Annotated in this window: 53 protein-coding genes, 3 tRNA genes and 3 pseudogenes (1 of these 59 only partly in view); 33 read left to right on the plus strand and 26 right to left on the minus strand. The window is 36.7% G+C overall.

Annotation, left to right across the window (positions count from 1 at the left end):
* The first annotated feature begins 36 nt into the window (after positions 1–36).
* Positions 37–678, plus strand: a complete 642-nt coding sequence (locus CDG59_RS04225; protein ID WP_087543810.1) for a cation transporter — start codon at positions 37–39, stop codon at positions 676–678.
* A 66-nt stretch (positions 679–744) separates the two neighbouring features.
* On the opposite strand, the gene rsmI is transcribed toward CDG59_RS04225, so the two are convergent.
* A complete protein-coding gene (rsmI, locus tag CDG59_RS04230; RefSeq protein ID WP_087543811.1) occupies positions 745–1,587 on the minus strand; it encodes a 16S rRNA (cytidine(1402)-2'-O)-methyltransferase in 843 nt (280 codons plus the stop codon).
* 16 nt (positions 1,588–1,603) lie between these two features.
* Here rsmI and CDG59_RS04235 point away from each other — a divergent pair.
* From CDG59_RS04235 to CDG59_RS04250, 4 genes and pseudogenes are all read left to right on the plus strand, one after another.
* A pseudogene (locus CDG59_RS04235) lies at positions 1,604–2,539 on the plus strand (penicillin-binding protein activator).
* Positions 2,540–2,551: 12 nt separating this feature from the next.
* Positions 2,552–2,956 (plus strand): YraN family protein, encoded by a 405-nt coding sequence (locus CDG59_RS04240; RefSeq protein ID WP_034602630.1) that lies wholly within the window; start codon positions 2,552–2,554, stop codon positions 2,954–2,956.
* Between the two features lie 69 nt (positions 2,957–3,025).
* On the plus strand, positions 3,026–3,736 hold the full coding sequence (locus tag CDG59_RS04245; RefSeq protein WP_005157796.1) for a BON domain-containing protein: 711 nt from the start codon (positions 3,026–3,028) through the stop codon (positions 3,734–3,736).
* Positions 3,737–3,739: 3 nt separating this feature from the next.
* Entirely contained in the window at positions 3,740–4,612 is an 873-nt protein-coding gene (locus CDG59_RS04250) for an alpha/beta hydrolase (RefSeq protein WP_087543813.1), read from the plus strand.
* Positions 4,613–4,630: 18 nt separating this feature from the next.
* Here the strand turns inward: CDG59_RS04250 and nudC are convergent, their stop codons facing one another.
* From nudC to dnaQ, 3 genes are all read right to left on the minus strand, one after another.
* Positions 4,631–5,383 carry an NAD(+) diphosphatase gene (nudC, locus tag CDG59_RS04255; protein WP_087543814.1) on the minus strand — a complete coding sequence of 251 codons (753 nt, stop codon included), beginning with the start codon at positions 5,381–5,383 and terminating at the stop codon, positions 4,631–4,633.
* Positions 5,383–7,029 carry a chemotaxis protein gene (locus CDG59_RS04260; RefSeq protein ID WP_087543815.1) on the minus strand — a complete coding sequence of 549 codons (1,647 nt, stop codon included), beginning with the start codon at positions 7,027–7,029 and terminating at the stop codon, positions 5,383–5,385. Before CDG59_RS04260 ends, nudC begins: the two co-directional genes overlap by 1 nt.
* A gap of 126 nt (positions 7,030–7,155) precedes the next feature.
* On the minus strand, positions 7,156–8,517 hold the full coding sequence (gene dnaQ / locus CDG59_RS04265; protein WP_087543817.1) for a DNA polymerase III subunit epsilon: 1,362 nt from the start codon (positions 8,515–8,517) through the stop codon (positions 7,156–7,158).
* Positions 8,518–8,797: 280 nt separating this feature from the next.
* Here dnaQ and CDG59_RS04270 point away from each other — a divergent pair, with 280 nt between their 5' ends.
* The 6 genes from CDG59_RS04270 (at position 8,798) to CDG59_RS04295 (ending at position 18,956) form a co-directional block, all read left to right on the plus strand.
* Positions 8,798–12,073, plus strand: coding sequence for a lytic transglycosylase (locus CDG59_RS04270; protein ID WP_087543818.1), 3,276 nt, complete (start codon positions 8,798–8,800; stop codon positions 12,071–12,073).
* Positions 12,074–12,079: 6 nt separating this feature from the next.
* Positions 12,080–13,930 carry an extracellular solute-binding protein gene (locus CDG59_RS04275; protein WP_087543820.1) on the plus strand — a complete coding sequence of 617 codons (1,851 nt, stop codon included), beginning with the start codon at positions 12,080–12,082 and terminating at the stop codon, positions 13,928–13,930.
* A 16-nt stretch (positions 13,931–13,946) separates the two neighbouring features.
* Positions 13,947–15,017: a microcin C ABC transporter permease YejB gene (gene yejB / locus CDG59_RS04280; protein WP_087543822.1), complete on the plus strand. Its 1,071-nt coding sequence runs from the start codon at positions 13,947–13,949 to the stop codon at positions 15,015–15,017.
* Positions 15,017–16,027 carry an ABC transporter permease gene (locus CDG59_RS04285; protein WP_087544014.1) on the plus strand — a complete coding sequence of 337 codons (1,011 nt, stop codon included), beginning with the start codon at positions 15,017–15,019 and terminating at the stop codon, positions 16,025–16,027. The genes yejB and CDG59_RS04285 overlap by 1 nt, the downstream gene beginning before the upstream one ends.
* Positions 16,005–17,600 (plus strand): ABC transporter ATP-binding protein, encoded by a 1,596-nt coding sequence (locus tag CDG59_RS04290; protein WP_087543823.1) that lies wholly within the window; start codon positions 16,005–16,007, stop codon positions 17,598–17,600. Before CDG59_RS04285 ends, CDG59_RS04290 begins: the two co-directional genes overlap by 23 nt.
* Before the next feature lie 111 nt (positions 17,601–17,711).
* Positions 17,712–18,956 (plus strand): NADH:flavin oxidoreductase/NADH oxidase family protein, encoded by a 1,245-nt coding sequence (locus CDG59_RS04295; RefSeq protein WP_005157766.1) that lies wholly within the window; start codon positions 17,712–17,714, stop codon positions 18,954–18,956.
* Positions 18,957–18,961: 5 nt separating this feature from the next.
* Here CDG59_RS04295 and CDG59_RS04300 read toward each other — a convergent pair whose 3' ends face one another.
* On the minus strand, positions 18,962–19,645 hold the full coding sequence (locus CDG59_RS04300; RefSeq protein ID WP_087543825.1) for a glutathione S-transferase: 684 nt from the start codon (positions 19,643–19,645) through the stop codon (positions 18,962–18,964).
* 343 nt (positions 19,646–19,988) lie between these two features.
* Between CDG59_RS04300 and CDG59_RS04305 the strand changes: the two genes are divergently transcribed.
* From CDG59_RS04305 to CDG59_RS04315, 3 genes are all read left to right on the plus strand, one after another.
* Complete coding sequence (locus CDG59_RS04305; RefSeq protein ID WP_087543826.1) at positions 19,989–20,948, plus strand: hypothetical protein; 960 nt, start codon at positions 19,989–19,991, stop codon at positions 20,946–20,948.
* A 131-nt stretch (positions 20,949–21,079) separates the two neighbouring features.
* Positions 21,080–21,355, plus strand: a complete 276-nt coding sequence (locus tag CDG59_RS04310; RefSeq protein ID WP_087543828.1) for a helix-turn-helix transcriptional regulator — start codon at positions 21,080–21,082, stop codon at positions 21,353–21,355.
* Positions 21,345–22,481 carry a DUF3631 domain-containing protein gene (locus CDG59_RS04315; RefSeq protein ID WP_171294982.1) on the plus strand — a complete coding sequence of 379 codons (1,137 nt, stop codon included), beginning with the start codon at positions 21,345–21,347 and terminating at the stop codon, positions 22,479–22,481. The genes CDG59_RS04310 and CDG59_RS04315 overlap by 11 nt, the downstream gene beginning before the upstream one ends.
* A gap of 112 nt (positions 22,482–22,593) precedes the next feature.
* On the opposite strand, the gene CDG59_RS04320 is transcribed toward CDG59_RS04315, so the two are convergent.
* Positions 22,594–22,881, minus strand: a complete 288-nt coding sequence (locus CDG59_RS04320; RefSeq protein WP_264754462.1) for a helix-turn-helix domain-containing protein — start codon at positions 22,879–22,881, stop codon at positions 22,594–22,596.
* A 178-nt stretch (positions 22,882–23,059) separates the two neighbouring features.
* Between CDG59_RS04320 and CDG59_RS04325 the strand changes: the two genes are divergently transcribed.
* From CDG59_RS04325 to CDG59_RS04335, 3 genes are all read left to right on the plus strand, one after another.
* On the plus strand, positions 23,060–23,644 hold the full coding sequence (locus tag CDG59_RS04325; protein ID WP_143225211.1) for a hypothetical protein: 585 nt from the start codon (positions 23,060–23,062) through the stop codon (positions 23,642–23,644).
* Positions 23,645–23,657: 13 nt separating this feature from the next.
* Complete coding sequence (locus CDG59_RS04330) at positions 23,658–23,996, plus strand: hypothetical protein (RefSeq protein ID WP_087543832.1); 339 nt, start codon at positions 23,658–23,660, stop codon at positions 23,994–23,996.
* Positions 23,997–24,123: 127 nt separating this feature from the next.
* A complete protein-coding gene (locus CDG59_RS04335) occupies positions 24,124–24,726 on the plus strand; it encodes a hypothetical protein (protein WP_087543834.1) in 603 nt (200 codons plus the stop codon).
* Positions 24,727–24,790: 64 nt separating this feature from the next.
* Here the strand turns inward: CDG59_RS04335 and CDG59_RS04340 are convergent, their stop codons facing one another.
* Positions 24,791–25,051: a hypothetical protein gene (locus CDG59_RS04340; protein WP_087543835.1), complete on the minus strand. Its 261-nt coding sequence runs from the start codon at positions 25,049–25,051 to the stop codon at positions 24,791–24,793.
* A 1,664-nt stretch (positions 25,052–26,715) separates the two neighbouring features.
* On the opposite strand from CDG59_RS04340, the gene CDG59_RS04350 reads away from it, so the two are divergent.
* Both CDG59_RS04350 and CDG59_RS04355 read left to right on the plus strand, forming a co-directional pair.
* Positions 26,716–27,261, plus strand: a complete 546-nt coding sequence (locus CDG59_RS04350; protein WP_413772663.1) for a hypothetical protein — start codon at positions 26,716–26,718, stop codon at positions 27,259–27,261.
* 16 nt (positions 27,262–27,277) lie between these two features.
* Entirely contained in the window at positions 27,278–28,696 is a 1,419-nt protein-coding gene (locus tag CDG59_RS04355; RefSeq protein ID WP_087543841.1) for a nucleotide-binding domain-containing protein, read from the plus strand.
* A 65-nt stretch (positions 28,697–28,761) separates the two neighbouring features.
* Here CDG59_RS04355 and CDG59_RS04360 read toward each other — a convergent pair whose 3' ends face one another.
* The 4 genes from CDG59_RS04360 to pyrC form a co-directional block, all read right to left on the minus strand.
* Entirely contained in the window at positions 28,762–29,973 is a 1,212-nt protein-coding gene (locus CDG59_RS04360; protein WP_087543842.1) for a tyrosine-type recombinase/integrase, read from the minus strand.
* Between the two features lie 160 nt (positions 29,974–30,133).
* Positions 30,134–30,209, minus strand: a tRNA-Glu gene (locus tag CDG59_RS04365).
* Positions 30,210–30,228: 19 nt separating this feature from the next.
* Positions 30,229–30,894, minus strand: coding sequence for a ribonuclease T (gene rnt / locus CDG59_RS04370; protein ID WP_034601574.1), 666 nt, complete (start codon positions 30,892–30,894; stop codon positions 30,229–30,231).
* A complete protein-coding gene (pyrC, locus tag CDG59_RS04375; protein WP_087544018.1) occupies positions 30,879–31,913 on the minus strand; it encodes a dihydroorotase in 1,035 nt (344 codons plus the stop codon). Before pyrC ends, rnt begins: the two co-directional genes overlap by 16 nt.
* Positions 31,914–32,076: 163 nt before the next feature.
* Between pyrC and CDG59_RS04380 the strand changes: the two genes are divergently transcribed.
* Positions 32,077–33,339 carry a GGDEF domain-containing protein gene (locus CDG59_RS04380; protein WP_087543844.1) on the plus strand — a complete coding sequence of 421 codons (1,263 nt, stop codon included), beginning with the start codon at positions 32,077–32,079 and terminating at the stop codon, positions 33,337–33,339.
* 53 nt (positions 33,340–33,392) lie between these two features.
* Here the strand turns inward: CDG59_RS04380 and CDG59_RS04385 are convergent, their stop codons facing one another.
* A complete protein-coding gene (locus CDG59_RS04385; protein WP_087543845.1) occupies positions 33,393–34,592 on the minus strand; it encodes a L,D-transpeptidase family protein in 1,200 nt (399 codons plus the stop codon).
* A gap of 200 nt (positions 34,593–34,792) precedes the next feature.
* On the opposite strand from CDG59_RS04385, the gene hemE reads away from it, so the two are divergent.
* The 4 genes from hemE (at position 34,793) to CDG59_RS04405 (ending at position 39,322) form a co-directional block, all read left to right on the plus strand.
* A complete protein-coding gene (hemE, locus tag CDG59_RS04390) occupies positions 34,793–35,866 on the plus strand; it encodes a uroporphyrinogen decarboxylase (RefSeq protein WP_087543847.1) in 1,074 nt (357 codons plus the stop codon).
* A gap of 42 nt (positions 35,867–35,908) precedes the next feature.
* Positions 35,909–36,703 carry a DUF817 domain-containing protein gene (locus tag CDG59_RS04395; RefSeq protein ID WP_087543849.1) on the plus strand — a complete coding sequence of 265 codons (795 nt, stop codon included), beginning with the start codon at positions 35,909–35,911 and terminating at the stop codon, positions 36,701–36,703.
* A gap of 189 nt (positions 36,704–36,892) precedes the next feature.
* Positions 36,893–37,363, plus strand: coding sequence for a DUF3015 family protein (locus CDG59_RS04400; RefSeq protein WP_004663119.1), 471 nt, complete (start codon positions 36,893–36,895; stop codon positions 37,361–37,363).
* A gap of 78 nt (positions 37,364–37,441) precedes the next feature.
* Positions 37,442–39,322, plus strand: coding sequence for a DUF4105 domain-containing protein (locus tag CDG59_RS04405; protein ID WP_087543850.1), 1,881 nt, complete (start codon positions 37,442–37,444; stop codon positions 39,320–39,322).
* Between the two features lie 36 nt (positions 39,323–39,358).
* Here the strand turns inward: CDG59_RS04405 and CDG59_RS04410 are convergent, their stop codons facing one another.
* The 7 genes from CDG59_RS04410 to CDG59_RS04440 form a co-directional block, all read right to left on the minus strand.
* On the minus strand, positions 39,359–39,721 hold the full coding sequence (locus CDG59_RS04410; protein ID WP_087543852.1) for a cupin domain-containing protein: 363 nt from the start codon (positions 39,719–39,721) through the stop codon (positions 39,359–39,361).
* 15 nt (positions 39,722–39,736) lie between these two features.
* Positions 39,737–40,285 (minus strand): GTP cyclohydrolase I FolE, encoded by a 549-nt coding sequence (gene folE / locus CDG59_RS04415; RefSeq protein WP_017397502.1) that lies wholly within the window; start codon positions 40,283–40,285, stop codon positions 39,737–39,739.
* A 90-nt stretch (positions 40,286–40,375) separates the two neighbouring features.
* Complete coding sequence (locus tag CDG59_RS04420) at positions 40,376–41,065, minus strand: Smr/MutS family protein (RefSeq protein ID WP_087543853.1); 690 nt, start codon at positions 41,063–41,065, stop codon at positions 40,376–40,378.
* A gap of 194 nt (positions 41,066–41,259) precedes the next feature.
* Positions 41,260–41,679, minus strand: a complete 420-nt coding sequence (locus CDG59_RS04425) for a hypothetical protein (protein ID WP_087543855.1) — start codon at positions 41,677–41,679, stop codon at positions 41,260–41,262.
* A gap of 140 nt (positions 41,680–41,819) precedes the next feature.
* Positions 41,820–42,626 carry an indole-3-glycerol phosphate synthase TrpC gene (trpC, locus tag CDG59_RS04430; RefSeq protein ID WP_087543856.1) on the minus strand — a complete coding sequence of 269 codons (807 nt, stop codon included), beginning with the start codon at positions 42,624–42,626 and terminating at the stop codon, positions 41,820–41,822.
* Positions 42,627–42,635: 9 nt separating this feature from the next.
* Entirely contained in the window at positions 42,636–43,685 is a 1,050-nt protein-coding gene (gene trpD, locus CDG59_RS04435; RefSeq protein ID WP_087543858.1) for an anthranilate phosphoribosyltransferase, read from the minus strand.
* On the minus strand, positions 43,686–44,270 hold the full coding sequence (locus CDG59_RS04440; RefSeq protein WP_087543859.1) for an anthranilate synthase component II: 585 nt from the start codon (positions 44,268–44,270) through the stop codon (positions 43,686–43,688).
* A gap of 623 nt (positions 44,271–44,893) precedes the next feature.
* Here CDG59_RS04440 and glnA point away from each other — a divergent pair.
* From glnA to CDG59_RS04465, 5 genes and pseudogenes are all read left to right on the plus strand, one after another.
* Positions 44,894–46,309 (plus strand): type I glutamate--ammonia ligase, encoded by a 1,416-nt coding sequence (glnA, locus tag CDG59_RS04445; protein WP_171294983.1) that lies wholly within the window; start codon positions 44,894–44,896, stop codon positions 46,307–46,309.
* A gap of 127 nt (positions 46,310–46,436) precedes the next feature.
* Positions 46,437–46,928 (plus strand): chorismate--pyruvate lyase family protein, encoded by a 492-nt coding sequence (locus tag CDG59_RS04450; RefSeq protein ID WP_087543863.1) that lies wholly within the window; start codon positions 46,437–46,439, stop codon positions 46,926–46,928.
* Positions 46,929–46,943: 15 nt separating this feature from the next.
* The gene (ubiA, locus tag CDG59_RS04455; RefSeq protein WP_087543865.1) at positions 46,944–47,825 is read left to right on the plus strand and encodes a 4-hydroxybenzoate octaprenyltransferase; all 882 of its coding nucleotides are present in this window, start codon (positions 46,944–46,946) and stop codon (positions 47,823–47,825) included.
* A 103-nt stretch (positions 47,826–47,928) separates the two neighbouring features.
* Positions 47,929–48,945 (plus strand): annotated as a pseudogene (locus tag CDG59_RS04460) (hypothetical protein).
* A 106-nt stretch (positions 48,946–49,051) separates the two neighbouring features.
* Complete coding sequence (locus tag CDG59_RS04465) at positions 49,052–49,258, plus strand: hypothetical protein (RefSeq protein ID WP_087543867.1); 207 nt, start codon at positions 49,052–49,054, stop codon at positions 49,256–49,258.
* A gap of 21 nt (positions 49,259–49,279) precedes the next feature.
* Here the strand turns inward: CDG59_RS04465 and CDG59_RS04470 are convergent, their stop codons facing one another.
* From CDG59_RS04470 to CDG59_RS04480, 3 genes are all read right to left on the minus strand, one after another.
* On the minus strand, positions 49,280–49,720 hold the full coding sequence (locus CDG59_RS04470; RefSeq protein WP_087543868.1) for a DUF2726 domain-containing protein: 441 nt from the start codon (positions 49,718–49,720) through the stop codon (positions 49,280–49,282).
* Between the two features lie 58 nt (positions 49,721–49,778).
* A tRNA-Asn gene (locus tag CDG59_RS04475) sits at positions 49,779–49,854 on the minus strand.
* A 200-nt stretch (positions 49,855–50,054) separates the two neighbouring features.
* A tRNA-Asn gene (locus CDG59_RS04480) sits at positions 50,055–50,130 on the minus strand.
* Positions 50,131–50,365: 235 nt separating this feature from the next.
* Here CDG59_RS04480 and CDG59_RS04485 point away from each other — a divergent pair.
* The gene (locus CDG59_RS04485; protein WP_087536283.1) at positions 50,366–50,797 is read left to right on the plus strand and encodes a hypothetical protein; all 432 of its coding nucleotides are present in this window, start codon (positions 50,366–50,368) and stop codon (positions 50,795–50,797) included.
* Between the two features lie 255 nt (positions 50,798–51,052).
* Positions 51,053–51,473 (plus strand): annotated as a pseudogene (locus CDG59_RS04490) (GFA family protein).
* Positions 51,474–51,542: 69 nt separating this feature from the next.
* On the opposite strand, the gene CDG59_RS04495 reads toward CDG59_RS04490, so the two are convergent.
* Entirely contained in the window at positions 51,543–52,778 is a 1,236-nt protein-coding gene (locus CDG59_RS04495; RefSeq protein ID WP_005157664.1) for a pyridoxal phosphate-dependent aminotransferase, read from the minus strand.
* A 213-nt stretch (positions 52,779–52,991) separates the two neighbouring features.
* Between CDG59_RS04495 and CDG59_RS04500 the strand changes: the two genes are divergently transcribed.
* Entirely contained in the window at positions 52,992–53,171 is a 180-nt protein-coding gene (locus CDG59_RS04500) for a hypothetical protein (protein WP_005157661.1), read from the plus strand.
* A gap of 109 nt (positions 53,172–53,280) precedes the next feature.
* On the opposite strand, the gene CDG59_RS04505 is transcribed toward CDG59_RS04500, so the two are convergent.
* From CDG59_RS04505 to CDG59_RS04515, 3 genes are all read right to left on the minus strand, one after another.
* Positions 53,281–54,654, minus strand: coding sequence for a CmpA/NrtA family ABC transporter substrate-binding protein (locus CDG59_RS04505; RefSeq protein WP_227519107.1), 1,374 nt, complete (start codon positions 54,652–54,654; stop codon positions 53,281–53,283).
* Positions 54,655–54,931: 277 nt separating this feature from the next.
* Complete coding sequence (locus tag CDG59_RS04510; protein ID WP_087543872.1) at positions 54,932–55,738, minus strand: hypothetical protein; 807 nt, start codon at positions 55,736–55,738, stop codon at positions 54,932–54,934.
* Positions 55,739–55,934: 196 nt separating this feature from the next.
* Positions 55,935–57,086, minus strand: coding sequence for a sensor domain-containing diguanylate cyclase (locus tag CDG59_RS04515; RefSeq protein ID WP_087544020.1), 1,152 nt, complete (start codon positions 57,084–57,086; stop codon positions 55,935–55,937).
* A gap of 256 nt (positions 57,087–57,342) precedes the next feature.
* Here CDG59_RS04515 and uvrB point away from each other — a divergent pair, with 256 nt between their 5' ends.
* Positions 57,343–57,671, plus strand: partial view of an excinuclease ABC subunit UvrB gene (gene uvrB / locus CDG59_RS04520; protein WP_087543874.1) — the beginning only. 1,696 nt of this gene lie beyond the right edge of the window; the window shows 329 of its 2,025 coding nt (coding positions 1–329); the start codon lies at positions 57,343–57,345; its stop codon lies beyond the right edge, outside the window.

The raw sequence follows: 57,671 nt of genomic DNA on the forward strand, positions 1-57,671 counted from the left end.
TTTTTAATCACTATAAAAGATTCTTAGAGAAAAGTCATGGCAGGATGTGGATGCAACACAACGTGTTCGCCAACACAAAAAATTAGTCCAAAGTTTAGAAAGGCTTTGTGGATTGCGCTCTTTCTAAATGCATTGATGTTCTTCGTAGAGATTATTGGAGGATCACAAGCACGATCTGTGTCATTGTGGGCAGATGCGCTAGATTTTGCAGGTGATGCCGCTAACTATGCCATCTCATTGGCTGTGCTCTCCATGACCCTGTATTGGCGAGCAACCGCAGCTTTACTGAAAGGAATGACTATGGCCGCATTTGGTATTTTCGTCATTGTTAAAGTGATTTGGACATGGTGGCTTGGAATAACGCCTGAACCAATGGTGATGGGGGCAATTGGTGTACTTGCGCTTGTGGTTAATGTGGTTGTTGCGTTGATGCTTTACGCATTCCGTGATGGCGATGCCAATATGCGTTCGGTATGGTTATGTAGCCGCAATGATGCAATTGCCAATATCGCCGTGATTATTGCTGCTGTCGGTGTGTTTGGAACAGGTAGCATGTTCCCTGATTTATTGGTGGCTTTTATCATTGCGTATTTAGGTGTTTCTTCTGGTTTGGCTGTGATTAAGCAGGCGAGAATGGAAAGAAAACGAGATCAAGCGAATATCATGACTAAAGCTTAAAACATATTATTGTTATTTCATATTGAGATGATAAGGGGAGATTTTTTTAATCCCCCCCCTTAGGTTTTATTGATCTTGTTGGGTGAGTTCCAGAGCCCGTTGATAAGCAACTTTCTTTTTTATACCCGTTAAATCAGCAGCCAGTTGGGAAGCAGCTTTGACCGATAAATCCTGTAATAAGCGCTTTAACAACTCGTCCAGTTTATCCTGCTCCACATCTTTTTCCGCAGATGCACCACCCACCACAACCACAATTTCACCTTTTTCCTGGTTGTGATCATTTTCAATAAACGTGACCAATTCTTTTAAGGTCATTTTTTTGATGGTTTCAAAGGTCTTGGTAATTTCACGGGCAAAACCCACAGGACGATCTTCACCAAATACCTCAGCCATATTTTTAATACTGTCTAAAATACGATGTGGCGCTTCATAGAAAATGAGTGTTTGTGTCTCATCTTTTAGTTTTTCAAGTTGGCTAATTCGTTGCGAAGCCTTTGAAGGTAAGAAACCTTCAAAACTAAAGCGATCACTTGGTAAACCTACAGCACTCAAAGCTGCAATTGCAGCACAGGCACCTGGTACTGGAATGACGCGGATCTTATGTTCTTGTGCTGCGCGTACTAATTTAAATCCAGGGTCACTAATTAACGGTGTTCCCGCATCACTAATCAGCGCAATACTTTCACCATTTAACATTCTTTGTATAAGTTGATCAATTTTGTTACTTTCATTGTGATCATGGCACGCTGTTAACGGTGTTGAGATATTATAGTGTTTAAATAATTGAGCAGATTGACGAGTGTCTTCTGCCGCAACCACCGATACAGACTTTAAAATATCAATCGCACGAAAGGTCATGTCATCTAAGTGCCCAATCGGGGTTGCTACAACAAATAATTGAGCACTCATAAAAGGTAACTCCCTCATGTATTACAAAAAATATTGTTTGCTGCTAGGTTTGCTAGCGCTTGTAAGTCCTGTATATGCGGACATACTTGTGATTCTACCTGAATCGGGTGCGATGGCGCGAGCGAGTCAAAGCATCAAAAGCGGTTTTCTGAGTGCTTATACAGCATCTGGCGGTAAAGAAAAAATTATTTTTGTAGATTCAACTAAAAATAGCATCGATACGATTTTTAAGAAAAAAATAGATCAAAACGTCCATTTGATAGTTGGGCCCTTACTACGAACTGAAATTGAAGAGGTGACTCAAATGAATCCTCAAATTCCAGTGCTTGCTTTAAATGATGTTAATACTCAAAGTGATAACGTTTGGCAATTTAGCCTAGCAAAGCAACAAGATGCGGCAGCATTAAATCATCGTTTTCAAAAAGATCGCATCAAAAAGCTTTTTATCGTTCGAGAAACAGGAACTGAGTCAGCAACAGAACTTTTGCTTTCTGCATTAAAGGATCAATTTTCATCAGAAATAGAATTTGTTGATGAAGTATCACAAAAACGATCAAGTAAAGAAGGGGTATTATTGTTAGGGAGTCACCATTGGTTGGAACAATTAGGTACATTACCCGAAAAGAATATTTACGTCACACCGATGAGTATTGAGCAGGAACAATCTATTCCAATTGGTTTAAGTTTTTGTGATACACCCGCGCTATATAATGGGCAATGGGCAGATTTAATCGAAGCCTATAAGAAACAACCAGAAACAATGGCATTTCAACGTTTATTAGCTTCTGGAGGAGATGCTTGGACGATAAGTCAACAGTGCTTGGAGCAAACTGGATAGGTGCAGTTCTCTTTTGTTGGACGCACAGGTGCAATTGAGTTAAAAGACCGTAAAATCTACAGGCAGCCGTATTGTTACAGGCAGCAGAAAAATAGCATTGAAATTTTAAAATAAGCTATGGGCACAATGGAACAACACAAACATCTTTTGGGACAATGGGCAGAACAGACGGCATTGCTATTTTTACAGTCCCAGCAGTATCAATATGTCAATAAAAACTACCATTCACGTTTTGGAGAAATTGACCTGATTGTCAAACGTGGAAATGAGCTGGTTTTTGTGGAGGTGAAAGCCCGTTCCGCAGGCAGTTATGCAGGGGCATGTGAAGTGATTTCGTATTCACAGCAACGTAAGATTATTAAGACGGCGCAGTTCTTCTTACAAAGATATCCCAATTATTACAATTTTGACTGTCGTTTTGATGTGATCTGTTTTGATTTTCCACAGAAACTTGCAAAAACAGTACAACCAGATTTTTCAAAATTGCAGTATGATCAGCAATGGATTAAACATGCGTTTACTTTGGATTGAGATACGGTTGAGTCATTTCAAGACAAGTGCAGTAGATTGAACAAGTTAGTGGATAGGGAGTCTTGCCAAGTGTTGAAACGTTTAACGATGACGTTGGTTTGCGTTGCAAGTTTATCGGGATGTGCGAGTTTTATTTCTGGTGGAACAGGATCGGCGCCTGTTGGTACAAGCAGTGGTGAACGTAGTCTAGGGCAGGTTTTTATTGATTCTTCAATCAAGCGTACTGCAAATATCAACCTATACAAATTAGACCATCGCTTTAAGCAGTCACGCATCAATATAGAAAGTTTTCATAGTAATGTTTTATTAACAGGGCAAGTTCCTGATCCTTATTTGAAACAATTAGCAGAAGACAATTTAAGAGCGATGAGTGATGTAAAAGCTGTGCATAACTACATTACTGTTGGTGATAAAGTAAATTACAACACGATTATGCAGGACTCTACTGTGACTGCAAATACTCGTGGTTTGCTAATGAGAGCGCCTGTTATATCTGACAGTAAAGTATTAGTTCATACTGAAAATGGCATCCTTTATGTGATGGGGCGTTTAAATACTGCTGAGATAAGAGACTTAGATGATGTCTTACAAAAAGTTGGTAATGTGAGTAAAATCGTGACACTGATTGATAATATTGATCAACCATCGGGAACGGTAGCAAGTGCTACAGCAGCAACACCGATGATTGGTGGTGCTTCAACACAACCTTTAGTTGAAACTCCAGTTGCAATTGATCCTGATCAGACTGAACCAGCGACTATTACTCCGACTAAACCCTAATCTATGAAGCAACTTATTCAACAAGTACAAGAAAATGTTATACGGGCGAAAAACTTTTATCAGGAATTTCGCCTGTATGATTTAGCAAGCTATTCGATGAATTATCTGACGCCAAAGGATACTTTTGAAAAAGAAGAACATCTTGCTTATGGATTAAAAGCCAAAAATCGACTCGATCTTTATCGAACCAAGAATCCAAAGAAACAAAAACCTTTGATTGTTTTTGTACATGGTGGATCATGGCAACATGGTAATAAGAGAGATTATTTATTCATTGGCGAAACCTTTGCTCGAGAAGGTTTTGATGTTGCTATTATTAATTATCAACTCGCTCCAGAGAATATCTTTCCAGCATTTGTCGATGATCTAGCGCAAGCGATTCATTATTTGAATCAAAATAAAGTTAAATTGAATATTTCAACCGATAACATCATTTTGATGGGACATTCTGCGGGTGCCTTTAATGTGATGTCTGTGGTGTATTCTGCTCAGCCTCAGCAATTTAAATATACAGATAATATTAAGGCAATTGTGGGTTTGGCTGGCCCGTATCATTTTGACTATAAAGATGATCCTTTATCTGAACATGCATTTGATCCAAAAATATCGTACCAACAAGTGATGCCGTATTATTTTATTCATCCGAATAAGATTAAACATTATCTATTGATGGCTGAAAATGATCAGTTGGTTGGTAATCATAATAGTTTCGATCTTGATAAGGCATTGAGAGAAAAGGGTAATCATAGCCATGTGATGATTATTCCTAAGACTGGACACATTACCATTGTGGCGACTTTGGCCAGTTTTGTAAGTCATTACTTCAAAACCAAGCGAACGATTTTGCATTTTTTAGATGAAGCTTTAGAAGATTAAATAAAAAAAGCATCTTGATTAAGATGCTTTTTTATTCTCAACGATTTGCATAATCATTGCATGTGCAATACTACCTTTAAATGGAATTTCAGGTAGTTGATCAAACTTAAAGAATTGAGCCTCGCTAATTTCTTCCACTTGTAATTGAATATCACCTGAATCATATTCAGCATGAAAAGCAATCATTAAATTACTTGGAAATGGCCATGGTTGGCTCGACATATAATGAATATTTTTTAGTTTTAAACCGACTTCTTCAAAAGCCTCTCGTTGCACAGCTTCTTCTAATGTTTCACCGACTTCAACAAATCCGGCAATTAGCCCGTACATATTACTTTTATTATGCGCCGATTTCGCAAGTAAGATTTCATCATCACCTTTGGTAATGATTGTAATAATACAAGGCTGAACGCGAGGATATTGATGATAGCCACAAGCTGGACAAACCATTGCGTATTCTTTGGCGTGAATTTCAGTCATATGACCGCAATGGCTACAGAATTTATGATTACGTCGCCATTCTAATAGTTGGACTGCTCGACTGGCTTGAAGAAATTCTGTAGTTGACCATGATTGAATCAGTTCACGGATTGGAACGAGCTGATAGCCATCGGGAATGGCTTCATTTTCAAGTAGATCACGCGCAATAACGTGATCATTATGATTCAAGGGTAAATCACTTGCTAACTTTTCAACTTCTGGCAGTTGAAGATTTTGGTCGACTAGCAGTTTTTGGTGTTGAAAAATATAAGCAAGTGATAGTTGAGTCATTATGCGGCTATGTTTTGTAATTGCTGACTGCTTGATAATGCCACATCAAACATAGATTGCAATACAGGTTGCTTATTGTTTAGGTTATCAACGAGTAAATCTAAACCAGCAACAACATTTAGAATGCAGTTGATTTGCTCAGCATCAATCGCTTCGTTCTGATTCAAACGATGCTGTGCAAAATGTGCTGCACCTAACAGTGCAGTTTGTTGAGCAGAGCTACCTAAGAATAACGCAGCGCCTGATAACTCATTCAGATATACAGGAAGGGCTTCTAATGTATTAGCTGTTGGATCTTGTACATACAAACTTAAGGTTTGAGTCAATGTTTCAATCAAAGTCTTAGTTTCAGTCAACAATGCTCGATGAGCTTCATCTAAGCGATCTAAAGAAATTTGCATATTGTTGACGCGTAATTGTAAACGACTGGAAGTGTAATTACGCTCTAAGATACCGATTGAATTCATCGATGCCAAAATGCTATTCATTAACTGTTGAATAGAAGTTGCATCAGTTAATGTATTCGGTTGACTCAATTTTTCAGCTTGCTGAGTTAATTCTTTAGCTGCTTCATTTAAGTTAAGCACCTTAAATACATTAGAAAGTTGAGTTAACTTTTGCTGTAGTTCTTGGGTTTTTTCAGCCGACATATTTTGATGGTTATACTCAATTTCATTACGAATTTGAGCCATTTCATTTGTTATTAATTGACTGATTGTATGTACCGTTTCATAGTCAGGACCGTATAAATGACGACTCAAAACTTGAAGTTGAGTATCACTGAGTAATTCATCACCAATGTTCAATTGTTGACGAATATGTTGTGATAAATCATCTTCTTGACTGATGCAGATCGTCAAAATATCTGCCAAATCAGCAATACTGTTTTGATAAGTTGTTGGTTGAGCCAAGAATTTTGCAATATTCGTTTCGATTTGAATAAGGGTACGTAAACGTGCTTCTGTAATCAAAAGCTCATCAATATGTCCTAAGCCTACATTGACCAATTGCCAATATTGTTGGCTCGGTAGGTTGTTGGCTAAACCTGCAAGGTAAACACCAACGAGTTTAATTCCTTGTAAATCGAGAGGAGATTCACTTTGTTTAATCAGCTTGTTTAAGCATAATTTATAAAGTTGGTGGATATACTTCGATTGTTCCAAACTTGGTGCTTGTGGCAAATTAAAGTTTGGTGTCATGAAATCCAGTAACGGTTGAAGCGTTTGACCTTCTTTGGTAATTGGCTTGCCTAAAGCTTTCTCCAAGCGATTAAGCGTATCAATTAAGAACTGAGGTACTTTGACTTCACGTAAACAAATAAACTCAATATAGCGTTTTAACATCGTTGTACCTTCACTGAGAGCAACGATATCGCTAGTTTTAATTTGTTGCGGTTGAGCCATGATTTGACGCATAAGCTCAGCTGAATATTGAGTGATTTGTGCTAAATGAGGCATATCAATTAATGCAAGTACTTGTGTGCACTGTTCGAACTGATTAAGTGCGTCATCAATACCAAAAGGCAATGCTTGTTCTTCGGCAAGCGTATTGACCGCTGTCTCCACCAATTTAATCGAATTGTCGATCTCATTTTTTATTATTAATAATGCAGTTGGGTCGAAATGAATCGAGGTTTGGTAAGACATATGACCTACACCTTTCCTAAGTTGTTATATCCATGAACCTCCTAGAATAGGAGGCAAAATCATTAATAGTTAATATAACTTAAGTTTGAAAACTTGAAATACAAAAAATTACGCTCAACAGCAAATTTATTTTGCAAAAAGGCAAGCGCTTCCATGTTTTTGCTCAAATTGTTTGACCCAAGTCTCATGTTCATTTAGTTCATGTTCTGATGGATAGATAATTGGTAAATCTACTTCGATACGAGAACGTGTGGTTTTATTTGGGTTTTGTTCATTTTGTGAAAGGGCATCCATATCAAAAGAAACTTGTCCACCCGTCATTGCGAGATAAACATCAGCCAAAATTTCAGCATCGAGTAACGCACCATGGAAGGTACGATCACGTGCAGGAATTTCATAACGGCGAACTAAAGCGTCTAAAGAGTTCTTTTGCCCAGGATGTTTATTTTTAGCTAAAGCCAGTGTATCTGTAACTTCGCAAACATCAGATAATAATGGCAGACCAACACGTTTGAACTCCATATTTAGGAAATTCATATCGAATGTCGCGTTATGCGCAATAATTTCAGCGCCTTGTAAAAAATTAAACAGTGTGTCGGCAATTTCTGCGTATTTAGGTTTATCTTGCAAAAACTCGTCGCTGATACCGTGAATATCCTCAGAGTCACCTACAGGTTTTTCTGGATTGATATAAATATGAATTGAGCTTCCCGTAAGTTTACGATTGATCATTTCAATCGCACCAACCTCAATAATACGGTCACCATCTTGGAAATAGAAACCTGTAGTTTCGGTATCCAGAATAAGTTGGCGAGGGCCTTGTAAGTGTACTTTTGCCTCAGTAATAACAATCTGAGGGTGAACTGTCGTTGTTGATGTATTTGGGCTTATTGAGTGACTCATTGCAGCTACATCAGGCTTAATTTCCTCGATACTGATCTCTTCGACTTCTTCAACCAAGCTATCAATAGCTTCATCAAGGTCGAGACCAAATGGGTCATCTAATAACCAGTCAGATTCAGGCTTTTTTGTATCAGCGTTAGCCTGCACAAGAGATTTTATTTGTTGAGCCGTTTGTTCGGCACCGAGATTGGCCAATTGATCAGCCATTTCATTACCAGCATGTCCAGCATGCCCTTTGATCCAATTCCATTCAATTTTTCGGTTAGCGCAAACAGCATCCAACTTTTTCCATAAATCAGGATTTTTAACATCTTTCCAATTTTTCTTTTTCCAACCATGAATCCATTCAGTAATACCTTGTTTAACGTAATTGGAATCAGTCCAAATAATCAGATGTGCGTCTGTAGGGCAAAAACTTACACCTTCAATCGCAGCTTGCAGTTCCATTCTGTTATTGGTTGTTTCAGGTTCTCCGCCACAAAGTTTATGTTCACCTTGTTCGGTAATGATATATGCACCCCAACCACCTAAACCTGGATTGCCTTTACATGCGCCATCAACATAAAGTGTGATTGTTTGAGACATAGTTAAACCTAAAGTTAAAAGTTTGTGTTGTATTACGAGATTACATTCATAAAAAATGATGTTTTATTTGAATGTATATGGCTAGAGTTTAGCACTCTAGCTAGATAAGTTATATTTTAAAGCTTAATTCTGGTGTTGAGCGGTTACAAAACTCATATTTTTTAATTTCTTGTAACATTTCCATGCAAATCACGTTAAATTATTGCCTTGTCTAAGTGACATGCTTTACTACAATGGCAAATCAAAGAAATAAACTAGCGTGAGTTGACTGGAAGTTTTTATGTATAAATCGAACACATTGGTGCTGCAAACATCTGCAACATCATTATTCAAAATCACTGTACTCACTTCTGCTCTAACTGCGTTGGGAATCACGACAGGTTGTTCCTCAACACCACAATCAAACAAAGTATCATCATCTAAGCAAGTTGGTTCAGGTTATTTAGATGCAAGTAGTTTAGATTCTTTAGAAGATTTATTATCAGCTACCGATATGCGCGCTGTTGAAGGTGATCGTTTATTGGTACTGAAACACGGTGATGTGTGGAAGCGAATGACGGTTGGATTCAAAATGGATTTAAACCATTGGGATTCTCGTATTGAAGCACAACGTAGTTGGTTTATTTCTCGTCAACCATATTTAGATCGCTTAAGCGCGCGTGCCAGTCGTTATTTGTATCATACGGTTAAAGAAGCTGAACGCCGTGGTATGCCAACCGAATTGGCTTTACTTCCTGTTATTGAAAGTTCTTACGATCCAGCTGCAACCAGTAGTGCAGCAGCAGCGGGTTTATGGCAATTTATCCCAAGCACGGGGCGTATTTATGGTTTGCAGCAAACCAGTCTATATGATGGTCGCCGTGATGTGGTTGAGTCGACACGCGCTGCTTATGAGTTTTTAGGTAGTTTATATAATCAATTCGGTTCATGGGAATTGGCTTTGGCTGCTTATAACGCAGGACCGGGTCGTATTCAACAGGCGATTAACCGTAACCGTGCAGCAGGATTACCAACAGATTACTGGTCATTAAAACTTCCGCAAGAAACCATGAACTATGTTCCACGCTTCTTGGCGGTTGCTCAAATTATTAAAAATCCAAGTGCCTATGGCGTAAGTTTGCCGCCTATCGCAAACCGTCCACACTTCCGTGAAGTTGGTTTAGCTGCACCTTTGGATATGAATCAAATTGCTTCAATTACAGGCTTAAGCCGTGCGGAATTGTATGCTTTGAACCCTGCTCATCGCGGTGAAACCGTTGATCCAATGAGCCCAATGCGTATTTTAATTCCTGCAGATTTAAGTCCGTCAGTCGATGCGAAATTACGTTCTGGAAAAGTAAGTTCAGGTGGTTTCTGGGCAAGCAATAGCCAACCACCTGCAATGAATAACAATACATCTAATGTCGCTACTACCACAGTTCGAACCAATATCAACTCAGGTCAGACGATTACACCGTCAACTAAGACACCACCGCCTTTAACGGCAAGTAATACAGTAGTAACGCGCCCAACAACATCAACGCTGACTAAAACCAATACACCACGAGGTTCTGATGCATTAGCTTCATTTGCTGCTGCTGCCGATGTACCTAGTGCCCCGCGTATTCCCGTTGCGATTACACCAGCGGAAAATGTAAAGCCAGTTAAGATTGAGCCACCGATTTCGGTTAAAGAGCGTGAACAAATTATTGCCGCTGTAAAAGAAACCGGCGAGAAGAAAACAGTTACTCAAGTATTAGAACCACAAGCGACACAAGCAGAAAAAGACCAAGTCGTTGCTGAAATTAAAGCAATTGCACCTCAAGGTACAGAAATTGTCGATCCATTTGATGGCAAGATTAAATTAACAGCAATTCAAACTAGCCAATCTGTTGCTGATCAGAAAGGCGTTGAGGTCAGCAAGGGCTTTGCTTATCCAAAGAACTTAGTTGAAGATGCAGCGACAGCAAATAGTGAAGATGCCAAACGCAATCAAGGAAAGCCGTATATTAAAACGGATACAGATGTTGTTGTGGTTGCACCGAAAGGAAAACGTAGCACTTATGTCGTGTTACCAGGCGATACCTTGGCTTTGATTGCACAAAAAAATGGTGTCAATTGGCGTGATATCGCAACGTGGAACCAGATTGATCCGACTGGAACTTTATTTGTAGGTGCAAGCCTGTATTTATATGATGCAAAACCACAGGTTGTTGAGGCTGCAAAAGTCGTTGAGCGTAAACCTGAGAGTTATGTCGTACAATCAGGGGATAATCTTACCAATTTAGCAACCCGTTTTGATTTAACTTTAAAACAGTTAGCAGACTATAATAATTTATCAGTGACAGATAATTTATTTGTTGGCCAAAAACTAACGCTCAAAGAACCAAAAAACAATCCACGGAACACTCAATTAAACGCACCACAACAGTCAGCGCGCACTGTCGAAAATAAAGCAACGACGATGCAAAAGGTAGCCACGAAATCTTATACAGTGAAGCGTGGGGAATATTTAAAACTGATTGCTGATCGTTATGCTTTATCTAATCAAGAATTGGCTGATTTAACTTCTGGTTTGACTGCAAGCAGCAATTTATTTGTTGGGCAAAAAATTAACGTACCGCTGCATGAGGTTTCAAAAACAGAAGAAACTGTCGAACCTAAAAGTGCGGTTAAATATGAAAATGTAACAGCATCAAGTCACTATAAGACAGAGTCCTATATTGTACAGCGTGGTGATACTTTATCGAGTATCGCAACAAAATCTAAAATTACATTGAGTGAATTGGCTGAACTGAATAACTTCAAAGCCAACAAAAGTGTTCGTTTAGGGCAAGTTTTAAAAGTGCCAGCAGGTTCAACGATTCCTGAGCAATATGTCGTGCAATCTGGTGATAGTCTTAATGCGATCGCAAATAAATATCAGCTTACTGTGAATTATATTGCTGATCTAAATGGTTTGGAGCGCACAGCAGGTGTTCGCGTTGGACAAAAGCTAAAACTCACAGGTGATGCACCAAGCAAAAATAATCTCAGTGCAAATAGCAAGTTAAAAGAGAAAGAGCGTGAAGAAACTGCACCAGATGTTTATACCGTAAAATCAGGTGATACTTTAAGCAACATCGCGAGTCGTTATTATTTACAACTAGATTATGTAACTGCTTTAAATGGTCTATCTCGTGGTAGTAGTGTTCGTGTTGGGCAAAAGCTAAAACTTACGGGTGATGTACCAAAAGCTGAAAATAGTAAAAACAGTGCCAAGTCTACGCCAAGCAAGAATACTGAAAAATATACGGTGAAGGCGGGTGAGTCTCTAAATAGTATTGCGAATCGTTTTGGACTGTCTGGTCGTGAATTGGCTGAGTTAAATGATTTGAAAGCCAATGCAAGTTTGCAACGTGGTCAAAGTATTTTAGTCCCTAAAACAGTGACTGAATACAAAGTAAAACGTGGTGATACTTTGATTGGTCTAGCAAGTAAATATGGTATGGACACCAGTGCATTTGCTGAAATGAATGATCTCACTCCAAGTACACAACTACGTATTGGTGATGTGATTAAAGTTCCAAATCTGTAATTAGGAATGAATCAATTTGTTTTAGTTAAAAGGCTTAGTCTATTCTGTGGGCTAAGCCTTTTTGCTCAGTTCGCATGCGCTACTATGCAGACGACACCTTATTTAGCCATGCATGTTCAACCCAAATATGCAAAGTTAAATGCGATGCCTTATGCCAATCCGAATGCACCTAAAGGGGGAATGCTAAGTCAATCTAGTTTAGGCACATTCGATAATTTAAATAGCATGAATGGCAAAGGGAGTTCTACGGAAGGTGTAAATTATCTTTTTGATAGTTTAATGGATCGTGCTTTAGATGAGCCACGCGTCATGTACCCATTATTAGCTGAGAAAGTGAGTTACGATCCTGATCATCTTAAAGATGTGATCTTTCATTTAAACCCTCAAGCCCGTTTTAACAATGGTCAGCCCTTGACCGCAGAAGATGTTAAATTCACCTTTGACACTTACCAAACCAAAGCCAATTTAGGCTTTCAAATGTATTTGTCTGATTTAGCAAAAACAGAAGTGATTTCTAAGTATCAGGTCAAATTTATTTTTAAGTCCAAGAATAATGTGGAAATGCCACTGATTTTGGCGAGTCTACCGATCTACTCAAAATTGGATTGGAAAAATAAAGATTTTACACGTGTGACATTGCAACCGATTGTAGGTTCAGGGCCTTATATTGTTGAGCGAATTGATGCAGGGCGGAGTATCACTTATAAACGCAGTCCAAACTATTGGGCCAAGGATTTGCCAGTCAATAAAGGACGGTATAATTTTGATCGACTCAAATATGTGTATTATCGAAATTTAGATGTTAGTTTTGAGGGTTTTAAATCTCGCCAATTTAATTTATATGAAGAAAAAAATATTCGTAATTGGATGACAGCTTATCATTTTCCCGCCGTGCAAGCAGGTCAGATCAAAAAATACAAAGCACGTTTGGGGACACCGCTCGATATTCAAAGCTTGGTATTTAATATTCGTCGTTCACCACTGAATGATATTCATCTTCGTAAAGCACTTACGTATGCTTATGATTTTGAATGGCAAAATAAAGCTTTATTCTTTAATCAAAATCAGCGTTTACAAAGCTATTTCGATAATACTGATCTGGCTGCAACAGGTCGACCCAGCGCCGCAGAATTAAAAGTCTTGAAACCTTTCTTCTCTCAACTAAATCCAGTCATACGACAAGGTGTGTTAGCAGATTGGCATTATCCTGTTTCTGATGCTAGTGGTTTCAATCGGCAGAATTTATTGGTTGCACAAAAGATTTTAAAAGATGCTGGCTATGTGATTCGTCGTAATCAATTATATGATCGGCAGGGTAAAGCGGTTCGTATTGAATTATTAATGCAGCAAGAAAACCCACAACGTGAGTTGATGCCTTTTGTGCGTAATTTGAATCGTTTGGGAATCCAAGTTAACCTCAGACAGGTGGATGTTCCGCAATATGTGGAGCGAATCCGTCATCAGGATTTCGATATGATGATGTTGAAATTGCCACAGACATTGACACCCGGTAAAGAGCAAGCCCAGTTTTGGGGGAGTGCTGCTGCGGATGAAGCAGGAAATTATAACTATTCAGGGATAAAGAACCCTGTAATTGATCAGATGATTAACAAAATTGTCGCTGCAAAAACCCGAGAAGAAGTAGTCCTGTATACTCATGTACTCGATCGTTTATTGCGTGCAGGTTATTATCAAATTCTGACCTACGGTAAACCTGAGCGATGGTTTGCTTATTGGGATATGTATCAGCAACCGAAAATAAAACCGAAACTTTTTGTAGGATGGGAATATTGGTGGGTGGATCGTGTAAAAGCTAATAAACTCGATCAACCAATACGAAAATCTGACTTAAAATAATGAAGGATCTTATGAGATGGTTCACTATATTCTGAAAAGAATGTTATTGATGATCCCGACATTATTTTTCATTGTGTTGATTAACTTTATTATTGTCCAAATTGCGCCAGGTGGGCCTGTCGAACAAGCCATCCAACAAATACAAAATGCACAGGGTTTAGGTACAGGAGCAAGCGCTTCATCTAGCCTAAGTAACTTGGCGCAATATCAGGGCGCACGTGGTCTCAGTCCTGAAATGATTGATAAAATTAAAGCACAATATGGTTTTGATCGTCCTGCACATGAGCGTTTCTGGTTGATGATCAAAGGCTATTTAACATTTGATTTTGGTACAAGCTTTTTTAAAGATAAACCTGTTACGCAATTGCTTTATGAAAAACTGCCTGTCACTTTATCGTTAGGGTTGTGGAGCACTTTCCTGATTTACCTGATTGCCATTCCACTTGGCATCAAGAAAGCAAAAAAGAATGGTCTGCTGTTTGATCAATCAACTTCGCTGTTATTGGCTGTGAGTTATGCCATTCCATCTTTTGTTTTTGCGATTCTGCTCATCGTTTTTTTTGCAGGTGGGAGTTATCTACAGTGGTTTCCATTACAAGGACTAGTTTCTGAAAACTTTAATCAGTTAAGTTTTTTCGCCAAAATAAAAGACTATCTATGGCACATGAGTTTGCCGATTCTGAGTATGGTATTGGGGAGTTTTGCTGCACGAACCTATCTGACCAAATATTCTTTTGTTGAAGAATTAAAAAAACCGTATGTTCTGACGGCACGATCAAAAGGTTTAAATGACAATCAGGTACTTTATGGGCATGTTTTTCGTAACGCCATTTTAGTGGTGGTTGCAGCTTTGCCCGAAGCATTGGTGGGTATTTTCTTCGTCGGTAACTTATTTATCGAGATCATTTTTAATCTCGATGGGATTGGCTTGTTGGGTTTTGAAGCAATCACCCAACGTGATTATCCTGTAATTTTTGGAACTTTGTTCTTATTTACCTTATTTGGAATGATTTTACGTTTAATTGGTGATTTGCTTTACCAAATGATTGATCCTCGGATTGATTTTGAAGCGAGGGGTGGAAAATGATGTCACCTCTGATGCGCGCACGATTTCACCGTTTTGGACAAAATAAATTGGGCGTTCGTTGTCTCATTCTATTTTTAATCATTTTTATTTTGTCATTATTTGCTGAGATTATTGCTAACGATAAACCTTTGTTGGTTCGTTATCAGCAGTCTTTTTATTTTCCTATTTTTAAAGACTATCCAGAAACCACGTTTGGTGGTGTCTTTGAAACGGCAACAGATTATCAAGACCCTGCGGTAAAACAACTAATTCAAAATCAAGGCTGGATGATTTCTCCACCCGTTGCATTTTCTTATCAGTCACCAAATCTTTCGCTTACTGTACCAGTTCCCTCCAAACCGAGTTCACAAAACTGGCTTGGAACGGATGATCAGGGACGAGATGTATTCGCTCGTATTCTCTACGGTTTGCGTGTTTCTCTCCTATTTGGCTTTGCTCTGACACTTTGTTCCGCCGTGATTGGTGTTATTGTCGGTGCAATTCAGGGTTATTACGGTGGTTGGATCGATTTAATTGGGCAACGTGTCTTAGAAGTATGGGGTGGTTTACCTATGCTTTTTATCGTCATGATTTTGGTCAGTATGTTTAGCCCTAGTGTCTATTGGTTGTTTTTAATCATGTTGTTGTTTGGTTGGACAGAATTAGTGGGTTTAGTCAGAGCAGAGTTTTTGCGTGCCCGAAATTTTGATTATGTTCGTGCGGCTCAAGCCTTGGGTGTTCGTGATCATCAAATTATTTTTAAGCATATTTTACCCAATGCCATGAGTTCTAGCTTGTCACAAATACCTTTTATGTTGACCGCCAATATTATCGCTTTAACTGCATTAGATTTTCTGGGTTATGGTTTACCACCAGATGCTGCTTCACTTGGGGAGCTATTATTACAGGGTAAAAATAACCTAGATTCACCTTGGTTGGTACTTTCAGGATTCTTTACTTTAGCAATTGTACTTTGTTTACTGATTTATATTGGGGAGGCGGCGCGTGATGCATTCGACCCAAGACGATAATACGGTTTCAAATCCAGCTTTATTAAGGGTTAAGCAACTCAGCATTCACAATGAAACAGGACATCGTCTTGTGAAAGATTTGAGTTTTGATGTTTACCCTGCACAGACTGTTGCGATTGTGGGAGAAAGTGGGTCTGGTAAATCAATCAGTGCTTTGGCTTTATTGGGATTGTTACCTAATAATCTAACAGTACAAGGACAAGTTGAGTTTGCAGGTCAAGCGCTGTTGTCTTTAAGTCCAATTCAGTTACAGCAGATTAGAGGCAAGCGGATTGCCATTATTTTCCAAGAACCAATGACTGCATTAAATCCTTTGCATCGTGTAGAAAAAATGATGGCTGAAAGCTTGATTTTGCAAGGTGTTTCTACAGTGGATATTCGACAACAGACGCTTTCTTTATTGCAGGGTGTTGGGATTGCTGAAGCAGCGCAAATTCTTAAATGCTATCCACATGAGTTGTCGGGTGGGCAACGACAGCGTGTGATGTTGGCCATGGCTTTGGCTTTAGAGCCAGAGATTTTGATTGCGGATGAACCAACAACAGCATTGGATGTGGTTTTACAGACGCAAATTTTAGCTTTATTAAAAAAACTACAACAGCAACGAAACATGGCGATGATTTTGATTAGCCATGACTTAAATCTGGTTAAGCAATATACAGATCATGTGGTCGTGCTGAATCAAGGTCAGGTAGAAGAGCAGGGTAGTACGACTGAAATTTTTACACATCCCAAAACTGCATATACACGAAATTTACTCAATCACGACTTTGGACAAGCTCTATCGCTAACGCCGAGCGAGACATTACTTGAACTAAAAAATGTCACGGTCAAATATCCTATCAAACGTGGTTTATTGAACCAAATTAAAGCGTATAAGGTCGCAGCGGACTCAATACATTTCAATTTGTCCAAAGGCGAGGCTTTGGGTATTGTTGGTGAGAGTGGTTCGGGAAAATCATCATTGGCTTTAGCGATTGCACGTTTGATTTCAAGTGAAGGCGAAATTTGCTTGCAGTTTCAAAACTTAAATCAACTCAATCAAAAACAACTTCGCCCCCTACGCCGTGATTTTCAAATTGTATTTCAAGATCCATTTAGTAGCCTAAATCCTCGGATGTCTGTTGAACAAATTATTGCGGAAGGGCTTCACCTTCAAAATATTACTAAGCAACGATCTGATGAGGAAATTGATGACGTTTTAACGAAAGTTGAACTCTCTTTGGAGGATAAAAACAAATATCCGCATCAACTTTCAGGTGGTCAACGACAAAGGGTCGCACTGGCACGCGCTTTAGTTTTAAAACCGAAGCTGATTATTCTAGATGAACCAACTTCTGCCTTGGATCGAGTAACACAACGTTCAATCATTGCGTTGTTGCGTCGTTTACAGCAACAGGAGCAGATTAGTTATTTATTTATCAGTCATGACTTGCAAGTCATTAAAGCCTTGTGCCAAAAAGTCATGGTGATGCATCATGCGAAAGTATTGGAATATCAAGCAACAGCACTTTTATTTAGTCAGCCTCAAACAGCGTATACCCGTCAATTGATTGCCGCGAGCGAATATTAGCATTGAAATTAAATTGACATATGATATTGTCAGTTTATCGGAAGAACGCTTGACAGTTACAATAATCAGATTAAATTAGAGCAAATACTCTAATGAAGACAGAGGATGACCATGAGTCAGATTGCAGACAGTATTCAAATTCGTAATACCACATTTAAAAACCGTATTATAAAAGGGGCAATGAGTGAAGCACTTGCTAATCACGAAGGGCAGCCAAATGAATTGCACATAGGCTTGTATGAGGCTTGGGCAAAAGGTGGTTTAGGTTGTGCGATTACAGGCAATGTGATGGTCAATATTGCTGCCAAAAATGAGCCTGGCGTGGTTGCGATTGAAACTGAACGTGACTTAGCAAAATTAAAGCAATGGGCTGATGTTGGTAAAAAATATGGCATGGTGCAGTTGATTCAATTGTCTCACCCTGGTCGCCAATGTCCAAAAGGTTTGAATAAAGAAACTGTTGCGCCATCGGCAGTTCCTTTTAGTCCAATGCTTGCAGCAATGTTTGGAACTCCTCGAGAACTTAAACATGAAGAAATCTTAGATATTATTCAACGTTTTGCAACAGCCGCAGCAGTGTGTGAAAAAGCAGGATTTGAAGGTGTGCAGCTTCATGGGGCTCATGGTTATCTGATTAGCCAGTTCCTATCTCCATTAACCAATAAACGTACCGATCAATGGGGTGGTTCGATTGAGAATCGTATGCGTTTCTTGGTGGAAATTTATAAGGCTGTCCGTGCTGCAACATCAGAAAACTTTATTATTTCTGTGAAACTTAATTCAGCTGATTTCCAACGTGGTGGAATCACAGAAGAAGATGTCATTACTGTATTCAAAACCATTGATGAAGCTGGTATTGATATTATCGAAATCTCAGGTGGTACCTATGAAGCACCTGCAATGGCAGGTGCTAAAGCTGAATCACGTAAAGCCAGTACCATTGCACGAGAAGCGTATTTCTTAGAATTTGCTGAAAAAATTCGTCAGCATGTGGCGTGCAAATTGATGGTAACGGGTGGTTTCCGTACAGTAGCAGGAATGAATGCAGCACTTCAAAGTGGTGCATGTGATTTTATTGGTATTGCTCGACCACTTGCAGTGGAAACGGATCTTACTGATCGTTTAATTGCAGGCAATGATGTACGTTATGCCGTGAATAAAATTAAAACAGGGATTCCTTTTGTTGATAAAATGGCAATCATGGAAATTATTTGGTATGCGGCACAATTTAAAGCGATTGGGCAGGGTAAAAAACCAAATCCTAAATTGTCACCTTTAATTGTGTTTTTGAATTATGCAAAAGGCAATATCAAGGCTGTTGTTAAAGGTCGGGTGAATTCGCGTAAATCAGCATAACTGAATTACCACGCCATCGTCCAATAAGATTGAAACGTAGAAGCAGACCATTGTCCTTTGATTAAAGATTTTTTAAAGGCTGGTCTGTTTTCTATTTGAGCTAAATAACGCTGTATATGTTTACATTGATGGTTGTTTTGTGCGCAAGCAAATAATGGAAACCACATCAAAATATCTGCAACCGTAAATTGATCCCCAGCAAACCATAAATGATCTTTTAAATACTTATCAATTATGGTTATTTGTTGCTGTAACGATGGATTTAAATAGCCTTGATCAAATCCATATTTTAAAAATTTTGAAACGAAGCGAATAGGAAATGGTGTACGTTGTACAATTTGGTGAAAAATTTGTTTGAGTAATAGGTCTGGAATAAATGTGGCTTCACAATAATTTTTCCAATAATAAAAACTTTGAAGTTGTGATCCTAATAATTTAGTTTGCCCTAATTGGGGATATAGATAAGACAAGTAATCAATAATCGCTGAAGTTTCGGCTAAGATAAAAATTTGCTCTTGATTTATTATTTCAACGGTAGGAAATTTCGATAATTGATGCGGTGAATTTTTCTTTTGATCTGTGTTTGAATGGTGGTTGATGACTAACTCGTAGGGAAGTCCTAATTCTTCTAAAAACCAAACGATGCGCTGAGAACGTGAATTTTGTAAGTGAAATAAACGGATTTGCATATTAGGTTTAAATTTATGGTTTTGATCTATTTTTAGTATAGGGTAGAAAATATGCTAAGAATAATAAAATAGATTTTTCAAAATAATTATTTTGTAGCAGCTCTATTTATAAATAACCAATAAAAAAGCCACTGTCTTAAAGATGCAGTGGCTTTTTTGAATTTGGCGTCCCTACGGGGATTCTGATTGTCAATATAAGCGTTTGTTTTTAAATGTTAAAAATAATTTATAAATCTATTTATACCGTTAGATGTACTGTTAAATATAACCCCATAGGATAAAAGAAATAGAATGATTGGCTAGTCTTTATAAGCTCTGTATCATAGACCTAAATGTAAACGGAATGTTTACTTTTGTAAAAAAAACTTTGGATTTAAAGAGAGGGCTTATGACTGACCTATTCAATGAAATTTCTGCATATCATGTTAGATGTTTAGAAAATAATATCTTAAGCTATCGTGAAGGTGTAAAGGAGGAGTATTGTGATATAGAGGAAGTGATAAGTATATTGGGTATAAATAAACTAGAGCTTTGGAAGCTAGTGGCGCAATCTCAATTGACTCCTTGTTTCTTATGGGATGGTCTATTAAGCATTAGTATTGATATGAATTTTGCTGATTATAATGAAAAATTTAGAAAAGGAACATTTAACGAATCCAGTTATTTAGCGGATAGACGACTTGGAGATATTCATTGCCCTTGTTACGTTAATTTTCGTGGATATATCACTCCTGATCCTACAGAATCATTTGTAAGTAATCTAATTGATGATACACCTATAAAATTTTCATTGAGTAAAATACGTCTGACAGCAAACCTTACACAAAAAGAAAAAATAATTTTACTGGGTGATGAGGGACAAGAACGAGAGATAGAGAAAAATTTAAATTTTTATAAAAATCAAACGTACACTATTTATAGGAAATCCAATGTAAAAGAATTTGATTCAAAAAAGTGTATGTTTTTAAAAAGCCAAGCTATTAAATTTAAAGAAGGTATTGCAAATGTTGTTGAGGAAACTACAGGGAAAAAGAAAAAGATTAGTGATAAAGAGTTATTCAAACTAATTATTCCTACGGTAATAAGATATATGCGTTTAAAAAACCATAGAGAAAAGCCTAACCAGATGAGCGGTGATAAAGAGGGCATAAAAAAAGATGTACTTGAATATGTAAAGCAGGATATTTCTCTGGAATTTTTAGTACCTAATTTTAGTAATAATTGGCAAAAAGTAATAAATAGCATGGATGAAGGTCAGTCAATAATTGATAAAATTTTTGAAGAAGATATAGATGTATTGTGACTTTAAACCTTGATCCTTTTTTTTTTGTGGTTTTTGATCAAGATGAAGCTAGAAAACATTTGAATAAATCTTGCAAAATAATCCTAGTCATTAATTAAATGATTAATTAAATCAATCATGTAGGATTATTTATGAATATTGATAATGTTGTTGGTAAAAGTAACTCTTTTCCTTTAGATGTGGTGCAGTGTGAATTGCCACAAAAGGGGTTGATTAGTGCAAAGGAAATGTTACCTCTCTTGCCTATTAAGCGGTCTACCTTATGGAAATGGGTAAAAATGGGCACTTTCCCAGCTCCTGTTAAAGTTAATACATTGACTAGATGGCATTGCCATGAAGTACATGAATGGCTTGCTCAGTTCGACAAACCAACTATTTCGGAACAGGGGAATAGTTATGTTTCATAAAAACGATAGCAGTAATATAACTGCTCTGCCAACCGAAGAATTAAAGGTAAAAAGAGAAAGTGAAGAGCATTTAAATCCTGATAAGAAAGACCTTGGCAGACACGTGTATGGGGCTTTATGCTCCACAATTGATCGCTTTATTTATTGTGAACCTTATCAAATCACAACTGGTGCTTTATGGGTAATTGGTACATGGTGTGTGCCTGCTTTTAAAGTAGCCCCAATTCTGGCTATTACAGCATTTACCAAAGGAGCTGGAAAATCTCAGCTACTCAATTTAATAGGTTGCTTATGCCATAATCCTGTTTCTACAAGTAATATAACGCCAGCAGCATTATTTCGTTATATAGAGCAACACAAGCCTACGGTACTCATTGATGAAGCAGATACTTTTTTAAATAGAAGTGAAGATTTACGAGGTATTGTAAATGCTGGGTTTGAAAGTACTGGGAGTGTAATTCGTTGTGTGGGGCAGGATAATGAACCGACTGAATTTAATGTGTTTGGTCCAAAAGCAATTGCTGGTATTGGTAATTTACCATCTACGATTGAATCCAGATCAATTGTGTATAACATGTACCCCAAGCCCAAACATATAAAAAAGGAAAATTTGCGTAAAGCAGATAAAAGTGATTTTGAAAATGTTAAGCAGCTTCTAGCACGATGGTCGAGTGATCATATTGAATTACTAGCAACGCATGAACCTCAAATGCCTGATATATTGAGTGACCGTCAAAAAGATTGTTGGGAACCTCTATTATCAATTGCTGAGTTGCTCGGTGTTGAAATAGCACAAGAGGCAAGAAATGCAGCCATAGAGATTTGTAAGATTAATTCTGATGAACCTCATGTTAATGAATTGATGTTATTTGATATCAGAAGAGTATTTGCAGAGCAGAAAATAGATCGTTTATCCACTATAGATTTAATACATGCTCTATGTGAGGATGATGAAGCTGCTTGGAGATATTTGAATAAAGGCGGGAAGATCACACCTCGTCAGTTAGCTCAGATTCTTAAACAGTTTAATATCTCATCAAAACAAATCCGTTTTGGAGAACAGACAAAGAAAGGGTATGACATTGCAGACTTTCAAGAGTGTTTTTCAAAGTATCTGCATCTGTAATAGTCTACCAACAGAAGCTCATTTCATAAGAAAAGTATGAGCTTCTGTTTCTTTTGGATTGTAAGAAATAAAAAATAAAAACATAAGCTTAAGTTAAAAGTTTCGTTGTTTCTTAATCTTTCGCTATAGAGATGAGTTCACGAGCAAATGCCAATAACTGTTGTTTATTGACTAAGTCAAGATGATAGAAAATTCTGTTAAGTTCAGCTAGTTCTTCTGTTTCGGCATAAAAAAATGATAGAGGTTCATCAAGCACCTGTGCAATGCGTTCAGCAGTGTTGGGATCAGCGATATGTACAGCTTTTTCATATCTATTAATCCGTGTACTCGCAACAAATTCATCTAACCCAATTAAAAGACCTAATTTTTCCTGTGTAATTTTATTACTTTTGCGTACCATTTTGAGTCTGCTACAGAACCTAGATTTTGCATCTTGAGTCATAAGTAAGAATATTATTGCGAATGTTCTTACGAATTTCGTATATTTAAGAATAATTTTTACTGCGTAAAACGTAGTTTTCGGTGTAAAATAAAATTTAGAAAGACATATGTGCATCATAAGGAAAAAAGAAGTAAAAATGAGTGATCAAGAATTTGTACGAAAAGCTTTTATATCAGCAATAGATAATTTACATAAAGATATTGGAAGAAGAACTAATAAAACTGAAGAAGCTCTAATCTATGCTTCTATCCGTTTAAGCCTGTCAGTTTTTGTCGCAGGAACAAATAAAAATAGTAACTCTATTGGTCGAGCATGTTCAATTGCTCTATTTAGAAGTTTAGCGATAGATTTTGATGAAAGTCATGATTCTATATCTACTGCATTTCGTAACAGATTGGGGTATTCTCAAACAAATTTAGATGAACAGGTCATAAAATCAATCGATCGAGTTAATAATGACTCAATCTATAATTCAAGTACTATTAGAGCAATGATTATTGGTACAAGAATTTTCTTGTATGAATTAGAAATTGATAAATTAAAAATAGTATTAAAGGGTGAATTTAATAATACAATACGTATGGTTATAGATTTATTGAATCAAGCTGCTAAGGTATATTTTTATGATGATAAAGATTTATTAGAAATGGCTAATCTATTTTTAAAAAAATATACGAGTAGTGAAGTTGAAGATTTAGAATCAATAATGTTTATATGTTAATATTGGGGATAAAATGAGTAACTCTTTAGAGGATTTAGTAAATAAAATTAAATCGGGGGAAGATTTGTCTAATATTTCTTGTAATAATGAAAAAGAAATAGTAAAGGAAAAATCTAGTCATTCAACTAACATCCGTAGTATAGAAAATAATAGTTTTGAATCATTAATGAAAAATTCTGATAAATTAGATCATTATGATGATAGTTATAAAAGGTATCATGGTATTGGTAGAGATAAAATCAAAGGCTACGATCCAGATAATCCATTAGAAGAAGTCGGTACTAGTTTTCTAGGTTTAGTGAAAGTGCTAGTTATCTTCTTTATTGGTATATATTTAATTTCAAAATGGTAATTTTTGAAAATTAATAGAAGTATGTTTCATACATATGTTAATTTCCGAAAATTAAATAATTGATTAGTTAACCAATTATCTAAATTTATTAGATAACTTTTAAATACAGTAAATAAGTAGAGGAAATATGGCATTAGATAAATTTAAAAGCAACCTTTCTAAACAAGATTTAGAAAGACAGTTAAATGAAAAATGGGGGAGTGAAGTCATTAGAATTAGGACGGAAATTTTGGATGATTTTTGTTCTTTTCTTAAATCAGAAGGATTTACAATAACGAGAGATAATTATTCGGCAAAAGCTCAATATGAAACAGCAGTTATCTCAATTGAGATAGTGGATTATCACAGAGATAGACCTGAATTTAGACCAACATCATTAGAATGTGATGCGACTATTAAATATAATAAATGGTCTTCAACTATACAACTCCATATTGCTCCTTATCCAGTTAATCAGCCAATTACTGAGGAAACAAAAGATAATTGTTATTATGGATATCATAAGGTGCTAGAAGATATGGCATTATTGAAAGATTATGTGAATAACTTCAAGCCGATAAAATATGAATTTGGATCATATATGGAAAATGATAGATCAAAACTTAGCTTTTTCGGAAAAATAGTTGCAACTGGTCAGCATCATAAGACAGATAGTAAAAAATTTAAAAATATTAAAGATTTAGTTGAAGCCGTATTAAATGATGAATTTTCATTTAAAGGGATTTGGTAGTTATTTAATTATACAGCATGAGGGTAAGATTATATTATTAAAGTTACCCTCATAGTATTAAAAATTATCTATAGAAACGACCATAAATGACTTTGTTGATAACTTCAATTGGTAGTTTAGATTCATAAGCTATTATATCTAATCCAATCCCACGAACTTGGTTTAAATTTTTAATTTTACTACAGTCTTTAGCTGATAACTCGCTGAATAATCTTTCAAACTCTTTCTCTTTCTCCTGCTTTAATTCCTTTTCTTTCTGAATCTTTGCATCATGTGTTAAATCATTATGAAGACTTGTAAGACCTCTAATCATTGCTGCAAACATTTTCATCTCCTTTTATAAGTTTTTTAATAAATAGAATTTTATCATTTATTTTAATTATTTGGTATAGTTTTATTTCTAACTCTTTTAGATTGCCCTTGCTTTGTCTTATCAGGTTTAGGGTACTTGGATGCTACTTTCGCATTTACTTTTGTTTCTTTTTTCGCAAAATATGAATATCTCAGTACAGCATCATATAGCTCTGATTTATTAGTTAACCTATGAAAATATCTTACTTTTCCTTTGGTGTATTTCTTCCATCTTTGTTGTGCTATTGATCCATTTACTAAAGGCAATAAGTTGATAGCTTTGTTTACTTCTTCAAGTAATGTAAAAGCTCTATATTCTCCTGTACTAAATATAAGTAATAGGTGTAAATGATAACCTTTATCTTCTGTAAATTCTCGTATGATATAATAACCATAACCGAGTATTCATTTTATTTAATATTTTTTCTAATGTTTTATTTATTAATGATACATCAAAATCATTATTTTCTAATGTAATTACTATGTGTACAGCATAAGCCTTACTTAAATAGTCTCTACTATCTTCTAACAGTCTTATGATTGATTCTAATTTTCTAGGGTCTAGCTCGTAATGAGTATTGTATGCGTATCCTTTAGATACTGATTTTACTGTCTTTGGCATTGGTATGTAGCTCTATGAATTTTAATACTTGTATGTATGTGATATATAAATTAGTACAGGATAGTTAAGGTGCAACGAGTAACTAATAAATAATGAAGATGTAAACTAATTAAAAGGTGTAATATATAGAATAAATATTTAATCTAGATATAATTTGTTATATATCTATATGTATCTAGTAATATATACCGATTAATTTTGATGACAACATACAGCCAATAAGGAGCTGTATGAATAGATTTTTATATAATTCTAAATGATCAAAATATTGGAATAGTTTTGTACCAAATTATGTAATTTTTGTACTAATGAATATTTTATGAAAGTTAATAATTCACGTATAGCAACAAGTATTAAGTTTGTCAAATTTCTGTTTTGTACCCATTACAATTAAAATAAAATTAGTAATTAAAAATTATTAATTTAAGGCACTAATCTATAGAGCTAATAAATTGAAATTTAATGCTCACAGAATCTCTCAGATTCAACGATGAATATCTAACCTATTGGATTGTATCACGCAGTTATAAAGTGGCTGTAATCGCAAATGAAAGCGTTTTAGAGGGGTATAGTAATTCATAAGAACTTTCCTTGTATTTTCAAATTAAAGGAAAGTCGTTCGAGAGGACGTGGTATTGTTAGCAGTACCTTGTGAATATATATATCGGCGTACATGATCCTAGCCCCCATACGGTACTACTCCGCACTCGGCTTCGCTCAACAGCGTCAAAAAGCAGTAATCATGCACAACGGTTAATACAGGCAATCATATTTGTTTAACTTTCGCCCTCTGTTGCTGTAAGCAATTGATCTAATATTGTCAGTCGGTTGAATACTTCCTAATAGCTTTGCTCTGTGATATATGGTAGGTGCTCAAAATATGGGCATGTCGCAAATCAATTAGAAAGTTCTGTCAATTTAATTTATTTTATCTAAGATCGACTTTTTAAAATTTTAAAATTCCTCTATTATTAATAAATCTATAGAAATTTTTAAAAAATAAGTTGAGAATGCTCTTGGAAAAAGAAAAAATTGAATTTTATTTCAAGGTGTTGAGTAGATATGATCAGTACGTTCAATTAGCTAATACAAAAGCTTCTAATCATATTACACTTTTATCAAGTATGTTGGCAGCAATTACAGCTTTAGTAGGGTGGGGTATAACTTTCAATAAGTTAGATTGCTTTACTGGAATAATAGTGTTTCTATATCTTATTTTTTTATATTTATGCTATGAATGGTATATACGTTGTATGGCTGTGATACATCCTAATAGAATGAGGAGTGCTAATAGTGCTGAACCTCAAAATGAAAGTGAACTTTCTACTATTTTTTATAGTGATGTTGCTAAATTTTTAAGTTTTGATAGCTTCAAGGATCAGGTTAATACAAAAAAAGAAAATGATCAGCTTCAAGATTTAATTCATCAAGTATATATTATGGCTAAAGTAACAGATAAAAAATTTGATGATTATGAAAAAGTAAATGTGATGGTAAGAAATACAGTTATTTGCAGTATTTTAATTTTATTTTTTACCTGTGTTTCTAAGATTAATATTTAGTTTTTGAGTATAAAAAATGAGTTTTGATTTTTCTATAAGTGATTTTGAAAAAATTGTGTATGCGGAAAAAAATACAGTACCTATGATGGATTCAATCGGGTTCGATTCATCTATGGTGCAAGAGTCATATTCTGATGTTCAAAAAAGTGTAAGTAATTTAAATGAATCTTTAGAACTCACTATTAATGAGCCTGAGCAGTATAAATTACAATTGAAAATTCGGGAAGCATTTGGGCTTAGAAATTCTATCAATATGGGAAGAATAGCAGATCATCCTGATTTTAAAGATTTAGTTAATGGTGGGCAAAGAAAACATTATATCACGACTATGTTTGTTGATATTAAAGGTTCAACTAAGCTATCACTTAAATATCCTAATGATCTTGAATTTATTTATAAGTTTAAAAATGCAGTAATTAAAAGTTGTATTGAAGTAATTCACGCATTTGATGGTCATGTACATCGAATTATGGGGGATGCTGTCTTAGGTTTCTTTGGTTCAACTAAGCGTGAGATTAGTCGTTCACAGTCAATTTTAGATTGCCTTAATGCTGGATCAATGCTTACAGTTATACTCGAGCAGACTATTAAGCCATGGCTTAAACAACAAAAAAGCGATTTTGATGTACTTGATTTTGGCTTTCGTGTAGGTTGCAATTTCGGAGATACTGATGACGTACTTTGGGCTAATTACGGTTTCGGGCATGTAGGAGAAGTTTCGCCTACGGGATTACCTGTTGACCTTGCTGCAAAGCTTCAAGGTTTAGCAAGTAAAAATAATATTATGATGGGGCAGGGACTTTTGGAATTTTTTAATTTTCCACATGATTTTAGTGAAATTAAAAAAGTTATAGAAAATGGAGTATATGTAGAAAAAAAATTTATTTATAATCCTAATTATACTAAAGCTGATGGAAGTAAATTGAATTATATTATGCGATCATTGAAAACTCATAAATATATTTTAGGTTTGCCATTGCCATTGGAGTTAAAGAGTTTTATTGCAATTAATGTAAGCGATAGTGATAAAATTATTCCAAATAATAAATTCAATCTAAGTGCCAAATTGGTTAATCCAAACACAAATCATGAATCAGATTATTATTCAAATTCTAAAGTTATTCAAAAAAAATCAAAGATTAAAGCTGTACTAACAGCAAATAGCTTAAATTTCGGAGAAATGTATAAAGTTATCTTTTATAAAAAAAATAATTCTGGTTTTAATGATGAAGAAATTTTAAAACAATATCTTGAGGAGGAAGAGGATTCGCAAGAGTTAAAGGGTGAAAATGCACAAAGTATAGCATATTTCTTTACAACAAAAGAATTTAAAAGAGATTGTAGTTTTAAAGGGCTTCATTATATTAAGTGTGAAGTGATAGATAAGAAAGGAAGTGTGGTGTTTAGAGATTATATATATGTTCCGATAGAGTGAAAATAATATAATCCTATATTATTGAATTTTATAGTATTTTTTCAATGTGGTTGTGTAGATTATATTTATTTTAATTCAATAATATAGTCTGCCCAAGTTTGCAACATAATGCTTCTATTATCTACATGCTTGGTACGATTATATGATTCACCATTTGCATCTCTTACTTTATGGGCTAATTGTCGCTCTATCCAAGCTGGTTCAAAGTTTAATTGTTCTTCAAGAATAGTCCTAGCTGTTGCTCGGAAGCCATGAGCAGTTTGTTCACCTCTAAAGCCTATACGTTTAATCGCTTCATTAACAGTTCCCTCACTGATATAAGGCTCTTTTCCACGATTACTATAAAACATATACTCAGTATGTCCTGTGAGTTTATGAAGTTCATCTAATATTTCAACTACTTGTTTAGCCAAAGGAATGATTAAAACACTCTTAGGCTGATCATTACTTTGTTTAGAGGGTTGAATTGTTAAAGTTCCTCTTTCTTTATTGTATTCAGACCACTTTAAAGTTCTGATTTCGGTAGGGCGTAAAAAAATAAAAATAGAGATTTTAATTGCACAGCGAGTTACAAAGGTGATTTTAGTATTGGATTCATCCCATACACTTTGTAGTAAGGGTGTTAGGCTGTGCGATTCAGTAATAGCAGCAAAGTTACCACGTATAGGCTTTGGCTGTGTAATATCGTTTGCAGGGTTGATAAGGATCAATTTTTTCTTTCTAGCATACTCCAATACCATCTTTATACTAATAGATACTTTCCGAGCGAGTTCTAAAGCTTTACGGTCAATAATACGATGAATAACTTCATTTTCTAAAAGGGTAGTGGTAAGTTGATTGACAGGAATATTACCAATAAATGGATAAACATCTTTCTCTAAGCGACGAATATTCTCAGAATCTTTTTTCCCCTCATGTTTTCTTAATTCTAGCCATTGTTCAGCAATATGCTGAAAGCTATTTTTAGCATCTATCTTTGCTTGTTGCTTTACTTGCTCTCGCATCTCAGCAGGATCAATCTTGTTTGCAATTTGCTGTCTAATGTCATCACGTCGCTTTCTTGCAGCTTCTAATGTGATTGTTGGGTAAACGCCTAAAGCCAGTGTATTTCTTTTGCCTGTTATAGGGCTTGTGTAATCCATTCGCCAATACTTGCTTCCATTTTTATGTGCGTATAGGTACAGTCCTGCACCGTCCGTATGCTTATTACTTGAGGAATCTTCAAACTTTAAATTTTTAACTTTGAGTGCTGTTAATTTATTTAGCTGTCTACCCATGACAAAATTTTCCAGTACATTTTTCAGATACCGTTAAATATACCGTTAAAGTGCATAGATTTCAGGGGAAGATTGTGAATTTCTATAGACAACAAAAAACCCTTGAACTTAATAAATTCAAGGGTTTGTGTACTACTATGGATCACAGTAGATTTGAATTTGGCGTCCCTACGGGGATTCGAACCCCGGTTACCGCCGTGAAAGGGCGATGTCCTAGGCCTCTAGACGATAGGGACTTCTCGAGGTGGGTGTATATTAGGGCTCTGTCACTAAACTGTCAAGAAGATGAGGAGACAGTTTGTTCAAAATATAGCAAAACAGTTCAGCCGTCTTTTGAGTATCGTACAATGCAGAATGAGCCTCTTTGCCATCAAACTCGATGCCAGCTTGAATACAAGCACGTGCTAGTACTGTTTGACCAAACATCACGGCACTCAAAGTTACAGTATCAAATACCGAAAAGCTGTGAAAAGGATTCTGATTTTTTGTACCAGATCGAGCAATTGCAGCTTGTAAAAAGCCTAAGTCAAAGTGAGCATTATGTCCTACCAATACTGCATGGGTACAATGCTGTGCTTTGCGGACTTCCGTGAGTGATTTGAAAATACGACGTAAAGCTGTCCGCTCATCTTCGGCCATCGCAACACGCATCGGATTAAAAGGATCAATTCCAATGAAGTCTAATGAGCGACGATCTAAGTTTGCACCTTCAAAAGGATTGATGTGTGCATGGAATGATGGGCCAGGTATGAACTGACCTTGCTCATCATAGATAATCGGGATACAAGCAATTTCAAGTAATGCGTCAGTCTGGGAATTAAAACCTGCTGTTTCAACATCAACAACAACAGGTAAGAATCCACGAAAACGCTGACCAATAACAGGAGCTTTGTTTTCTTCTTGTGTCACACTTTTCTCCATTGCAGTGTTTTACCTGCATGAAGTGGAATGATTTTTTGATCTTCTAGATAATCAAAAGATTCAGCAACCGTATTTTCTTCTTTCACTAAAGTGATAGTTGAAGTATTACGCGGTAAGCCATAGAAGTCAGCACCGAACATACTTGCGAAACCTTCTAAACGTTCTAACTTACCCACTTGATCAAAGGCTTGTGCATAAAGTTCAATTGCATTTGGTGCACTATAGCAACCCGCACATCCACATGCATTCTCTTTAGCATTCTGAGCATGTGGTGCACTGTCAGTACCCAAGAAGAATTTTGGATTACCACTAGTTGCAACTTCTAATAATGTGGTTTGATGCGTTTGACGCTTTAAAATTGGCAAACAATAGAAGTGAGGTTTCACACCACCGACCAACATGTCATTACGGTTAAAGAGCAAGTGTTGCGGTGTAATCGTTGCGGCAACATTACGATCTTGTTCAAGTACAAAATTTGCAGCATCACTTGTCGTAATATGTTCTAACACAACTTTTAATTTTGGGAATTGCTTTAATAAAGGCGATAAAATTTCGTCAAGGAAGCGTTTTTCACGATCAAAAATATCGACATGATTGTGAGTAACTTCGCCATGTAACAACAACGGAACTTGGTATTCTTCAAGTTGTTCAATCACGGCATAGACTTTACGAATATCGCTAACGCCATTATCCGAATTTGTCGTTGCGCCAGCGGGGTAGAGTTTGATCGCATTTACATATTCGGATTCTTTGATTTTAAGAACTTCTTGAGGTGAAGTGAAATCTGTAAAATAAAGAACCATACGCGGATCAAAATGTAGTCCTTCTGGAACATGAGCGAGAATACGATCCCGATATGCCAAAGCTTCTTCTACAGTTTTGACCGGTGGAACTAAGTTCGGCATACAGATCGCGCGTGCAAATTGTTTCGCAAGATCTGGAACAGTACGTTTTAAAGCTAATCCATCACGCAAGTGAGCGTGCCAATCATCTGGCTGTAAAAGTGTAATCGTATTCAAGGTGTACTTCAGGCTTAAAAAATAATATAAATAATAATGCATATAGTGCGAAAATGGTAACTACAATTATGGATAAGTAGTTACGCAAAGCGCATGAAAATATGAGAAATTGTGTTATTTTTATGCTGGACAAGAATACAGCATTATAAGAAGAGTGAGAGGGATGGAAAATCAATATGATATTAAGCAGTTATGTAAAGAAAAAGAAGATCTAGAACAGTTAGTCATTGCACATTCTAGAACCAAGAAAACAAAAAAAAATTTGCCTACCCAACTCGAAAATGAGTTTTGGCAATTTAATATTGATCGAACTAGAATCAATGCGATTCAGTTCTTTGGTCAAGGGGTAATTACATATGCGATTTTTGTACTTTTGATTTTACCGTCGAATTTGTTGGTCATTCGAACAAGCACCCATTTTATTTTAGATTTTGTATATAGCATTTTAAGCTTGGTTGTTGTCGCGGCAGCACTATTTTTATTTTGGGCATTTTCTCGTTTTAGACGGCTTAACCCATTATTTTATCCTGCAACCTGTGTGATTGTATTTTGTACAATTGTCATTCCCTCATTGTTAATGATGAGTATTTCTAATCTGGTGCTACAAAACCAGTCGATGGTGTTGATTGCATTCTTATATATGCTGGGTTTTATTTTGAGTGGGCTTAAACCCAAACATATGTTATGGATTGGTTCTTCAGCAGCAATTGTGATCTTATTGTCTTTATACTTTCTCAAAGTACCCTGTGATTTTTTAATGCTAGGGCGTACGTTTATAGGAAGTCTATTGTTGGGTTTTTCGATTAGTGTAATGCTTACCTCTAAGGACAGGAAATTATTTCTAAAAACTAAAATATCTGAAATTGATGAGAGAATTCTACGCTTACAAGCATCTGAACTTTTACATTTAAGCCAACATGACGAGTTAACAAAAGTTTCGAATAGACGTACATTTGAAGAAATGTTTAGTTATTACTATGAACTCGCATGTAAAGAAAGTAAGGCCATGTCCGTATTATTTATAGATATTGATTATTTTAAAAACTATAACGATTTTTATGGTCATCAGATGGGGGATCAAGTCATTTCCGCGATTGCGAAAATGATTAAAAGCTCAATTCGGCACATGGATTTCATTGCACGTTATGGGGGCGAGGAATTTGTGGTGCTTTTACCAGAAACATCTGCTCAAGGTGCATATGCTGTAGCAACCAATATTTATCGAGCGATTGATCGGCAGATGATTCAACATGAAAAATCACTAGTTTCTAATCATGTGACCATTAGTTTGGGTATTACGGTGTTTAATGGAAACCCTAAAATTAGTCAAGATTCGGTGATTCATACTGCGGATAAAGCGCTATATAGAGCGAAACAACTTGGACGTAATCAGATTTACTATCAACCACTTCCCAGTGTTGAGTAAAGAATAAAAAACCGAATACCACAAGTATTCGGTTTTTTATTGAACAATCTAAATTATTCGAGGAATTTAACGGTAACGCCAGAGCGTACTTTTCCACCGAGGTCATTCGCATCCCAGTTGGTTAAGCGAATACAACCATGTGATGCAGTCTTAGAGATCAAAGATGGATTAGGCGTACCATGAATACCAAAGGATTTTTTACTTAAACCAATCCAGATATTGCCCACAGGTGCATTTGGGCCTGGTGGTAAGGTCAGTGGTTTAAGGTTTTTTCCTTGAATAAAGTTTGATGGTGAATAGCTGTAGTATGGATTTTTCGCGACACCGACTACTTTATAGGTACCTGTTGGAGAAGGCGTGTCAGCACTGCCAATTGTCGCAGGAAATGACGCAATCATCTGGTTACGGCTATTAAACAGATAAAGCTGTTTTGCGCCTTTATGTGCCACGATTAAATGGATGTCTTCAGGCAAATTATTGCGAACATTCGCAACAATAATTTTTTCACCAGCTTTTTTGAAAGTTGCTGTTGGGTTGATCTTTTTTAAGAAGTTTTCATCCATATGAAACTTCTCGCCCAACATTTCTGTTACGCGTGTATAATACAAACCTTTCATTTTTGCTTGTAAAGCATAATCAGAAGGAATTGATTCGGCATATGGACCTTTCAAATCTGCTTCTGTGATTGTGTATTCTACATATGCTGGTTTAGTTTGTTTCGCAACTAATGCATCCCAAGTTTCTTTGGTAAGTTCACCTGTTGGTGTTAAACCATTCATCTGTTGGAAAGATGCGATTGCTTTTAAGGTATTTTTACCATTTGAGCCATCAATTGCACCAGGAGAAGCATGTGCATTGTTTAACATTACATGAGCACGCGCATATACTGGAAATTGACCTTTACCAATATTTTCATACCATTCTGAATTGTTCAGACTATCTAAAGTCCAAGTAACTTTTGGTGCTGGAGTTGTATTGGTTGTATCAGGAGTATTTTCTAGTTTTTGAGACACTGCTGAAGCAACACCTGTGTTTACTTGAGGATTAGAAACTGCATTATCAGCGACACTAGATGCTGGTTGAGCAACAACGCTTGAAGCAGCTGAACGTTCTACTGCTAAAGGATCAATCGGATCTTGAACAGGTGCCGAGATTTTTTTTGGATTTAAAGGTTGCTCAGTTGTTGGGGCAGCAAAAGCAACATTGGCAATAATACAACTTAAACTCATAGCGAGTAATGAGCGAACGAACATGTAATTCAACCTTAAGAATTATTCATATTGAGATATAAGATATTGCAAGTATTACAGAAAATAGAACAGCTTGCAGTAGCAGTTTTGTGTCCAAGTAAAAAAAATAGTTGAAGTCTGATTTGTTGTATGGGTTTTCACTTATAAATTCGAGGTTAACTTTGCTATGATGCACTCAACATGAAAAAATTTAGAGATTGGTAATGACAACGTTGAAAAATGATCGTTTTTTACGAGCTTTATTACGTGAACCTGTAGACACCACACCCGTTTGGATGATGCGTCAAGCAGGGCGTTATTTACCAGAATATCGTGAAACTCGTGCTCAGGCAGGCGATTTCTTATCTCTATGTAAAAATACTGAATTTGCCTGCGAGGTAACATTACAACCGTTACGCCGCTATGAGCTTGATGCTGCGATTTTATTTTCTGATATTTTGACTATACCTGATGCTTTAGGTTTAGGTTTGTATTTTGAAACAGGCGAAGGGCCAAAGTTTCATAAAACAGTGCGCACTGAACAAGATGTGGCGAATTTACCTAAACTAAATTCTAAATCAGATCTAGCTTATGTCATGAATGCAGTTTCAACGATTCGATCTGCTTTAAATGGACAAGTGCCGCTGATTGGTTTTTCGGGCAGCCCTTGGACCTTAGCAACCTATATGGTTGAAGGTGGTTCAAGTAAAGAATTCCGCTTCATTAAGAAGATGATGTATGCACAGCCAGAAATACTACATGCTTTACTTGATCATCTTGCTGATTCAGTGATTGATTATCTGAATGCTCAAATTGATGCAGGCGCTCAAGCGATTCAAATTTTTGATAGCTGGGGTGGTGCGCTAGCGCATAGAGAATATATCGAATTCTCACTGAACTATATGACCAAGATTATTGCAGGATTACAACGTGAAAAGGATGGTCAACGTATTCCGATTATTGTGTTCACCAAAGGTGGCGGTCAGTGGTTGGAGACAATGTTGACCACAGGCGCTGATGCGTTTGGCCTAGATTGGACTACACCGCTTTATACTGCACGTGATGTGGTCGCAGGGCGTGCTGCTTTACAAGGGAATTTAGATCCTGCTGTGCTTTATGGTTCAGCTGCTTCAATTGAAAAATCTGTGAAAGCGATGTTGGATGATGCGTATGCCAATGGTGAAAAAACAGGGTATATCGCAAACTTAGGTCATGGTATTACCCAATGGGTCGATCCAGCACAGCCTAAGATTTTTGTAGATACTGTTCATGAATACAGTACTAAATATTTAGGTTGATATTTTTAATCATTTCAAAGTAAACGCGCTAGGATCAGTTTTGTGCAGTTGATTGTATTACCGCTCAACTTTATCTTTAAGGCAGCTTCGGCTGCCTTATTTGGGTTGTTGCTTTTGATTGCATTTGCAGTCACCGCACCGATGGGAAGCCATGAACATTGGGGATTTTTTCGTTACGATTATTTGTTGTTTTATGCACTGATTATTCAAGCCTGTCTGATTTATTTAAAGCTCGAATCGTGGGCAGAAGCGAAAGTGATTGCTTTATTCCATCTCATGGCGATGGGAATGGAAATATTTTTGACCCATCCAGCGATTGCCTCATGGCAATATCCTCAACCAGCTATATTTAAATTACTGACTGTGCCATTGTTTGCAGGGTTTATGTATTCAGCAGTGGGTAGTTTTTTTGCTCGGTCTTTGCGACTCTATAATGTTTCATTCGAGAATTTGCCGAATTTTGGCAATATGCTGTGTTTAGCAGTGTTGTCTTACCTTAATTTTATGACCAAGTTTTTTATTCCTGACTATCGAATAGTTTTATTTGTTTGGAGTATTATTATTTTTTGGAAGACCAAACTTTATTTTCAATTACAACAGCATCAGTTTAAAGTTCCGATGTTACCTGTATTATTGGTGCTTGCATTCTTGATCTGGATTGCAGAAAACATTAGTACATTTTATAAAATCTGGTTATATCCGAGTCAAGTTGATGCTTGGCATATGGTGGGTTGGGGCAAGTTAGGTTCGTGGTATTTATTATTACTTTTAAGTTTAGTTTTGGTTTTAAAAATATTAGGTGTACGGGATAAAAATGGATCTTGGCGATTGCGTTAAAAGACTTTAGTCGTGCAAAAGGAGCTTTTATTGAGCTCCTTTTTGTTATGAATATTTCATATATATTTCAAAATTTATTTGCTAAAAAAGTTTAACCTCGTTATGTTAATCCTTGTGTAAGAACAATTACACAGCACAATAGTGATGATAACAAATAGTTAAAAATAATTGAGACTGGAGACATTTCTTATGTTAAAAAAAATTGCATTAGCAGCTTTGCTAGCAGCTGGCTCAAGTGTTGCAATGGCTGATAATGATGTTGGTTGCGGTGCTGGTACACAAATTTGGGCAGGTCAAAAAGGTATTGCACCTAAAATCCTTGCAGCAACAACCAATGGAATTTTTACTAACCAATTATTAGGGATCACATTCGGTACTTTAGGATGCCGTCAAGGTGGTACAGTAACGGCTCAAGTTGTGACATTTACCAATGAAAATGCAGAGTCTTTAGCGCGTGATATGGCGGTTGGTCAAGGCGAAAGCTTAAATGTACTTGCTGAATTAATGCAAATCAAAGCCAACGACAAAGCACGCTTCTTTGCTGTGTCTAAAGCAAACTTTGCTGAAATTTATTCAAGCAAAAATACAAACTCACTTCAAGTTTTAGATGCTTTACAAAGCGTGATGGCAAAAGACGCTGTGCTTAAAGCATACGTTTAATACGTTTGAACATAAAACCCTGTCTTAATGGTAGGGTTTTCTTATACCTATTCTGATTATTTAAAAAATTGCGATTGAATGAAATTAGCTACTTTTGTATTTACGTCTTTGATATGTCATTTTACATATGCCTCGGTTGAATCTAATTTACAAAAGTATTTAGACCTTGCTCAACAAAAACAATTAGATCAGAAAACCACATGGCAACGCTTGATGTATGCCGATCAAAAACAAAACAGTGAAGTCACTTATGCTGGTTATTTTTATGCCACAGATGGAAAAAAAAATTTAAATAGCGAATTACAAGCAGATATTGAAGCCTTGTTTCGTGAAGCCCCAGACAACCAATCCATTCGTTGTAAGTTTCCTGCACGTAGTCGTTGGTTGATGCAGCAACTCAATATTGATGTACAACAACTTCCAAAAGTAAATTGCGTTGAATTTAATGATTGGATCAATCAAATCAAGCCGCATAAAGCTACTTTGATTTATGCCACTGACTTTATGGGCAATCCGAGTTCGATGTTTGGGCATACTTTGCTACGTTTAGACCCTAAAGATCAGAAACAACTCAATTTGGTTTCCTATGCAGTAAATTATGCGGCCACAGTGAAAGGTGATGATAACTGGTCTTATGCATGGAAAGGTCTAACAGGACAGTATCCTGGTGAATATTCAATAATGCCGTATTATCGTAAAGTAAAAGAGTATGGTGATTTTGAAAGCCGTGATCTATGGGAATATGAGCTAAATTTAACACCTGAAGAAACTCGTTTTTTGGTTGAACATATTTGGGAAATGCAGCATGTGAGTTTTCCCTATTATTTCGTCAGTGATAATTGTGCTTATCGTTTATTAGGCCTAATTGATTTAGTACGTCCCGATTTAAACCTAAAACAGCAGTTTAGTTACGCTGCAATTCCAATCGAAACCTTAAAGGCTGTTGATCAGCAAGCTTTAGTTAAAGAAGTGGTCTATCGTCCTGCATTGGAAACTCAACTACTTTCGCAAGCCAAACAACATGGTACAGATTTGGCTAAAGTTGCCCATCAAATTGCTTTTACCGAGACTGACCAAGTTCAATCCATGCTAAAAACATATAGTCAGCAAGATCAGGCCAAGATTTTAGAAATAGCTTACGATGATTTATATCTACAATATATCAGCCGTCAAGTTGATGCCAATATTGCTCAGCCAAAATTAAGGCAGCTTCTTGCTGAAAGAAGTCAAATTCAAGTTGAAAAGCAACGTCAACAACCAGAGCACCCTAAAAAACAGCCTGTAGAAGGGCATCATGCACGTAATTTGTCAGTGAATATGGGTGATGTGCAAGGACAAAAGTTTGTGGAGCTGGGTCATCGTCAGGCCTATCACGATTTGATTGATCCACAAGGGGGGTATCGCACAGGCACACAATTACTGTTTTTAGATGGTAGTCTGCAATATCGTGATGACAAGCTCAAGCTCGAACATTTAGATCTATTATCGGTGAATTCTTATAATCCAGTTCAACCTTTTAAATCACCCTTAAGCTGGGGTTTTAATCTCGGCTGGAAACAGGAAAGCATTGAGAAAGGCCAGTTTAGTGAAGACCAACAACATGGTGTGATGAATCTGAATATGCAGGTGGGTTACAGTTTGTCTGATTATGATCGTCGACATCTGTGTTATGCCCAACTACAAAGCCATATTCAAGGTGGAAAAAATTTAGATAAAGGTTGGCGCATTGGAGCTGGGCCGACTGTAGGGTGTACGAACGTATGGTCTGATAATATTAATAGTGTGGTGCAAGTTGAACTGCCGTATTGGCAAGATCAGAACCAGTGGAATTTAAGAGTCGGTACACAGCTACAATATAGTCTGAATACAAATCATGCTCTGCGTCTGAATTGGGATTTTGAACAACAAGATCATAAAGACTGGAATAAAGTAGGTTTAGGCTATGTTCTGTTTTTTTAGATAAGATATCACTAGGATCAGGCCAATTACCAGTATCTAGACTTCAACGATGACGTAGTATTTTTTAACCGCTTCAATGACTTCAAATGTACCGACAAATGCGGGTGGGATAATCCCTGCATTTCCAGCAGTGACTTCAATAAAAGAATTGGTTTTTGCATCGTGGATACGAACAATTCCTTCAATGATTTGAAAAAACTCTTGTTTATTGTCAGCGAATTGAATATTCCAAGCACCAATTTCACATTTCCAAATACCGCAGTCCATATGTGGATGTTCGTATAAACTATAAGTTAAACGTTCAGGATTACCTCGAACCAGACGATCGGGACGAGGGTAATCAATAGTTGCTTCATTTGCGATTAAATCGCCGAAACCTGCTAACTGAATTGATGACATTCTGGATTGCTCAGCTTAATAGCTTTCAGGAACAGCGCTTAAGAACTCACGACGTGCATCTTTGTCAGTTTTAAAATCACCAACAAAAGAAACGGTACGTGTGGTTGATTCTTGCTTGCCAACACCACGCATCATCATACACATATGAGCAGAATCGATTACTACAGCCACACCACGTGCCTGTGTCACTTCCGCAACCGCTTCTGCGATTTGCTGGGTCAAGTTTTCCTGAATCTGTAAACGACGGGCAAACATTTCTGTAATGCGGGCAAATTTAGAAAGACCTAAAACTTGACCTTCAGGTAAATAAGCAATATGGACACGACCATAAAAAGGGAGAAGGTGATGTTCACAAAGCGAATAAAACTCGATATTTTTGACCAATACCATTTCGTGGTTATCGGATGGGAAAACCGCACTATTTGTAACTTCTTCAAGGGTTTTGCTATAACCAGAAGTTAAAAAAGAAAAAGCTTTAGCTGCACGCATAGGCGTATCTTTTAAGCCTGGGCGATTTAGATCTTCGCCAACGGCAGTTAAAATATTTGCGTACGATTGCTGCATAGACATAACAATGTTCACTTAGGTGGGTTGAACAAAACGGGAATTGTATCAGAAAACGACTCAAAAACTTAATTTTGAACCAAATGCCGATTATTGTTTGTGCTTTGGGTTTTTTTCTGCACGTTTTAAGAGCACTAAAACAGCACCAGTACCCCCTTGATTTTCAGGTGCGCTGACAAATGCAAGTACATCACGATGTTGTCTAAGCCAGCCATTGACATAGGTTTTTAAAATGCCCTCAGGTCCTTTACCGTGAACAATTTTGATGACATTTTGATTTTCATCTTTTGCCATTTGAATGATTTGTAGAACGGCTGCTCGGGCTTGTTCAACGGTACAACCATGTAAATCGACTGCTTCAAACCAACGAGTTTTACCTGCTTTTAAGTCTTCAAATACTTTGTGCTGCAAAGTTGCAATTCGATAGCTTAAAGTCGCTTGGCTTGCCACTGGATTTAAGATCGCTTGAGTATCCGAAATTTCTGTAAGCTCTTGCTCTGCACCACCTTCTGCCGCAGCACGTTTTGCCAAGGTTTGGGCATCAACTTTTTTGCGACGTGTGACTTTGGTGTCGGCAATATTTTGATTGTCGATTGGTTTTACCCCAAGCAGGGCTTTTTTAAAAAGCTCAGTATCTTCCAACTCTTCTGCAATGGCAGGAGCTTTTTGTGACTCTGCTTGTTTTGCAATAGCACTTGCTTGAGGATTAGAGATTTGCTTTTTAAAGGCTTTCAGTAAGTTAAACTGATCTTTAGAAAGCGATGAATCATGTTTACTCATAAGTTTAGAAAAATAGGCAAGATATGAGAGATGTAAAATTATAGTCTGAAACCGTGATGATTTGAACTAAATTGCATTCATGGAGCGATATGAGCTTTAAAGTGATGATAAATGCTTCAAAGTATAGCAGGGATAAATTGATTTAGTTTCTTTATTCATTATCTACGGAAGCTACGTTTGTAATTTTTTATTCATTAAGAGGGAGTTAGAATCCTTATAATTCGTGATTGGTTTAAGCCTTTATTTTTAAAACGGTCGTACAGTTCAAAGCAAATATGTTGGTTAGCTTGAACACGGGGTAAAGTTTCATCGAAGTCAAAATAACGAATATAACCAGATTGATCCATCACAATTGCAAGGCGCTCGAAGTGATCTTTCCGTTTCTGAAAAGTTTTATATTGTTCTACTACACCGCATTCTTCAGATTTAATAAATGTATCTACAGGGGAAAAGTACATTCCGCTGCTAATAAAGATAACTCCAGGAATTAAACTAAAGAAATAAAATACTCTTGGATCTTTGAGCTTCTGAATTTTTTGATAGCAATAGAGATGACTATAAATTGGAAAGCCAACTAAAAAAATCAGCCCTAGAATTAATAAAAAATTACTCATGTTTTTTCATTAGTCTTTAATCGTTGATTAATCTATTGGTATTGTCTAACTCTAATTTTTATTATTTATTAATAGCTTATATTTGGTTCTAGCATCATTTAAAAGGTTCAAGGCAGAATTTTACCTTGAACCTAATTCGCTTAGATCTGCTCAGGCTTTCCAAATAATTCTGCAAATGCTTGATCTGGACTAGGCTGTTTCATAAAGCTTTCACCGACAAGGAAAGTATGAATATCATTGGTTTGCATCATTTCTACATCAGCAGGCGTGGCGATACCACTTTCAGTGACTAAAACACGAGAAGCAGGCAATAATTTCTTTAAACGCAATGAAGTATTTAAATCGACATCAAAGGTTTTAAGATTACGGTTGTTGACACCCAAAATACATTGCTCAGAAAGTTTTAGAGCACGTTCTAATTCATATTCATTATGCACTTCGACCAACACATCCAACTGATGCTCAAATGCAGTTTTCGACATTTCCTCAAGCTGTTGATCTGATAAACATGCCACGATCAATAAAATACAATCGGCATGCAGCGCACGTGCTTCAACAACATTATAAGGATCAACCAAGAAATCTTTGCGCAACGCAGGTAGGGCACAGTGATTACGTGCAATCGCAATATTTTCATCCGCACCTTGGAAGAAATCCACATCTGTCAATACAGACAAGCAAGCAGCACCTGCTTGTTCATATTGCTGTGCAATTTCAGCAGGATTGAAATCTGCTCGGATCACACCTTTAGAAGGTGACGCTTTTTTAATTTCAGCAATAACGGCTGGACGTTTATGTTGCAAAGCCTTAGCAAAACCACGCACTGGTGTTGCTTCTTTTGCCCACTGTTCTACATCATACAAGCTACGTTGTTTTAAACGTGTTGCAAGTTCCTCATGTTTGCGGTCAACAATTTTACCTAAAATGGTATTTTGAATATCGATCATGAGAAGTCCTTAGTCTGCCTGATATTGTTTCAATGTCTTGGTAAATTCAGCCAAGATACTCATTTTTTCTAAGGCTTGTCCGCCGTACAGAATATCTTGAGCGAACTCAACTGCTTGCTTGTAAGTCTTGGTGATACCAGCAACATAAATACCTGCACCTGCATTGAGTGCAATCATGTTTGCTGCTTTTTCACCAATTTCTGATTTGTCACGACCTAAAGCATCTTTGATTAGCTTTAAGCTTTCTTCTGAACTATTCACCACTAAACCAGTGAGGGTTTGAGATGGAATACCTACATCATCTGGTGTCAAAGTCCATTCAGTAATTTCGCCATCTTTCAGTTCAGCAACTGTGGTTGGTGCTGCAAGACTGATCTCATCTAAACCGTCTTTAGAGTGTACAACCAGTACATGCACTGCACCCAACTGCTTTAATACTTCAGCGATAGGGCGGCATAACTCATCTGAAAATACCCCAATCACAAAACGATTCACACCAGCAGGATTGGTTAATGGGCCAAGTAGATTGAAAATACTACGAATACCTAGCTCACGACGAGGTGCAACTGCATAACGCATGGCTTTATGATGATTTGGTGCAAATAGGAAACCTACACCCATTTCACGGATGCAGCGTTCGGTTTGTTGCATATCTAAATCAAGCTGAATTCCCATTTGTTCGAGTACATCGGATGAACCTGACTTACTCGACACGCCACGGTTACCATGTTTGGCAATCGTTGCACCAGCAGCAGCGATAACGAAACTTGAAGCTGTAGAGACGTTAAATAAATTCTGACCATCTCCACCTGTGCCGACAATATCGACCAAGTGAGGAATATCACTCACATCAATTTTAATTGCAAACTCACGCATAATGCGTGCTGCTGCAGTGATTTCATCAATACTTTCACCTTTCATGCGCAAGCCCATCATCAGCGCACCGATTTGTGCATCAGTTGCTTCGCCCTGCATAATGCTACGCATGACATCTTCCATTTGTGGCTGGGTAAGATGAATGTTTTTGGTAATGTGATTAAGAGCCTGTTGGATGTTCATTTATGCATAAATCTCTAAAAAATTCTTAAAAATTTGATGACCATGTTCGCTCAAAATAGATTCGGGATGGAACTGAACGCCTTCAACAGGAAGTGTTTTATGTTTCACACCCATAATTTCTTCAATTGTGCCATCTGTTTGGTTCGTCCAGCACGTCACCTCTAGACATTCTGGCAACGTTTCTTGCTCAATTACCAATGAATGGTAACGTGTAGCAGCAAACGGGGAAGGTAAGTGACTAAAAATTCCTTTGTCACTGTGATGCATATCAGATAAACGACCATGCATAACCGTTTTAGCACGGATAATCTTGCCACCAAATGCCTGTCCAATCGCTTGATGCCCAAGACAGACACCCAATAAAGGAATTTTACCCGCAAAATGGTTAATTGCAGGAATAGAAATTCCAGCTTCACTTGGTGAGCATGGGCCAGGACCTATAACCAAGTATTTTGGCTGCCATCGTTCAATGTCCTCTAATGTCACTTGATCATTACGAACGACTTTTACTTCTTGGTTCAACTCGCCAAAATACTGGACAATGTTGTAAGTAAAACTGTCATAGTTATCCACCATTAGAAGCATGACTTTATAACCTTTTGAAAATAAGTGCTTTATCGGGCTGTTTGTGTAGTAACTCTATTCTAAAGTTATATTTCTTTAGGATTTATTGAAGCTTAAAGGAATATGTTGAAAATAGAGAAGAATAATCATAACAAAAACAAATGATCAATGTTGAATATTTCAATTACCCGATGTTTAGTTGGTTTTGATTAATTATGATAGAAATCGTGTTTAAGAATCAGAATAAACTTCATAAATTTAAAGGTTTGAATAAAAATATACAAAGTGAACCAAAAGTCTAAATGAATTGATTGGAATGAAGTTCAAAAGAATGATATAAAAAGCGAATTTATGCTAACTCATGATAGTGTAAATTGCACTACATTAGTTCTCTGTTATATGTTTTGCACCACTTTGGTTCGTTATGTCTATTTTGGGGACGAGCTGAGATCGGAATGTTTAAATATGGTGCATTTGTGAAAGCAAACATTATAGTGGACATAGGACATGGAGCTTAAAGCATTTTTTCTGCAAAGAATTTCAATGTTTTAGGTATGCTTTAAAATTGTTGGTATGATAATTGCTAATTATATATCAACAACTAACACGCACTTAACAAGTGCATAAAAATTTCATTGGAGCAAATGAGCATGGCGAACAAGGTCCTTCAACTCATCAAAGAAAGTGGCGCAAAATGGGTCGATTTTCGCTTTACTGATACTAAGGGTAAAGAGCAACACGTAACTTACCCAGCTGACACAATTGATGAAGATACATTTGAAGACGGTAAAATGTTTGATGGTTCTTCAATCGCTGGTTGGAAAGGCATTGAAGCTTCTGACATGATCTTACGTCCAGATGCTGAAACAGGTTTTCTTGACCCGTTCTTTGCTGAGCCAACAGTTGTTGTAACTTGTGACGTAATCGAGCCATCTACTGGTCAAGGTTACGAGCGTGACCCACGTTCGATTGCTCGTCGTGCTGAAGAATATTTAAAATCTACTGGTATCGGTGATACTGCATTCTTTGGTCCAGAACCAGAATTCTTCGTTTTTGACGAAGTTAAATGGGACATCGATATGTCTGGCGCACGCCACACATTGATCGCTGAAGAAGCTGCATGGTCTACTGGTAAAGCTTACGAAGCTGGTAACTCAGGTCATCGTCCACGCGTTAAAGGTGGTTACTTCCCAGTTCCTCCAGTTGACTCTCATCAAGACATGCGTGCTGAAATGTGCGCACGTATCGAAGACATCATGGGCCCTGGTCGTGTAGAAGTACATCACCACGAAGTTGCTTCTTGCCAATTAGAAATTGGTGTGAGCTTCAACACTATGGTTCGTAAAGCGGACGAAGTTCAGCAGTTCAAATATGCAGTTTGGAACGTTGCTCATCAATATGGCAAAACAGCGACATTCATGCCTAAGCCAATGGTAGGTGATAACGGTTCTGGTATGCACGTTCATATGTCTATCTCTAAAGATGGCAAGAACTTGTTTGCTGGTGATGAATATGCTGGTTTATCTGAAATGGCATTGTTCTTCATTGGTGGTATCATCAAGCACGCTCGTGCATTGAATGCAATCACGAACCCAGGTACAAACTCTTATAAGCGTTTAGTTCCACACTACGAAGCTCCGATTATGCTTGCTTACTCAGCACGTAACCGTTCTGCTTCTATCCGTATTCCTTACGTTTCTAGCCCTAAAGGCAAGCGTATCGAAGCACGTTTCCCAGATCCATTAATGAACCCATACTTAGGTTTTGCTGCATTGTTAATGGCTGGTCTTGATGGTATCCAAAACAAGATCCATCCAGGTGAAGCTGCTGACAAGAACTTATATGATCTTCCTCCTGAAGAAGAAGCAAAAATCCCAACAGTTGCTCATAACTTAGAAATGGCAATTGCTGCACTTGAAGCGGATCACGAGTTCTTATTAAAAGGCGGTGTATTCACTAAAGAAATGCTTGATGCATATATCGAACTTAAAACTGAAGATGTACGTCGTCTTAATACGACTACTCACCCAGTTGAATTTGATATGTACTACAGCCTGTAATACATTTAGATTCTGAAAAAGCTCGCTTCGGCGAGCTTTTTTTTATGTTTTTGATTCAATTGAAAGTCATACGTTTTTTCCAAAGAAATTCATGTAAACTAGTTGCGATGTTTTTAGTGAGCCAAGCATGCGAAATTTACGACCAAACAGAATTAAGGGACGAGAGATCCCAGCTGAATTAAAAAAATGGTTGTATGCATCTGGTTCTCTCACTCAGCAATTGACTGATTTGGGTGAGGGGGCATTTCATGTCGAGCGTCTCAACGAACAGTTTCAACGACTCACTTTTAACGATAGCCAATGGATGCAAATGCCAGCACACCATATTGCATGGGTACGTGAAACGAATCTATATGGTAATCAGGCGCAGGCTTGGGTTAAAGCAAAAAGTATTTTTCCAATTTTAAGCTTACACAAGAAAGCTCGATTATTTCGGCATATCCGTAATAAGCCAATCGGTTGGTTTTTATTTCAACGAACTAATCCAGCTTGTGAAAGAAGGGTTATTTATCTAGAAGGAGGTTGGACTAGACAAAGTTGTTATACTTGGCATGGTTGTAAATTCATCGTGCAAGAGACTTTTCTCCCAGCATTTGAGCAGTTTATTCAACAGCATTGACTCTAAGGATTCATCATGGAAACAGTGCAACATACGACTTGGCGACAACGTTTAGAAGCCTATTATTATTTATGCCGCTTTGATAAGCCAATCGGTACAGAATTGGTTTTTTGGCCGACGATGTGGGCTTTGTGGATTGCTGCAAAAGGGACACCAAATCTTAAAATATTATTGCTTATGATTTTGGGTGTTATTTTTATGCGTGCAGCAGGCTGTGCGATCAATGATTTTGCTGACCGTAAAGTTGATGCGCATGTTGAACGTACAAAAACACGCCCTTTAGCTACAGGTATAATTCGTGCTCGCGAGGCTGTTTTTGTATTTTTAGCTTTAGTTACTGCAAGTGCTATGTTGCTATTTTTCTTGCCGATCGAAACCTTTTATTGGTCATTTGGTGCATTATTTTTAGCGTTTATTTATCCTTTTATGAAACGCTTTACCAATTTGCCACAAGTGTTTTTAGGTGCTGCTTTTTCATGGTCAATCCCGATGGCATACACTGCGGTGGGACAAACGCCAGATTTAACCTGTTGGCTTTTATATTTCGGTAATTTGGCTTGGACAGTCGCTTATGATACACAATATGCAATTACTGATCGTGAATATGATTTGAAAATTGGTGTGAAATCTACCGCAATTTTATTTGGTAATTACGATATACAGATAATTGGTTTATTACAGTTTATTAGCTTGTTATTAATTGGCTCGGCTTTGTATCTGCAACATATTTTTATACCATTTGGAATGGTTGCATTACTTGTTGTTGCAGGGGATTTTGTTTATCAGGCATATAAAACTAAAGATCGAGAACCACAGATTTGTTTCTGGGCATTCCGTCACAATCGTTGGGTAGGAATGATAATTTTTCTGGGAATCTTTTTGGAATTAATGTCTTAAAATGACTCATTGGTTGAAAAGCGTCCTATGTAGGGTATTTTTTGTGCATTAATAAAGCAGCATGTAGTTTTGTGCGCAAGAAACAAAGACAAAAGGATATTTTATAAAACGGTCAAAAGTTGCTTTAGCAATAACACTCTCTATTTCAGCATTATTTTTAACTGCATGTAATGATAATAATGATGATTACACTGGAGTAGATTCGAGTAAAACCCCTTTGTATGAAAGCAATTATGCGATTGATGCGGTTAATACTGCTGCTTCGATTAAAGTAATGACCTGTAAAATTGCAAATGTTCAAGGTCGAACAGCAACTGCAACAGCGATGGTATTGTTCCCTAAAGTTATTAAACCTATAGATGGTTGTCATGTAGTTGTATGGGAATATGGAACTGTTGGGGCGATGGTTGCTAGTCAAATGTCTCCAAATGACCCAATGGCACTTGCGGTACCAACAATCGATCAAATTGCAGATGGTTACGCTGAATTATTGGCGTATCCAGCTTTGGCTAGTGCAGGAATTAAGGTATAGCAGCCAAAGTATGATTGTAAACAAATCTTTACGTCTGGTGCGGCTGATATCGCAGATTTAGCATATGGTTGTACTGCGATGTTGGTACCTGCTTGAGTTATCCAGCTCCAGAGAGCGCTAATGGCTTACAGGGGAAATTTAAAGCGGGAATTTTAGCTTTCATAGCATACCCTACACATCAAATCATACAGTTTGGTATTGATCTAACTAAATTTAAAGAAGATGTTGTGGTGCAAAATTTCTTAGCGGCGACTCAGCCTGCAACCAATGTGACTAAAGAAAAAGTCATTAAGACATCTGTCTTACTTATTCAGGGAAAAAAAGATCAAGCACTATTGCCAGCAGTTACGCAACTGTTAGTTAAGAATATGAAAGAGAATGCTTTAAAATTCTTTCCATAAGCAGCTTATGATGAAAATTATTTATTAGATATCGTACCAAATGCAACGCATACGCAGGCGATCATTTGTAGAAATGCAAAAGCAAGTGGAGTTTATTCAAAAATATATGTTAGCAGGTACGAGTATTGTGCTGACTGATGCTCAAAAAGATGCGAGTCAAAACGCTCAGTGTGCAGGTAAGTTTTAAGCTTTTATTTAGATCATAACTTTCAAAAAAGAGTCTCTTCATAGAGGCTCTTTTTTGTTATATTGTTACATTAAAATGAGTTGTGTTATTGGAATCTGGATCATTTATGAGTCAACAATCTACTGAAAAGAAGTCAGTACCTTGGTTATTAATGGGTTTAGGCTTGCTCATCCCGATCTTTATTGTGGGAATGGCTTTCCTAGCTGCAAAAAGTGATGCGGAAACCAAGAAAAAATACGATCAACAACATGCAGAAATTGCAAAGAAATTTGAAAAACAGAAAAATGCTGAATCAGCAATTCAGTCTGAATAATCCTTAATTAGAAAATTTGATTTATCGAATGTCCATCTGTAATTGTTTTACAGATGGAATTTGCGTGTAGCGATACACTTTGTACCCTGCTTCTAAAAGCATTTGATCGCGTTTTTTGTCTTCTAATTCTTTTCCAATATGACTTGGATCATCAAGTTCGATGATTGCCAATACATTCATTTCTTGGTCTAAAATCACGAAATCGGTCACTTTGCGATTGAATTGATTACGAATTTTATAATGATCGCTGGTAATTAAAGCACTGAAAGCGACTTGTGTCAGGATGTGATTGTTAGGGAATGCCTGTTGTAGCTTCGTGAACATCTTTGATTCAAATGTGGTAATAACAGGTCGAGCAAAAAACTTCTGCTGGGGTAGAAAAGAACGTAGGCAACTAATTAAAAGTAATACTGTGCTAATCAAGCCAATAAGCAAGAAGATAATCTGATTAGATACAAACATATTTATTATCAATACATGAATAAAAAACCCACTCAATAAGAGTGGGTTTTTAGAATCTTGGCTCTCCCACCTGGGCTCGAACCAGGGACCTGCGGATTAACAGTCCGTCGCTCTACCGACTGAGCTATGGGAGAATCTGGATAGGCATTCTATGCATGAATAGGGATGTGGTCAAGAGCTGAATAATAAAAAAATTAAATATTGATTTGATTGTACTTTTTATCAGCATTTTTATAAATTTAATGGATAGGATACTTTGTTTTTATTAGAAGCTAGGGTGAGTTTCGATCAATAAAAAAGCCCATATCATATTGGATATAGGCTTCTTTGAATTTGGCTCTCCCACCTGGGCTCGAACCAGGGACCTGCGGATTAACAGTCCGTCGCTCTACCGACTGAGCTATGGGAGAATCTGAATGCCATTATAGGCAGCTTTTAAAATCGGTCAAGCTAAAAGTGTCATGTTTCTTTCATTTTTTCACTGTATGCTTTTTATTTGCACAATTAGGGCGAAATCGGAAAAATAACTTGAACTTTGATCAGGCTATTGTTAGATTCGAAACAGTAAAGTGTTTAGATTTTTATCTAGACAGTGTGGATTTAACCCAACTTGCCAGCACTAAAATGGCTAAATCGGAGGTCAAAATGACTATTCTTAGTATTCAATCTATTTTTTCAAATTTATCTTTTTATCAAGATCATTATCTTGAAATCATTGAAGATCCTCAGCAGTATTACACATCAGTTGAAAACTGCTTTTTGAATACATTTCCATTTAAGCAACAAGCTTTATTTCTAGGCGATTTATTGCAACTTTGGTTTGGTGATAAATGGAAAATTCAAAACGCTAAAAATTTATTGACGCAGAAAAATGTATTAACGGTGAATGAGCATTTTCCTTTGTACTTGTTTCAGCTCGGTGGTGAGCTTATTTTGGGTGCAAATACTGCATTAGCTTGGTCAGTTGCAGAAAATAAAATCGTAGCTGTACAAGTGAAGAGTATTTGGCAATATGCTGTTTTCAGTCACTTATGCTCACGACCAAAAAACTATCATGAAAATAAAGCGATTGCATGAAGTCATAGTAAGCATAAATCTACAGCATAAAATTAAAGGGCGTATATGTATGTCACTGTATAATTTTTAATATTATCGCCCTTATTTTCGTATCAATCTAAATCAAGCTGATGTGTATGAAGTAAAAGAAGTAGATTATTTTTTGAAGTATCTTATGAATATAAAATTATGTTGCAGAAATTATTAAATTCAATATTTTTTTTATTTTCTTCTAAAATTAATTGATAATAATTTTGAATAAAAGGTAAATTTATAATGAAAGGGCAATGTGTTTGTGGTGAAACCACATTTGAAGTTGAATTAAGCAATCATGACGTACATGCTTGTCATTGCTCAATTTGTCGTCGACAGACCAGTGGTGTGATTATGACGATTGATGTGAAACAGGGCAGCTTAAATTTTTTTAAAACCAAACCATCTCTCTATCTATAATTCATCGGCTTGGGGCGAGCGTGGGTTCTGTAATGCTTGTGGCACAAATTTATTTTGGCGCACTAAAAATCAGAATTATTGCAATATTAATGCTTTTGCATTGAATGAGTCACCTCAAGACTTGGATTTTGATTTGGAAATCTATATTGATAGTAAGCCTAAGTTTTATGCATTTCAAAATGCAACGAAAAAGATGACTGAAGCCGATGTAGTTGCTTTATTTAATGCAGAAGCAAAAGAATAAATTTTTAGCTGATTCATAAAGACAAAAAAAGAAGCTTCATTAAGAAGCTTCTTTTTATCGCAACTCAGATTATTGAGCGGCTTTTTCTGCTGCAATCGAAGCAATTGCGGCATCGACGCCATCAATTGAGTCTGCTGCTTTTTTAATACGCGCTAAAGCATCAACTAATACATCATCAGCAGTTGCATAAGAAATACGCATAAAACCACCTAAACCAAAAGCATCACCAGGTACAACAGCTACACCAGTTTCTTCAAGCAACCATTCAGAGAATTCTGTGCAAGATTTTAAACCTTTGGCACGAATTAATGGACGGATATTGGCATAGGCATAGAATGCGCCATCAGCAGGCAGGCAAGAAATACCGTTGATTTCATTTAAGCCATTTACCACAAGGTCATGACGGCGTTTAAACGCTTCAATCATTGGTTTTAATACATCTTGCGGGCCGTTCAATGCCGCTTCAGCCGCAACTTGAGAAATTGAAGTTGGGTTAGATGTCGATTGAGATTGAATATTTTTCATCGCACCAATGAGTTTTGCTGGACCAGCAGCGTAACCAATACGCCAACCTGTCATTGCATACGCTTTTGATACGCCGTTAAGAACAATTGTACGATCATATAAGTCAGGTGCAATTGTTGCGATGTTATAGAACTCATCTTCCCAACGAATTGGTTCGTACATGTCATCAGAAGCAATTAATACTTGTGGATGACGACGAAGTACCTCAGCCAAAGCTTCTAATTCAGCTTTGGTATAAATCATACCTGTTGGATTAGACGGGCTGTTTAATACAAGTAAACGTGTATTTGGTGTAATCGCAGCTTCCAATTGTTCTGGTGTGATTTTGAAGCGTTGTTCTTCACCACATTTCACAATAACAGGCGTACCTTCAGCAATAATTACCATGTCTGGATAGCTTACCCAGAATGGCGCAGGAATGATTACTTCATCACCTTTGTTTAACAAAGCAAGTGCCAAGTTAAAGAAACTTTGTTTACCACCACAAGATACTAAAATCTGATTAGGTTGGTAGTCTAAGTTATTATCACGTTTTAATTTTGCGATAATTGCTTTTTTTAAACTCGGAGTACCGTCTACAGCTGTATATTTTGTAAAGCCTTTATTAATCGCTTCAATAGCAGCATCTTTGATATGTTGAGGTGTATCAAAGTCTGGTTCGCCTGCACCTAAACCAATTACGTTTTTACCAGCAGCTTTAAGCTCAGCGGCTTTGTTGGTTACTGCAAGTGTAGGGGACGGTTTGATGGCATTGACACGATCAGAGAGACGTACGTCCACGGCATTATTCCTTCTTATGGGATTAGAAAATAAAAAAGCAGCTCATTTTAGCTTAAATCGGTTTATTTGTGGCTGAAACTTACCTTTATTGAATAAAAAGTTACTAAATTATAGGTTTAGATCGTACAGTACTTTTTACATATTTTAATTTTAGCAAAATAATAAAAATCTATTACAATGGGCGCTAGAAATTTAAATTTCGAGAGAATTTCAATGACTGCGCAACAACCTAAAGCCAAGAAAGCTTTAGTCAAATTACCTTTCCCTATGCCATCTACTCAGGATAACTCTGAGGATGCTACGCATAATCAGGTGCGACCAAAACCTGAGCAATATGCAGATCGTACTTGGATGCCACCGCGTGGTACACGTCGTTCGATGGGGAAACGATAATTTTTGATGGAGGATACTTTCCCAGTAGCTTCCTAAAAGATGAGTCGATAAAAAAGCCAATGAGATGTTTATATAAACGTATCATTGGCTTTTTTTATTTGATTAATTTTTATTTATTACCAATCTTAAATGCTGCTAAAAATGCGGTTGGTTTATTGGCATCAAACACAACTCCATCTAAACGACTGGTTTGTGGTGGTTTTATGAATGTTGCTGTTGCAAGGTTTGGAAATTGTTCTTTTTTCATTTTGCCTTCAGCGATTAAACTATTTGCAGCCTTTGTGTAGATGTCTGGGCGATAGGCTTTTTGAGCGGTTTCAAGGTACCAATTATTCGGTTTAGTCTCCGCAATTTGTCCCCAGCGACGCATTTGAGTTAACCACCAGATTGCATCTGAATAGTAAGGAATACCATATTGTCCTGTAAAGAAAGTATTAAATGATTTTAACGGGCGAATATCACCTTTTTCATATTCAAAAACACCCGTCAAGCTATTGGTAATAATATCTTCATCGACACCAATATAATTTGTTTGAGCGATGAGTTTAGCTGCTTCTTTACGATGTGCATAATCATTTTCATCTAACCAGCTTGATGCACGAATGAGTGCTTTTACAACTTTTACTGTGGTATTTGGATTTTGTTCTGCAAACGATGTGGTAATTCCAAATACTTTATCAGCACCATTATCCCATAACACATCAGATGTAATGACGGGAACACCAAAGCCTTTTTTCACTGCTTTTTGATTCCAAGGTTCACCGACTGAGTATCCTAAGGTTGTTCCTGTTACCATTTTTGCCATCATTTCTGGTGGAGGTACAACGGAAAGGGTTACGTCGGCACCGATATTGCCACTCAAATCATTTTTATTTGGATCATACATACCTGGGTTGATACCACCAGCAGCTAACCAATAGCGCAACATATAATTATGTGTGCCTGTTGGAAAAGTTATGCCTAAATTAAAAGGCTTATGCTTTTGTTTGTATTGATCCACAATCGGTTTAAGTGCTGATGCACTAATCGGATGCTGCGGTTTACCGTCTTCTAGTGGAATGTTATTTTTCATTTCCGACCATATCTCATTTGAAACGGTGATCCCTGCACCATTGTAAGACATGGTAAATGGCGTGATAATTTCTGTACCACTTGGTTTTTCCGTTATGGACGCAAGTGGCATTGCGGCAAGCATTTGCGCACCGTCTAATTCACCTTTTTGTACACGTGTATATAACAGCTTCCAGTTGGGTTGTACTTCGAGTTGGACTGATAGCCCTTCGTCTTTAAAAAAACCTTTCTCAACAGCAACGGCTAAAGGTGCCATATCTGTTAGTTTAACAAAACCAATTTTTAGCGCCGTTTTTTCTGTGGTTGATTCAGCTGCGTTACTATCAGGGGATGGCTGGCAGCCAGTGACGAATAAAAGAAGGCTCGCCATATAAGATATGATGAATGCCTTATTAAAAAATACTTTTCTCATGTAATTCCCCGTCAGTAATAAATATCAATAGATAAAAAGCAAAAAACATGCCATTATTTTTACTTTTATGTAAGTCATTGATATTGATTTGATTTTATACACTTGTTTGGATTTTAGTGTTTGCGAATTTTGTGATGATTTTTTATTTATTTTTTATTAAATATCATTATCTTATAATTTATTTTTTGTGGATTTTAGATGTTGTAATCAAATTGTAATTATGTGAAGAATCAAGTTTTATGCTTGAAAGATAAAACCTGATTCATCATCGAGTGAGTTAATGTTTTTTTAAGGTGCGATGAACAGGATGCTTAATAATGCTTTTGCCCTGCCATAAAGCAATAAAGTCTTGCTCATCGAAATCATAGAGCTCCATCAATGCAATAATTGCACTAACAAAGATCATTGGACCTTCAGAATTATCATGAAAATCAAATATTTTGCCATTCAATTTGGCCAATATATCGTTAATTTCATATTCACGGCCTCTTCCATAACGATCACGCGGATAAAGTTCTTCATTAAGTACAATTAACGCGATGGCTTTTTCTGAAGGGCTTAGTTTTGTTTGTTCTAAAGCTTCTTCAAAAGATTCATACCCATGATTAAAATAAAAAATGACTTCATCACAGATAAAGCTATGCACCATTTTGGCAGTCAGATCTGGAAATTGCGAAACAGCATCGTCCTCGATGTAAGGTCGAAAGGATTCTGGAAAAATCACATTCGAATGAATTCCTTTGAATAAAGGGGCAATTTCAGAAACTTTATAACCCGCAATGCCACAACCGAGTGCCGTTAAAAAGTATTTCATCTTTGGATGGTTTTTGGCATAGATTTTAAAATCATCTACATAATGCTCAATTTGTGACAGTGGCATTTGCTGTAAATGTTCGTTTAACGTTGGAATCGCAAAAGTCTGTCCAGCCCAGCCACGTCCCACACCTTTGACTGCGGCAAAATGTTGGGCTGCAACCCGTGCAGCCCCACTGTCGTGTATGCCAGCTAAGTTACTGCCAAATACAAAAACAGTATCTTCGGGCAGTTCGGTGACAATAGTTTCATCGTGATATTGATAAGACATATTTTTTATCATTCAAATGTATATTGATCTCATGTTGCAGCTGATTGAATAAGGGGTCAATAGTGCTTTAGATTTTTTCTTATCGTTATTTCTAGATGCTGCTTTTATTCTTCTTGATGGTGCAAGCGATTTTATTGCAGATGTAACTTAAAAGGATAGAGAACATTGAAACAAGTTTTAGCTATGAGTTTGTAAATTAGAGCATTAAATCAAAAGAGATCTGATTTCGACCATTGGTTTTTGCTTGATAGAGTAAATCATCTGCACGTTGTAATGCGTATTCAATATCATGCACATTATGAATATGGGTTAGACCATAACTTGCTGTCATTTTAATTTGATAATTGGTAAAAGTTGTCTGTTCTAGCAATGTCTTATAATGTTCGATTCGCATCAGGGCGGCAGCAGCGTCCTCTGCGATGAATAAACAAATAAACTCTTCACCACCAAAACGAGCGATAAGATCTTCGGCTTGTTTATCTTTCAGCATCATTTGGCTAACACCATATAAAATCTGGTCGCCAATATAATGTCCCCAAGTATCATTAATGCTTTTAAAATGATCCAGATCTAGACTCACGAGAAAGTATGATTGTGAGGTAAATGACAAGGATGCAGTTTTTTCAAAAAAACCACGACGATTGAGCAGATGGGTCAAAGGATCATGTAAGCGATCGTTATTGAGGTGATAAACGACATCTTTAATTGCACAGCCACTTAATACAATGGCAAATAGGATATTTAAAATAATATTGATAGACATCCCTAATAACCACCAATTAGATGAGGTTAATGCAATGTGATTGTGATCAATATTATCTAAAAAAAAGAAATTTATTGTGGCTCTAACGAATGAGTAGAGAACATTAATCAAATAGAAAATGAACACCCAGCGATCGAAAGAGCGGCTGTTAGAGAGTTGACGGAATAAATCAGGAAAAACCAATACGCCAATACTTCCTAAAGCAATATTGAGAATCACTAGGCGCAGCCATATTTGTGGCGCTATATAGGAATAATAAGTCAGTGCGAGCAGGGCAGACAAAAAAATTAAAAAAGCAATTCTATGCTGAAAAGTGCTGTTTAGTTTTAAACTAATTGCATAGGCGCCAATCCAACTGCCTAATAAATATAAAACGGATGTAAATGGTGCAGCTAAGGTAAGTTGAGGATTTGACATTAAACATTGAGCAAACAATGCAATAGAGGGAATGGTATATGCCAATCCAATCCATAATAGAAAAATATCAGCCTTAAAAAAAAGACGGCAGCAAGTAAATGCCAAACCAATAAAAAACAGGCAACTGGGGACAATTAATATAAAATATTGCACATTGAGTGAATTCACAGCAATTTTTCTAAATTCTTGATATTTTTGAAAGGTGTAGATTAATGTGCTTTTATATATGAATTCAACACACTTAATCAAAAATATCAAAATAATTGAGTAAAAACTCTAGCTTACTCATATTTTTTTATTCATTGGTAAATAATTTGTATGCATTTACGATTGGCATAATATTTTATAGTGAAATACATAAAAGTGATTGTAAATTGAGTCAATTGCCTCCATCAATGAGGCATCGATTGAAAAGGGTATTCTTGTGAGCGAAAACCAACCTTTTGAGTTAGTCACCAATTATCAACCTGCTGGTGATCAACCACAAGCGATTGAGAAGTTAGTTAACGGCATTGAGCATGGTCTTCGTAATCAGTTACTACTTGGAGTGACGGGTTCTGGTAAAACCTATACGATGGCGAATGTGATTGCACAAACACAGCGTCCAACGATTGTCATGGCGCACAACAAAACGCTTGCTGCACAGCTTTATGGTGAGTTCAAAGCTTTTTTCCCGAATAATGCGGTTGAGTATTTCGTCAGTTATTACGATTACTATCAACCAGAAGCCTATGTGCCATCATCCGATACCTT

The sequence above is a fragment of the Acinetobacter sp. WCHA29 genome, from assembly GCF_002165335.1.
In the GTDB taxonomy this organism is placed as follows: domain Bacteria; phylum Pseudomonadota; class Gammaproteobacteria; order Pseudomonadales; family Moraxellaceae; genus Acinetobacter.

Coding starts and splice junctions, on each gene's coding strand:
- CDG59_RS04285 (WP_087544014.1), top strand. CDS start 15,017: ATGTCACCTCTGATGCGCGCACGATTTCACCGTTTTGGACAAAATAAA.
- CDG59_RS04300 (WP_087543825.1), bottom strand. CDS start 19,645: ATGCAAATCCGTTTATTTCACTTACAAAATTCACGTTCTCAGCGCATC.
- CDG59_RS04315 (WP_171294982.1), top strand. CDS start 21,345: ATGTTTCATAAAAACGATAGCAGTAATATAACTGCTCTGCCAACCGAA.
- CDG59_RS04360 (WP_087543842.1), bottom strand. CDS start 29,973: ATGGGTAGACAGCTAAATAAATTAACAGCACTCAAAGTTAAAAATTTA.
- glnA (WP_171294983.1), top strand. CDS start 44,894: ATGAGCATGGCGAACAAGGTCCTTCAACTCATCAAAGAAAGTGGCGCA.
- CDG59_RS04325 (WP_143225211.1), top strand. CDS start 23,060: ATGAGTGATCAAGAATTTGTACGAAAAGCTTTTATATCAGCAATAGAT.
- trpD (WP_087543858.1), bottom strand. CDS start 43,685: ATGAACATCCAACAGGCTCTTAATCACATTACCAAAAACATTCATCTT.
- CDG59_RS04450 (WP_087543863.1), top strand. CDS start 46,437: ATGCGAAATTTACGACCAAACAGAATTAAGGGACGAGAGATCCCAGCT.
- CDG59_RS04310 (WP_087543828.1), top strand. CDS start 21,080: ATGAATATTGATAATGTTGTTGGTAAAAGTAACTCTTTTCCTTTAGAT.
- CDG59_RS04420 (WP_087543853.1), bottom strand. CDS start 41,065: ATGAGTAAACATGATTCATCGCTTTCTAAAGATCAGTTTAACTTACTG.
- rsmI (WP_087543811.1), bottom strand. CDS start 1,587: ATGAGTGCTCAATTATTTGTTGTAGCAACCCCGATTGGGCACTTAGAT.
- CDG59_RS04240 (WP_034602630.1), top strand. CDS start 2,552: ATGGAACAACACAAACATCTTTTGGGACAATGGGCAGAACAGACGGCA.
- CDG59_RS04275 (WP_087543820.1), top strand. CDS start 12,080: ATGAATCAATTTGTTTTAGTTAAAAGGCTTAGTCTATTCTGTGGGCTA.
- CDG59_RS04485 (WP_087536283.1), top strand. CDS start 50,366: ATGACTATTCTTAGTATTCAATCTATTTTTTCAAATTTATCTTTTTAT.
- CDG59_RS04340 (WP_087543835.1), bottom strand. CDS start 25,051: ATGTTTGCAGCAATGATTAGAGGTCTTACAAGTCTTCATAATGATTTA.
- CDG59_RS04510 (WP_087543872.1), bottom strand. CDS start 55,738: ATGTCTTATCAATATCACGATGAAACTATTGTCACCGAACTGCCCGAA.
- CDG59_RS04305 (WP_087543826.1), top strand. CDS start 19,989: ATGTTTACTTTTGTAAAAAAAACTTTGGATTTAAAGAGAGGGCTTATG.
- CDG59_RS04410 (WP_087543852.1), bottom strand. CDS start 39,721: ATGTCATCAATTCAGTTAGCAGGTTTCGGCGATTTAATCGCAAATGAA.
- CDG59_RS04425 (WP_087543855.1), bottom strand. CDS start 41,679: ATGAGTAATTTTTTATTAATTCTAGGGCTGATTTTTTTAGTTGGCTTT.
- folE (WP_017397502.1), bottom strand. CDS start 40,285: ATGCAGCAATCGTACGCAAATATTTTAACTGCCGTTGGCGAAGATCTA.
- CDG59_RS04405 (WP_087543850.1), top strand. CDS start 37,442: ATGAAATTAGCTACTTTTGTATTTACGTCTTTGATATGTCATTTTACA.
- yejB (WP_087543822.1), top strand. CDS start 13,947: ATGGTTCACTATATTCTGAAAAGAATGTTATTGATGATCCCGACATTA.
- CDG59_RS04380 (WP_087543844.1), top strand. CDS start 32,077: ATGGAAAATCAATATGATATTAAGCAGTTATGTAAAGAAAAAGAAGAT.
- CDG59_RS04440 (WP_087543859.1), bottom strand. CDS start 44,270: ATGCTTCTAATGGTGGATAACTATGACAGTTTTACTTACAACATTGTC.
- hemE (WP_087543847.1), top strand. CDS start 34,793: ATGACAACGTTGAAAAATGATCGTTTTTTACGAGCTTTATTACGTGAA.
- CDG59_RS04225 (WP_087543810.1), top strand. CDS start 37: ATGGCAGGATGTGGATGCAACACAACGTGTTCGCCAACACAAAAAATT.
- CDG59_RS04355 (WP_087543841.1), top strand. CDS start 27,278: ATGAGTTTTGATTTTTCTATAAGTGATTTTGAAAAAATTGTGTATGCG.
- rnt (WP_034601574.1), bottom strand. CDS start 30,894: ATGGAGAAAAGTGTGACACAAGAAGAAAACAAAGCTCCTGTTATTGGT.
- CDG59_RS04385 (WP_087543845.1), bottom strand. CDS start 34,592: ATGTTCGTTCGCTCATTACTCGCTATGAGTTTAAGTTGTATTATTGCC.
- CDG59_RS04260 (WP_087543815.1), bottom strand. CDS start 7,029: ATGTCTTACCAAACCTCGATTCATTTCGACCCAACTGCATTATTAATA.
- CDG59_RS04465 (WP_087543867.1), top strand. CDS start 49,052: ATGAGTCAACAATCTACTGAAAAGAAGTCAGTACCTTGGTTATTAATG.
- CDG59_RS04290 (WP_087543823.1), top strand. CDS start 16,005: ATGCATTCGACCCAAGACGATAATACGGTTTCAAATCCAGCTTTATTA.
- CDG59_RS04470 (WP_087543868.1), bottom strand. CDS start 49,720: ATGTTTGTATCTAATCAGATTATCTTCTTGCTTATTGGCTTGATTAGC.
- dnaQ (WP_087543817.1), bottom strand. CDS start 8,517: ATGTCTCAAACAATCACACTTTATGTTGATGGCGCATGTAAAGGCAAT.
- CDG59_RS04270 (WP_087543818.1), top strand. CDS start 8,798: ATGTATAAATCGAACACATTGGTGCTGCAAACATCTGCAACATCATTA.
- CDG59_RS04330 (WP_087543832.1), top strand. CDS start 23,658: ATGAGTAACTCTTTAGAGGATTTAGTAAATAAAATTAAATCGGGGGAA.
- trpC (WP_087543856.1), bottom strand. CDS start 42,626: ATGATCGATATTCAAAATACCATTTTAGGTAAAATTGTTGACCGCAAA.
- CDG59_RS04335 (WP_087543834.1), top strand. CDS start 24,124: ATGGCATTAGATAAATTTAAAAGCAACCTTTCTAAACAAGATTTAGAA.
- CDG59_RS04505 (WP_227519107.1), bottom strand. CDS start 54,654: ATGAGAAAAGTATTTTTTAATAAGGCATTCATCATATCTTATATGGCG.
- CDG59_RS04320 (WP_264754462.1), bottom strand. CDS start 22,881: ATGGTACGCAAAAGTAATAAAATTACACAGGAAAAATTAGGTCTTTTA.
- ubiA (WP_087543865.1), top strand. CDS start 46,944: ATGGAAACAGTGCAACATACGACTTGGCGACAACGTTTAGAAGCCTAT.
- CDG59_RS04250 (WP_087543813.1), top strand. CDS start 3,740: ATGAAGCAACTTATTCAACAAGTACAAGAAAATGTTATACGGGCGAAA.
- nudC (WP_087543814.1), bottom strand. CDS start 5,383: ATGACTCAACTATCACTTGCTTATATTTTTCAACACCAAAAACTGCTA.
- CDG59_RS04500 (WP_005157661.1), top strand. CDS start 52,992: ATGACTGCGCAACAACCTAAAGCCAAGAAAGCTTTAGTCAAATTACCT.
- CDG59_RS04295 (WP_005157766.1), top strand. CDS start 17,712: ATGAGTCAGATTGCAGACAGTATTCAAATTCGTAATACCACATTTAAA.
- CDG59_RS04400 (WP_004663119.1), top strand. CDS start 36,893: ATGTTAAAAAAAATTGCATTAGCAGCTTTGCTAGCAGCTGGCTCAAGT.